This is a genomic window from Corynebacterium lemuris (assembly GCF_024919295.1).
Classification (GTDB): Bacteria; Actinomycetota; Actinomycetes; order Mycobacteriales; family Mycobacteriaceae; genus Corynebacterium; species Corynebacterium lemuris.
Window position 1 is genome coordinate 114,789 of the sequence record NZ_JANWTC010000002.1, and the last position, 55,587, is coordinate 170,375.

A 55,587-nucleotide genomic window follows, 5' to 3' on the forward strand; every position below is an offset into this window, starting at 1 on the left:
GCACGATGTCGTGGCCGGCGATCAGTGCGCGCTCGACCTGCGGGATCACGGTGTGCTGCAGACCGTGCAGACCCGGCCAGGGGTCCTCTCCGGCGGAGAGCTTCGTGAGGAGGTTCTCACGGATCTCGGTCCGCAGGGGACGGTGGGTGTAACCGGCGGCCTTCAGCTCACCGATCGTGGACACATTGGGCGGAAGACTCACGCCTCCAGGCTAGCGAGGAAAATCACATCGGTCGACCACCTGATCCCCACAGGTGTGATTTCCCGCACTGCGCGCCGTGGGTTGGGTAGGCTCCGGTCGATGGGTACTGACACAATTTCCGCGCGCCCGACCCTGATTGTCCTGGTGCGCCACGGCCTCACGCCGACCACCGGCCAGGTGCTGCCCGGACGCGCGCCGGGTCTGCACCTCAGCGAGGCCGGCCAGGGGCAGGCGCGCGAGGTGGCGCAGCGCCTGCAGGGCCTGCCGCTGGTCGCGCTCTACACCTCACCGATGGAACGCACCCGGGAGACGGCCGCGCCCACCGCTGAACTCTTCGGTCTGGAGGCCCAGCTGACGGACGAGCTGGTGGAATGTGATTTCGGGGAGTGGACCGGCGGAAAACTGGCGGAGCTTGCCAAGCTGCCGGAGTGGCAGACCGTGCAGAAGAAGCCCTCAGAGTTCCGCTTCCCCGGCGGGGAGAGCTTCGTGGAGATGCAGGACCGGATGGTCGCCGTGCTGGGCGGAATCGCCGCCCGGCACCGCGGCGGGATTGTGGTGTGTTTCAGCCACGCCGACCCGATCAAGGCGGCCGTCACGCATCTGGCGGGCCGTCCCCTGGATGATTTCCAGCGCGTCGCCGTGGACCCGGCCTCGGTTTCCGTGGTCAGGTACGGCGCGGACGGCACGACCACCATGCTGGAGACGAACTCGAGGTCCGGGCCGCTGCTGCACCTGCTGGAACACCTGGGGGAGGCCCGGCAGCCGTGAACCCGCTGTGCCCGCCCTTCCACCGCGAACTCAACCTGCTCCACCACGGTGAGCTGGGCATCGTCGCGCAGCTCGCCGAGTCGAGCAACCTCACCTTCGTGCTGGAGGCCGCGGACGGGACGGAGGACGGCGACTACGGCTGGGCGGTCTACAAACCCGAGCTGGGGGAGCGCCCGCTCCACGATTTCGCCCGCGGACTCCACGGGCGGGAGGAGGCGGCCTTCCTGTTGAGCGAGCACCTCGGCTGGCACATCGTGCCGCCGACGGTGACGCGTGCCGACGCACCCTTCGGCATCGGTTCCCTCCAGTGGTACATCGAGAACGAGGGGATGCACTATTTCCCCCTCCTGGAGACCCGTCCCGACCTGCACGGCCAGCTGCGCCGCATGGCGGTGTTCGACATGCTCACCAACAACACCGACCGCAAATCCGGGCACGTGCTTCTCGACGCCGCCGACCACGTCTGGGGCATCGACCACGGGCTGTGCTTCAGTGCGCAGCCGAAGCTGCGCACCGTCATCTGGGATTTCGCCGGTGAGGAGATCGACGCCGGGCTGCTCACGGCGGTGGAACCGCTCATCGACGAGGTCCCGGGAGACGTCGCTGCGCTGCTGACACCCGACGAGGTGAGGGCCCTGCAGTCGCGGGCCTCCCGCATCGTGCGCCTGCCCCAGCTGCCGCACCCCAGGTCGCACTACCACTATCCCTGGCCCCTGGTGTGATCCCGGCCACGGACGTAGTCTGGGGCGTACACCCCCGGCTGAAGGAGATCCGAGATGACCGATGTGACCGCACTTGCCAACCGCCTCGCCCAGCTCCATGAATCAGGACGGACCCTGGTCCTGCCCACCGTCTGGGACACCTGGAGCGCGGGTGTGGCCGCGGATGCCGGCTTCGAGGGCCTGACCACCGGCAGTCACCCGATCGCCGACGCCACCGGCAGCTCCGACGGTGAGAACATGGACTTCGATGACTACCTGGCCACCGTCCGGCGCATCACCAGGTCAGTCGACATCCCGGTCAGCGCCGACGTCGAGTCGGGTTACGGCCTGGACCCGGCGGAACTGGTGGAGAAGGTGCTGGAGGCCGGTGCCGTCGGCGTGAACATCGAGGATGTCGTCCACTCCGAGGGCAAGCGTGTCCGCTCCCGGCAGGAACACGCCGACTACATCGCCGCTGCCCGGGAGGCCGCGGATGCTGCCGGGGTGGATTTCGTCATCAACGGGCGCACCGACGCGGTGAAGCTGGGCACGGATGTCTTCGTGGATCCGCTTGCGGAGGCGGAGGAGCGCATCCGGCTCATGGAGGCCGCCGGCGCGCGGGCCGTCTACCCCGTGGGCCTGAGCACGGCCGCGGAAGTCACCCGCCTGGTCAAGGCGGTCTCTGTCCCGCTGAACGTGACCGCCCACCCCGTCGACGGCCACGGCGCGGGCGATCTCGCCGCGCTGACCGCGCTCGGTGTGCGCCGCGTCACCTTCGGCCCGCTGTGGCAGATGTGGCTGGCCGAGCAGTCGAAGGCCCCGCTGGCCACGTGGCGGGAGAGCTGAGCAGCCCACGGAATGGTCCTCAGCTGAACCAGCGCGTCGGCGGTGCCGGGTGCGGGGCCGGCGGCGTAGACTCGTGGCCGCGCAGGGAGGTGGCGGAGGCGATACCGGCGATGGTGCCCGTGCTGATGGCGACGGGGATCAGCCGCATGGACGCAGTGATGTCGCCGGCCGCGTAGACGCCTTCGACGGTGGTGTGCTGGTGGTTGTTCACCACGATGGAACCGTCGTGGTTGAGCTCGCAACCCAGATCAGCGGCGATCTGGTTGGTGGGCAGGTGCCGGAAGGAGAAGAAGACCCGGGTGCCCGCCACCAGCGTCCCGTCACTCATCCGCACACCGCTCAACCTGCCCGGCTCACCGACGAAGGCTTCGGCGGTGCCGCGGACCACGGGTATCCGGTGTTCGTTGAGCAGTCGCTTCTGGCTGTCGTTGAAGATGCGCTCGCGGGAATGGGTGATGATCTTCACGCTCCGGGCCCAGTCGAGCAGTCCCGCCGCGAAGCCGGGGATGAGCCGGCTGGAGCCGAGCACGATGATGTCCTCGTTGCGGGCCATGAACCCGTCACAGGAAGGACAGTGGTGCACATCAGTACCGTAATGCCCCTCGAAGCCGAGCATCTGCGGAGTCTGGTCACGGATGCCGGTGGCCAGCACGAGTCGGCTGGCGGTGACCCGGTGGGCGCCGTCGACCGTGGCGTGGAACAGGCCGTCCTCACCGCGGACCACCCCGGAGACGACACCGTGGTGCAGCTGGACCAGCGGGTACTGTGCCAGGCCCGCACGCGCATCGGCGAGCAGGTCCGGCGGCGCGATGGGGTCCCGGCCGAGGAAGCCGTGCACGTGGTCAGCGGAACGGTTGCGGTTCTCCCCGGCGTCGACGACCAGAGTGAAACGCTGGTACCGGCCCAGCCAGGTGGCGGCCGCCAGGCCGGAGGGGCCGCCACCCACCACGAGGGCGTCCACCGCTGCCGGGAGTTCGGTGTTCATCGCTTTATTCTATGCCCCTTCCGGGGCCGGATAACGTACTTTCCCGTCCTCGCCCACGACCCCACCCGCAGTGAGTTCCGCCGGCGTGATCTTCCCCGGCCCCATGATGTGGCGGACATCGCGCCCGGCGGCGAGCAGGTGGTCGGCGATGATGCGGCGGTGGCAGCGCCACCACACCGCCTCCGAGCACATGAGGACGGTGGGGGTGTGCACGGCAGCGTCGAGAAGCTCGCCCAGAGCGAGCACGAACTCCTCGCCGAGGGCGTGGTCGGCGTAGTTGTGGAAGCTGCGGTTGCGCCAGTTGCCGTTGACCTCGAAGGGCACGGTCCGGGACACGTTACGACGCCCCGTCAGCCCCTCCGAGCGGCGGTAGGAGATGCCGTGGGCCGGCAGTTCCGCGGCCAGTACGTCGTCGTTGAAGTGCGGGTACTTCCGGGAGCCGGGCAGCCGGCGCACATCGACCAGCGCCGCCACCCCGGCCCCGGTGAGCAGGTTGATGAACTCCTCCAGGTCGCGGTTGGAATGACCGACGGTGAAGACTGGTGTACCCGCCATGATGTAACTCCTATTCTGCCGGTGGATTCAGCTGGGCTGCGGCCGCCTCCCGGTGGGACTCGTCGCCGGAATCCAGGACATACAGACCGTAGGCGACGGCGTTCGCCGAGAACATCTCCGCGCAGTGCTCCGCCAGCCGGGGCCAGACCTGACCACCGCCGGCGACATAGTGCTCCACGGTGAGCCGGAAGGCCTCGGGACTGGCTGTGGCCTGGTGGAACATGAAGTCCCGGGCGGGATCACCCACGGTGGCCGTGGTCCAGTCGAGCACACCGCTGATGCGTCCGTCGCGGATGAGTGTGTGGCCGGGGTAGATCTCACCGTGGGTGAGCACCGCATGATCCGGCCAGTAACTCTCGTCTGACAGCCACGCCTCCCAGCGATCCAGCAGATGCCCGGCAACCGTGAACTCCCGCGACACCCGCTCGATGTCCTGGCGCCAGGCCTGCCGGAAATAGGCCGGGGTGCGCACCGGGGCGCCGGTGGTGGATGCCTCGATGGGGTCCGTGCCGTGCAGCTGTGCGAGCAGCTCACCGAGGGATTCGGCATAACCGGGCGCGGACACGTCGACCCTCCACACCGGCTCGCCGTCGACCATCTCCAGCCCGGGTTCGCCGGGCAACAGGGGATAGGCGATCAGGTCGCCGGTGTGGATCCGCCAGTCCGGGACGGCAGCATCCAGGCGCGGCGCCACCAACCGCAGCACCCGGGCCTCCACTGCGGCGCGCACCATCACCTCCGCCCGGCGCGGGATGCGCAGCACCCAGTCAGCACCGGCGGTGGTCCGGGCCAGCACCACCCGGAAGTCCAGGCCCATCTCATTGAACTCCAGAGAATCCGGGGCCAGGTCCAGGCCGTGGTCGGCGGCGAGCCGGATCACCCCGGCAGGTTCAGCGGTGGGGTCACTCACCGACCACTCCGCAGGCGAGGCGGCTGCCGGCGTCACCGGTGCTGCGGGTGTCCTCATCAGCACCGTCAGGGGCGTAGCGCTCAGGGATGTTGGCGTAGTTGTCGGTGCCGTCATGGATCATGAAGGCGGAGCCGTCATCATCCTGCAGATCGGCGAGGGTGAGACGGTCGGTCTGGAAGCTCAGGGCACCGTCCCCGGACTCCCGGACCAGCAGCTGGGGCAGGTCACCCGCGTGGTCGGGGTGGTCGGACTCCCCGGATCCGAGGTGGCCGCCGGCGGAGAGGAAGGCACCGGTGTTGTCGGGGTTGTTCGGGGCGGCGCTGTCGGTCTCACACAGGCCGGTCTGGTGGATGTGGAAGCCGTAGAAACCCGGTTCCAGGCCGGAGACGCTGAGGGTGATCTCGAGGGCGTCGTTGAGTTCGTTGACCTCCACTGTGCCCAGCTCCGAGTCCTCTGCGTCGTTGAGGGTGGTGGACAGGACCTCGCCCTGGGAGGCGTTGGTGGTCTCGGCTGTTCCGGTGGCGGTCACGGTGTCGGTGTCGGCGGTCGGGTCAGCGGTGTCGTCGGCGGCGGTGCAGGCGCCCAGGACAAGTAGGCTGGTGGCACCCAGTGCGGTGAAGATGGCGCGGGGCAGGTGTCGCATGGTGTTTCCTCTCGTGATGATCCGGACAGCCCCGGGAGAGGATCACCTTCGGGTGGCGCGACGTGCTTCGGCGGGATCCTGACCGGAACTGCGTGGCTTCCGTGTGTCTGCCACGGTACCGACCTTCCGCTGTACTGTCAGCGGATTCCCCTGCTCCCACCGTGCTGACGTGGGATCATCGCTGGTGACACAACCGGACACCACATCTGCCGGAGCCGCGCCCATGACTTTCTCCACCCCCAGCCGTCGGCTCCGGGTCCCGGTGAGGCTCACCGGACTCGGCCTGGGCCTTCTCGGGTTCCTGGTTTTCACCCCGATTCCTGGGGCGCTGCTCGTACGGGCCATGTTCAACCGGGATTCCCGTCGCACCGCAGCAGCACTGGAGGAGGCAGCCCCAGGCGTCGAGCAGCGGCTGGGGATCCCCTACCGCCCAGGAGACCGGTCCGCTTTCCTTGATGTCTACACCCCGCATGGCGCGACCGGGCGCTTGCCGACGATCGTGTGGACCCACGGTGGCACGTGGCTCTCCGGCCCCCGCAGCGACTACGCGGGTCATTCCCTGGCACCGGGTCACAGATATCCCCGGGCCCTGCATCAGCTCAACGACGCCCACACCTGTCTGCTCGCACACGCCGCAGACCTCAACGTGGACACTGACCGGATCGTTCTCGCCGGGGATTCCGCCGGCGCCCAGTTGTCGGCCCAGCTGGCGACCGCGGTCACGGATCCCGGGTACGCCGCCGAACTGGGAATCACACCTACCTCAACGAGAGGCAACTGCGCGGCCTGATGCTCAACTGCGGCATCTATGACGTCCCGGCGATGGACAACAGTAAGGGCCTGACCGGTTGGGGAGTACACCAGGCGCTGTGGGCCTACACCGGTTCAAGGAACTTCGCTTCCTCGCCCGCCGCGGCGCAGATGTCCGTCCTGCACCAGGTCGGGGTGGACTTTCCCCGCACCTGGCTCAGCGGCGGTAACGCCGACCCGTTGACTGCAATCCAGTCCCGACCCCTGGCAGAGAAATTGCGTGGCCTGGAAGTCGACGTGGAGGAGGTCTTCTACCCGGAGGGGTACACTCCGGCCCTCGCCCACGAATACCAGTTCAAGCTGGAGACCGCCGCAGCCCGAGAGGCCCTGCAGTCGATGCTGGACTTCGCGCACCGGGTGACACAATAAGGCAATGACTGCAACACTCGTGGCGCATGGCCTGGCCGGCGGGCACGGCCACCGCACCCTGTTCGATTCGCTCAACCTGACCGTCGCCCCCGGCGACGTGATCGGCGTCGTCGGATCGAACGGGGCCGGCAAGTCCACTCTGCTCCGGCTGCTCGCGGGTGTGGACGCGCCCCAGGCGGGCACTGTCAGCCTCGCACCGACCGACGCTTTCGTCGGTTGGCTGCCCCAGGAGCATGAACGGGTCGCCGGTGAGACCATCGCCGACTACATCGGCCGCCGCACCGGATGTGCCCAGGCCACCAGAGCCATGGATGACGCGGCAGCTGCACTCGGCGAAACCCCAGAGTCAGGTGCCGACGGAGTAGACCCGGCCGAGGTCTATGCGGTGGCCCTGGACCGCTGGCTGGCCAGCGGCGCCGCCGACCTCAGCGACCGGTTGCCGGCTGTTCTCGCGGACCTGGGCTTCGAACTCGATGGTGAACAGGCCGAGCAGGTGCTGATGACCTCCCTGTCCGGCGGCCAGGCCGCCCGAGTCGGGTTGGCGGCGCTGCTACTGTCCCGATTCGACATCGTTCTGCTGGACGAGCCCACCAACGACCTGGACCTCGACGGGCTCCAGAGGCTGGAGACCTTCGTCCAGGGACTGCGTGGTGGAGTGGTGCTGGTCAGCCATGACCGCGAGTTCCTCGCCCGCTGCGTGACCCACGTCCTGGAACTCGACCTGGTTCAGGGCACCAACCGGGTCTTCGGCGGCGGTTATGAGGCCTACCTGGAGGAACACGCGACTCTTCGCCGACAGCGTCGGGAGAAGTACGAGGAGTTCGCCGACAAGAAGGCAGACCTGGTCGCCCGGGCCAGGACGCAACGGGAGTGGTCGAGTCAGGGCGTGCGCAACGCGATCAAGAAGGCCCCGGACAACGACAAACTGAAGCGTCGTGCGGCAACGGAGTCCAGCGAGAAACAGGCCCAGAAGGTGCGTCAGATGGAGAGCCGGATCGCCCGTCTCGACGAGGTCGAGGAACCACGCAAGGAGTGGAAGCTGGAATTCACCATCGGTTCGGCTCCTCGCTCCAGTTCTGTGGTCTCGACGCTGAGCAACGCTGTCTTCCGACAAGGGTCCTTCACCCTCGGTCCGTTGTCGCTGCAGGTGAACGCGGGGGAACGCATCGGCATCACCGGACCGAACGGGGCCGGAAAATCCACGCTCCTGCGCGCACTCCTCGGCCACCAGGTCCCGGATGAGGGAAGCGCCAGCCTCGGCGTCAGCGTGCAGATCGGCGAGATCGACCAGGCGCGTTCCGTGCTGGCAGGTGAGCGGACACTTGTCGAGGCATTCGGGGAGGCAGTTCCCGACTTTTCCCGCGAAGAGGTGCGGACCCTGCTCGCCAAGTTCGGACTCTCCGCAGATCATGTGACTCGTCCGGTCGACGAGTTGTCACCCGGGGAACGTACCCGCGCCGGGATGGCGTTGCTGCAGGCCCGGGGTGTCAACCTGCTGGTACTCGACGAACCGACGAACCACCTGGACCTGGAGGCCATCGAACAGCTGGAGCAGTCATTGGAATCCTATTCCGGAACGCTGCTGCTGGTCACCCACGACCGGCGGATGCTTGAGACGGTGCAGCTCGACCGACACTGGCAGGTGGAGGCAGGCCGGGTCACGGAGGTCTGATCACTCCCGATCTCTCCCAGCCTCGCTTCCTGGTGTGCGGCTGTTCACTATTTATTCCTGTGAGCTGCGGAAACGGAAAACTGCCGGGGAGATCGATCAGCATGCATCCTCTCGGCTGGGGAGAAGTCCTGCTCAACGTCCCGGTCTACAGAATCTGCCAGTAGTGCCGGACAAGCCGGGGGAGCCTGTGCCTCGACTCCACCTACACCGGCTGGGATGTCGACGGTGGTTGGCCGAGTACACGACGGTTCCCGAGGCCTTTGTCCACCCTCTGTCACCGCTTGCTGACGCCGTCCACACTGCGTCCCTGCTGTGCGCGGGCATGATTAGCTACCGGGCGCTCAAACGGGCGAGACTGCGGCCTCCAGGGCTGAAATTTACGTGACGAGCAGGGGAGAGTGAAACCGGCAACTGGTGCGCGGCCCCGGCGCCGGAGCTGCGGGCTTCCGCGATCTTCTTCGCTCCCACCGGGGATATTATGCCCGCCGCCCTGCGCGCGACCACCCCTGGCGGGACTGTCTCGCTGGACTGCATCCACCTGAGCGACGCCCCCACCATGACGCCCGGGGAGCACCTGTTCCCCGCACGCGATCCGCAAACGGTCGCAGCGCACATCTCGCCGCCTACGAATTCTCGCAGGCCGCTACCGCAGTGGAAGACCTGTGCCGTGGTCGGGTCTCCGGACTGCTCCTGCGCACGGCTTAAAACAGGTAGAAGGCAATGAGCACAACCAGGAGCGGGATGCTTGACCCGACGGTTCCGCGGATGCTTCCGCCCCGGGGCTTCCAGAAGCCCAGGAGGTCGGCGACACCCATGGCCAGGCTTGCCAGCAGCAGATACCAGGTGGCACTGAGGACGATGACCGTGCCGGTCGTCTCGCTCCCGGTCCAGAACAGGATCAGACCGAAGAGCATTCCTGCGCCGGCGATGAGATTCCGGGCGCCGACCACAAACGCCCACATCCGCACATCTTCGATGGTGCCGGTTTCGACGCTCAGGAACTTCCGGGCGGCGGGACGGGTGTAGAAGATCATCTCCAGAGGCGACACAGCGATGAAGGTGAGAGAGCTCAGCAGTGCCGCAATCTGGGCCACGAGGTTGAGGGTGGTCAGGGCCGACTCCTTCAGTTGCCGGATGATGCATTGTAGTGCTCATTTTACGAGGGAAATCCGGTAGATACCTGAGAGTGACAGAAGAGATCGGCAGTGACAGCGGGGTATTCACCTGCAGGTCAACCGGGACAGTGTCGGGGGCCTTTCGTCTGCGTGCCCATCACCTGGCGGAACGTCTGGGGGGAGAGGAAGGACTGCCGGCATCGTCGTCGAGCTGGACGTCGACCTCGGAATAGATGAGGCTCTCCTCCTTGTTGTTGTGACAGCCCAGCTGTTTCAGCAGCTCGCGACACCGATCGGGGCGGACTTCGGTCTCGAGCACATCCATGGCACACCAGATCTCGCAGCGCTCCCGGAGCATCCCCGAGTCCCGCAGGGACGGGAAGAGGAACTTCTCCTCCAGGTAGATATGCCAGCGTAGTGCGGGAAACGCCCGGTTCACCTCCCCGGTGCGCGGCCGGCACCGCTCCAGGCTCCCCGCGGAGGCTTGCAATACCGGCGTCGATCTCCTGGTGCTCCTGTTCGAGGGCACTGGCCAAGGTGTGGTCCATGACATAGCCCTACCCGGGAAAGTGAACGCCACTCCACGCTTCGCTGAGCTGCCAGAGGCGTCGCTGCACCTGGGGGTCGTGGGCCTCGGAGAGTGCTTCGGTGCTCTCCTGCTTGGAGAAATACCTGCTGCTCACCCCGGCCAGAGCCGGGGAATCGATGAGGCTGCGTACGGCGGCAACCCCGGTGGCCAGCTCATCCACCGTGGAACCCCAGCCTTCGGCGACCATGGCGGTGGGCATGAGGGTGGCGGGGTGCAGACTGTTGACGCTCACCTCATCCGCCGGCAGCAGCCCGGCCAGGTGGAAACCGGTGGCGATCATCGCGAATTTACTCTGTGCATAGGCCCGGCTGCCGGAGTAACCGGTCTCCAGCTGCCGGTCAGCCAGATCGAGCGGGTACTGCGCGGCGGAGGCGATGTTGACCACCCGGCTCGGTGCACCTGCCCGCAGCAGGGGAAGCAGATGCAGGGTCAGGGCGAAAGGAGCGAGGTGGTTGACCGCCAGGCGCAGCTCGATCCCGTCGGCGGAGAACTCGCGCACGTCCCCGCGTCCCTGTCCGATGCCGGCGTTGTTGACCAGTACCGACAATGAATCAGTCACGGCGGCCACCTGGACCGCGAGCTGTCTGACCTGGGCCAGGTCGGCGAGGTCCGCCTGGACGGTGGAGATGCGGGCGACAGATCCGGGCAGTTCCTCGGCCACCTGCTGCAGTTTCGCGGGGTTGCGGCCGTGGAGGATGAGGTGGCCGGGCTCAGCGGCGTAGTGCCGGGCCAGTTCCCGGCCCAGCCCACTGGTCGAACCGGTGATCAGGACGGTGCGCGGTGGAGTGATCATGGCCCGAACCCTAGCGGGGAGATGGCACCGGTGGGAACAGTTCCGGCTCAATCTCCGCCGGTCCGTTGACGTTGTTGCCCGGGTGTACCTACATTGAAACTATGCCGCTACCCGGCTGCCGGAAGGGCCCGCCCATGACCCAGACCCTCACCACCGACGCTGTGGAACGTGTCATCCGCGCCTCACCCGAGGACATCTATGCCATCGTCTCTGACATCACCCGGACACCCGAGCTGTCCCCAGAGGTCATCCGGGTCCGGTGGATCCGGGGTGCCACCGGTCCTGAAGTCGGGGCCCGTTTCCTCGCGATCAACTCCCTCGGGAGGATCTGGACGTGGCCGAATTTCCCGGTCGTGATCACGGCGGAACCTGGCCGCGAGTTCGCGATCAGTCGGACGGAGCCGTTCTTCGGAACCCTGGAGTGGCGGTATCACCTTCTCCCTCAGGGGGAGGGGAACACGCTGGTCACAGAGTCCTACACCGTCACCCGACCGCTGACGCGCGTGGCGTGGTTCATCCTGGAGAAACTGATCGGCAGCACGGACCGGGCCGGGGAACTCCGTTCCGGAATGGCGATCACGCTGGAACGGCTTGCTGAACTCGTGGAACATCCGGTGCCCCCGTCGCAGAGTTGAGGTCCTGACCCAGCGCGGAGTAGCTGTTGACCGCCTATGGTGGGCAGCATGACGCAGGATGACGTCGTTCAGGCCTACGATGCACACACATTCGATCCGGAGACCATGCTCGGCACCGTCGTTACCGATGGGGACCCGGACCGGCGGGTGATCGAGCCCTGGGCAGACACGGTCGACGGCGTGATCCTTGATGCCGGCTCCGGGACGGGGCGCTGGACCGGCAGACTCGCGGAGCTCGGCCACCGGGTCGAGGGGCTGGAGCCTGCCTGGCGGCTCATCGACCTGGCACGCGAGGCCCATCCCTCGGTGATGTTCCACCACGGTTCCGTGGATGATCTGGCGGATATGGGACAGCGGTGGGCGGGTGTTCTCGCCTGGTACTCCCTCATACACCTGGGACCTGAACAAATGCCGGATGCCCTCGATACCCTCCGCGTGGTCACGGAGAACAACGGTTCGCTCCTCATCTCCTTCTTCGCCGGAAAAGAGCTTGAGCAGATGCAACACCCCGTGGCCCCCGCCTGGCGTTGGCCACTATCGGAGATGACCCTCGCCCTGGAGCGCGCGGGCTTCGAGGTCACCCAGAGCCGGCGGGAACCCGGTTCCATGTTCGCCTGGGTGGCGGCGCGGGCGACAGTGGAGCCGATCTCCCGCTAACTTATTCCGGCGCATTCCCGGAATCTCGCCCCATGAGGAAGGGCGTGCTCACCCCCTCGTAGGACAGGTGGGTCATCAGCCCTTCCACTGCGTGGGGGAGGTTGTGGCAGTGGTCCATCCACACTCCGGGGTTGTCGGCGAGGAAGACGATGTCGTAGGACTCGCCGGCATCGACATCCAGAGAATCAGTCCACCAGGGGCTGCCGGTGGCCGGGATTCCGTCGCGTGCGGTGACCAGCACGTGGTGGCCGTGCAGGTGCATCGGATGGGCCTCCACCGAGCGGTTGCGGATGTGCATCGCCACCACATCCCCCTCCCGGACCACGTACATGGGTGCATGGCGGCCCATTTTTCCGTTGATGGTCCACCAGTAACCAGGGCGGCCGTCGAGGAAACCGATGCGCTGGCCGATGATGTAGTCGAAGTGGTGGTGGGGGACGGCGGCGTCGAGAAGCGTCGGGGCCGGTGAGCCGTAGGTGAGTAGATCCAGTTCCGCAGCAGGAATCCCCGCCTCGGGGGCGGTGGCGCCCGCGGGGCCGATGAGCAGCGAGACGCCCGTGGACTGGACCCGTACGGCCCCTTCCTCCGGGACGGTGACCTCCAGATCCGCGCGGGCGCCGGCGGCCAGGCGGACCTTGAGATCCCGGAAAGGTCCCGGCTCATGGCGGTCGACGCCGTCGATCGCCAGCAGGCGGGCCTGTGCCCCCGGTACCCAGAGGAAAGCCGTGAGATTGTCGGTGTTGATGGTGCGGACCCGCATCGTCTCACCAGGGAGGGCCGGCACGTGGGTCTGCCCTCCCACGGTGTTGATGGTGCGGGAACCACCCGGGTAGGTGTGCAGCAGCATGACGGTGTCGGGCACCGGCTCAGTCTCAGCGGGTTCAATGATGATGGCGCCGAACAAACCAGCGAGGACCTGCCGGTGGGAGACCTGGTGGGAGTGGTACCAGTAGGTTCCCGCGTCCTCGGCGAGGAAGCGGTAGGTGAAGGATTCTCCCGGGGTGACGGCATCCTGGGTCACCCCGGCGACCCCGTCCATGGCGGCGGGGACGTTAATGCCGTGCCAGTGCAGGGTCGTGCCTTCGGCGATGTCGATGTTGTGCAGGACGACCTCCACCAGGTCACCCCGCCGGGCCCGGATCTCCGGCCCGGGCGAGGTGCCGTTGAGGGTGTAACCCCGGAAGCTTCTCCCGGAGGGATGGTGGAGCTCGGAGGTGCTGGCCTTCAGTTCCACGCGGACGTCGGCCGGGTGGGCCGGGTCAACCTGAAAGGTGGTGATGTCGCGGGCGGTGTGACCGCCTGCGGTACCGGGGTGGTGGCCGTGGGCGGAGGTGGGGGAGCTCTCACCAGGGGCGGCAGACCACAGGGCTGGGTAACGGCTGTCCCACCACATCCAGGCCGATGCACTGAGGATCAGGGCGAAGAGGACGGCGACCACCCGGCGGACGAGCACCGACCAGCTGGGGCCCGCGGGAGGGGTGTCAATGGTGGGGGACTCCCGGTCAGACACCACTGCCTACGGTGCGGCGGGGCATCTCCTCCGCAGGACTGGTGCCCGTGACGGTGCGGCGGGAACGGAAGGCCAGGAAGGCCAGCACAGTGACCCCGAGGATCAGCAGCGCGTTGACACCGTGGAGGAAGGCCAGTCCCGTCAGTGCCTTGGCACCGAGCCCCAGTGCGACCTGGATGGCCACGAGGACCACCACGGTCAGCGCCAGGGTCAGCGCCTTCCGGTCATGGGTGAGGTAGCCGATGATGAGCAGGATGACCGCCAGCGCCGGGATGACGTAGAGACCGGAGATCATGTGGATGATCACGCCCCATACCGCTGTGAACGGCAGGTTGTTGATGTCGATCTCGGCGGAGTCGATGGTGCCGCCCGCAATCAGATGTCTGGCCAGCCCAGAGGTGAACCAGGCGGTGCCGGCGGCCTGGATGACGACGAGAAGGATGATGACGGCGGCGATGACGCGGTAGGCAGTTCTCATGATGGCTCCTGGAGGGATACAGCCCGCCGTGGCGGGCATGATTGTTGAGTTCAAGGAGCGCATCAAATCAACGAACGCATCAAGTTCTTTAACCCAGTAAACGCCGGTGCAATTTGCAGAGTCAAGGCTTCCACGGTCACATGTGCGTAACTAATGAGGCTGGAAAAATGCCTGTTGAGCAGCTGTGATGCAACGAAGAGGGGCTGTTGACCAGCTGAGTGGGCTGTTAGGATCAGGGCATGCGCCGACTCCTCGTGATTGCCGCCGCCACCGTCCTCTCCCTGACCTCCAGTGCCTGCGCCGGGGCTGGCACACGGGTCCAGACAGAGGCGTCGGAGACCTTCACGGTCACCGAGCACGGCACCTTCGACGAGGGGTGGGCGATGAGCTTCCTGCCCGGCACGGAGCACCTGCTCATCTCCGAACGCGGGGGGTCGCTGCAGCTGCGGGACCAGGGGACAGGGGAGGTCACCGAGGTCAGCGGCACACCTGAGGTGCACCACGCGGGCCAGGCGGGCATGCACGACATCATCCCCGGTCCCGGTTTCAGGCAGGACGGCACCGTTTACCTCAGCTGGGTGCGTGACCACGAGGCGGGCGCCCAGGGAGTGGTGGGTCGGGCCACCCTCGACGTGGCTGCCGCTGCCCTGGAGGACCTCGAGGTGATCTGGGAACAGACACCCACCTCAGGCAACGGACACTTCGCCCTGCGCATGCTCATCCGGGAGGACCATCTCTACCTCACCTCCGGTGACCGACAGAAATTCAGCCCCGCCCAGGAACGGGAGACGAACCTGGGGGCCGTGCTGCGCCTGACGCTGAATGGTGACCCTGCGCCGGACAACCCCTGGGCGGCGGAGGGGAATACCGCCGCGCAGTTGTGGACCATCGGCCACCGCAACCCGCTGGGCATCGCGGAGGACAGCACGGGCTTGATCTGGGTCTCCGAGATGGGCCCGCGCGGCGGCGATGAACTCAATCTGCTCGCCGAAGGTGAGAATTACGGCTGGCCGGAGGCATCCATGGGCAGGCATTACGACGGCCGCCCCATCCGGGACCACACCGAGGACGACGGTTTCCGTGCACCGGCCGAGTACTGGGTGCCGTCGATCTCTCCGGGCAGCCTGCTGATCTACCAGGGTGATCTCTTTGATGGCTGGGAGGACAGCGCACTGCTCGGCGGTCTGTCCGGGGAAACACTGGTGCGGGTGCAGCTCGACGGCGAGGACACGGAGATTGTCGAGCAGTGGGACATGGGGGAGCGGATCCGTGCCCTCGCCGAAGCCCCCGACGGGGCGCTGTGGGTGCTGGAGGACGACCGGGGCGGGCGGCTGCTGGAGTTACGCCCGGCCTGATTCCCGCTTCTGCCCCTGCTCCGGATCATCACCAGTCCCGGGGCGCCATGGTTCCGCAGTCTCCCCGGCGGTGCCGCCGAGGCTTTCCTCGGCAGCGGAATCATCAGCCCACAGGCCACTGGCGTGGTCGTAGGCGATCTCGTTGCCCTCATCGTCGGTACGGTGGTACCACTCGGTCACCCGTTGGGAGGTCGAGTCGAAGTGGGCGCCGGCGCCCCGGCCCTCCGGGGCGGGGGACACCGTCAGCTCGAAGTCATCGCCGTGTTCCTCGAGTCCGCGGACCACCGCGTTCTGGACGGCGGTGCTGGCGTAGGTGCGGCGGATGGCCGCAGGGTCCGTGGTCAGGTCCCGCAGGAAGGCCACCGTCATGAGGATGAGCACCACCGAGAAAGGTAGTGCGATGAGGATGGTGAGGTTCTGCAGCGCGGTCAGCGTGGTCTGGCCGCCGGCCAGCAGCATGACCGCGGCGATGCCCATCATGCACAGTCCCCAGAACACCACGATCAGTTTGTTCGGCGCGGGGTTGCCCTTCGAGGACATCGTCCCCATGACCACGGATGCGGAGTCTGCGGAGGTGACGAAGAAGATCGCCAGCACCACGATGAGGATGAACGGCGTGATGGCGTTGAGCGGCAGCTGCTCGAAGAGGGCGAAGAGCACCTGTTCATTGCCGGCGGTGCCGTCGAAGGACTCCACTCCCTCACGGTTGAAGTTGATGGCCGCTCCACCGAAGATCGTGAAGGCCAGAATGAGGATGAAGGAGGGGATGGCGATGGTCACCAGCGCGAATTCGCGGATGGTGCGGCCACGGGAGATACGCGCGATGAACATGCCCACGAACGGTGTCCACGCGATCCACCATGCCCAGTAGAAGGACGTCCACCAGCCCTGGAACTCCACCGTCTCCGCACCCCAGGACAGGGACTTGCCCATCATGGGCAGCATCTCGTCGAGGTAGGTGGCCACGCCGGAGGGGATGAGGTTGAGCAGGAAGAGCGTGGGCCCGAAGATGAAGACGAAGGCGACCAGCGCCAGGGTCAGGGTGATGTTGATGTTGGACAGGTAGCGGATGCCGCGGGCCACGCCCGAGACCGCGCTGATGATGAAGGCCACGCCGAGCAGGCCGATGATGACCAGGATGGCGTTGTTGGCCAGGGCCCCGGCCCCGGAGATGATCTCCACGCCCTTGCCGATCTGCAGGGCGGAGAGCCCGAGGGTGGCGGCAGTTCCGAAGAGGGTGGCGATGATCGCCAGGATGTCGATGACCCGGCCGGCCAGGCCCTCGGTGTTCTTCGCGCCCAGCAGGGAGAGGAAGACGGAGCTGATCAGCGAGGGGCGGCCACGTCGGTAGGTGGAGTAGGCCAGGGCGGCGCCGACGAGGGCGTAGAGGCCCCAGACGGCCAGACCCCAGTGGAAATGGGACTGGGCCATTGCCTGGTGGAGTGCCTCCCGGGTGCCCGCCTCCACGGTGTGCGGGGGCGGGGAGATGAAGTAGGACAGCGGCTCGGAGGGGCCGAAGAAGAAGATGCCCACGCCGATACCCGCGCCGAACATCATCGCGATCCAGGAGAAACGGGAGAACTCCGGCTCGTCGTTGTCCTTGCCCAGCGGGATGTGGCCGAAGCGGGAGAAGGCCAGGAAGAGCATGACGGCCAGGCCGAGGATCATGACGAAGTTGAGCAGCCACGATGCGTTACTCATGGCCCAGGAGAAAGCGGTGGAGGAGACCTCGGAGACCGAGGCGGGATTGCTCACGCCCCAGATGATGAAGGCGATGATGAGGGTGGCGGTGGTGAAGAAGACCACCTTGTCCAGGCCGAATTTCTTGCGCTGGTCCTCCACGCTGATACCGGGGACCAGACCGGGGTGCAGATCATGGGGGTAGATACCCACCGATCCGCTCTTGGCCGGGTTCAGGAACCGCTGGGTGACCTGGCTGGATATGCTTTCGCGTTGTTCAGAGCGACTGTCGGAAGTGTGCGGCATGGGTTTTCCTCACTGTGCTGAGTGAATGTGTCTGTACTCGTCGGATATGCCGCTGCTGCCTGGGACACCAGCTGGATCAGCGGGCTCAGGAGCAGGGCAGAGGCTGGTGGTGACAGGGAGCCGATGACAGTCATCAGGCTCTACCGGTCAGGGGCCTCCTCGGATGCGGTGTGGTCGGCCGTCCCCGGGCGACCATCTTCGTGACAGGGGCGCGGACACACCGGTTCCCTGCTGAACCCCTGGAACGTTAGTCCGCTCCCGGCGGGGTTGGCCAACCCAGGGACCGCTGCCGGCGGTTTCTGTCCTGGTCAGCGTGGCGTCCTCCGCCGCCCTGACCAGCACCGTCCCGGAGCGCCAACGTTTGAGTTGCGCGTCCGAAATCGGGACATGACTGGGATCACATGAGGGATTATTCTTGGTTTTCATGGCCACCGTGCGCATCCACGAACAACTCGATCCCGGCACCGCCGCGGCGGTCGCGGAGCTGTGGGGGCGGCTGGACACGGCGTCGCTCGGGACGGCCGATTTCATCACCACCGCCCAGGAACTGCTCGGTTACACCGGCACCACCAGCACCCGCCGGCAGCTGCTGCTCACCTGTGCTGACCCGGAGCTCACCGCCTTCGTCTGGGCGACCCTGCCGCTGAGTGACAACACCGCTCTTCTTGAGGCGGAGATGCGGATGATGGCGGGCGCCGATCCCGGTCCGTTGCTCCACGCCCTGCTGTCCCTGCGCCCCACTGTTGCCGTGTGGCTGCCGCCCGGTCATGACCTCTCCGGTCACGGCTTCCGCCGGGTGCAGGTGGAGATCGCCGCCGCGCTGCGGCTACCGGCGGCTGTTCCGGAGGCACCGCTGGCGGAGGGCTATGTCATCAACTCGTGGCGCGGTCCCGTGCCGGAGCACCACCTGTCGTGTGTGGCGGGCATGAAGGAGACGATGAGCACCGACATGCCCTGGGGCGGGCAGACACACGACCGGGAGGTGTGGGACGGGGCGCGGATCCGGGAGGCCGAGGAGGTGGACCGGCGGGCGGGCGTCGAGACGCTGTGGAGCCTCGCCCGCCACACCGGCAGTGGCACCTGCGTCGGTTTCACACAGCTGAGCTGCCCCGCAGGCCGCCCCTCCATCGCCTTCCAGGAGGACACGCTGGTGACTGGCGGGCACCGCGGGCACGGTCTGGGCATGGCCCTCAAGGTGGCCAATCTTGCCCGGCTGGCCCGCGAACTGCCGCGGGTGTGCACGATCTACACATGGAACGCGGAGGAGAACAACCCCATCCTGGAGATCAACCGACGCCTGGGTTTTGTCCCGGCGGCGCGTTTCGAATGCTGGCAGGCGGGCTGAACCTGCCGTCCCCCGCTTATCGACGCCCCGCCTCTACACGGAGACCATCTCCCCGGCCTTCTCCGGGGTCTCCTCCCGGGACAGCTTTGAGGGCCACCAGATCTTTCGCCCGATGTCGTAGGTCAGGGCCGGCACCAGCAGCGTTCGCACCAGGAAGGTGTCCAGCAGGACGCCGAAAGCGACGATGAAGGCGAGCTGCACGAGGAAGAGGATGGGGATGACCGACAGTGCGGCGAAGGTGGCCGCCAGGACGATGCCCGCGGAGGTGATCACCCCGCCGGTGACCGTCAACCCGCGGAGGATACCCGGATGGGTGCCGTGGGCGAGGGACTCCTCGCGCACCCGGGTCATCAGGAAGATGTTGTAGTCGATGCCCAGGGCCACCAGGAACACGAAACTGTAGAGCGGCACGGCCGGATCGGCGCCCGGGAAGCCCAGGATCCCGTTGAACACGAGCGCGGCCACGCCCATGGCGGTGCCGAAGGACAGGACGGTGGTGAGCACCAGCAGCACCGGGGCGAGGACCGAGCGCAGCAGCAGCATGAGGATAAACAGGATGACAGCCAGCACGATGGGGATGATGAGGTTGCGGTCATCGATTGCAGTGTCGTTGGTGTCAATGGAGGTGGCCGTCACGCCACCGACCAGGGCCTCACCCTCGACGTCCGCGAGCGCGACCCGCAGCTCGCGGACGGTCTGTCCGGCGGCGACAGAATCGGCCGCGGAGGACAGGGTGCCCTGGAGAAGCACGCGGCTCTCGACCACGGTCGGCTCCGGGACCGGACCCGGACCGAAGGGAGCCTGGATGTCGCCGTTCTCGTCGACCGGTGCGGTGCCGGTGGGGGAGTCCGCGGCAGTGACGGTCACGGAGCCGATCTCACCGTTGGCCCACATCACGCGAGCGACCTCGGCGGTCTGTCCCTGCTCAGTGAGGACGTAGACGGGGGAACCGGAGCCGCCGGGGAAGTGTTCGCCGAGCTTCTCCTGGCCGGTGCGGGCCTCGGATTCGCCGAGGATGAGCTCGGACTGGGGCACACCGCTGGCCTGCAGCTGGGTGGCGCCCACCGCACCGAAGGCGAGGATGACGGTCGTGGTGATCCAGATGGCGCGCGGGCTGTGCTTGACCTGGCGGGCCACCCAGGCCCACGGACCGGTGGTGGTGGCGGCACCCCCGGGGGTCTCCGGATCATAGACGGGTCGGCGCGGCCAGAAGGCGGCGCGGCCAAGGGCGAAGAGGACCGCCGGCAGGAAGGTCAGGGCGGAGGCCATGGCGAAGATGATGCCGATAGCGGCCACCGGGCCCAGGGTGCTGTTCGACTTCAGGTCGCTGAGCAGCAGGCAGAGCAGGCCGGCGATGACTGTGCCGCCCGAGGCCAGGATCGGTTCGATGGAACCACGGATGGCGCGGAAGGTGGCCTCCCACTTGTCCTGTATGTGTTTGAGTTCCTCGCGGTAGCGGGCGACGTAGAGGAGGGAGTAGTCGGTGGCCGCGCCAATGACGAGGATGAACAGGATGCCCTGGGTCTGGCCGCTGAGCAGGAGGACATCGGCCTTCGCCAGCCACCACACGCTCAACAGAGCCACGCACAGCGCGAAGAGACTGGTGGCCAGCACCGCGATCGGGAGCAGGAAGGAGCGGTAGACGATGATCAGGATGATGAGCACGGCGGCGAGTGCCACCGCCAGGAGGAGGCCGTCGATGCCGGCGAAGGCGGCGCCGAGGTCGGCGGTGAAACCGGCAGGACCTGTGACATAGACCTCGAGCCCCTCGGCCTGACCCTCGCGCAGTGTGTCACCGAGCAGGGTCACGGCCTCACCGGTGTCGACGCTGGTGTCCAGCGGGACGAAGGCCTGAGCAGCCAAGCCATCCTCGGAGGGGATCGGCGGCGAGACGTCACCTGCGACCACCGGCAGTTCGCCGGCCTGATCCATGCTCGCCGCGATCGCCCCGAGCTGCTGTTCGCTCAGTTCTTCCTCACCGACAAAGACGACGACGGCCGGGATGGCCTCGCTGTCGGTGAATTCGCTGAGTTTCTGCTGCACTACCGAGGCGTCGGCGGATTCGGGGAGGTAGAGGGTCTGGTCGTTGGTGGAGACCTCCTCGACCCGGCCGAAGTAGGGGCCGCCCACGGCGGCGCCCGCAAGCCAGATGAGGATGAGGGCTGCTGGTAGTAGGACGCGGAGCCAGCGGGGCACGCGAGAGGACATGAGGAACCTTTCCGGGGCTGTCCGGGGAATGCGGATAAGGGAAGTGTATTTCCTAGCCAGGAAAGATGCTAGACGAGCTTAGCTTCTGGGGTGTTAGGATCGTTCCATGCATCCTGAACACCCCGCGCGCGAACAGCAGGCTGAGGCTGGGGCGTACCCCGCCACCCCCGCAGTGGACCCTGTTGTTCCCGGGGTGCCGCCGGGTGTCTACGGCATCGAGGCCAATGACCCGCACAGCCGGCTCATCGACCGCAGTGACGTCTCCGGCGGCGACGTTGCCCAGATCACCGAACTCATGCAGGCCATGGGGGCACTGCGCGAGGTCGAGGACCGGGTCTCGGAGGCCTCCCTGGAGTACATGAAACTGGGGAAGACCGACATGCGCGCCCTGCACTTCCTCATCGTGGCAGAGAACACCGCGCAGACAGTGACCGCCTCCTCGCTGGCCGCGCACCTGGGCATCACCAGCGCATCCACCACCAAACTCCTCGATCGGCTGGAGCGCGGCGGGCACCTGATGCGCCGGCCGCACCCCAGTGACCGCCGTTCCCAGAGCATCCATATCACCGATGAAACCCGCACCGCCGCCATGGAGACCGTCGGGGTGCAGCATTCCCGACGTTTCCACGCCGCGGCCCGGCTCAGCCCCGCGGAGCGGGAGGTGGTCACCCGTTTCCTGCGGGACACCGCCGTCGAGCTGGAGGTCGGCCTGGACTGGGGTCGGGGAGAGACCTCCGAGGGGGAAGTGGAGTCCTGAACCGCAGGCGCCGCACCAGCTGCCCCGGTAGGATGATGTCATGACAACGTTCACTGAAGTCTCCGTCCTCCCCGACTACGACTGGTCGGAATTCAAACGAGTACTCATCGTCGTGGCACATCCCGATGACGCCGAATACGGCCTGTCCTGCGCGGTGGACACGTGGACCCGCGCCGGGGTGGAGGTGGGCTACCTGCTGCTCACGCACGGTGAGGCCGGCATCCGCACCATGGATCCGGCAGAGGTCGGTCCGCTGCGTGCGGAGGAGCAGCGCGAGGCCTGCGCCGCCGTCGGCGTGAGTGACCTGACCTTGCTTGAGCACCCGGACGGGCAGCTGGTGGAATCGATGGAACTGCGCCGGGACATCGCCCGCCACATCCGCCGGTTCCGCCCCGACACCGTCATCACCGCGAATTTCGAGCTCGAGGCCTACGGCACCTTCAACCAGGCTGACCATCGCGTCGCAGGTCTCATGACCGTCGACGCCGTGCGCGACGCCGACAACCCGTGGGTGCACCGCGACCTGGACCTGCCCGCACACAAGACCAGCCGTCTGCTGGTGGCCAACCCCGGCCAGCCGACCCACCGCATCGTGGTCGACGAGCCGGCCGAGCAGGCGGGAATTCGTTCGCTGACGGCCCACAAGGCATATTTCGAGGCACTGCCGGACCACCCGAAGCCGGAGGAGTTCATCCCGGCCATGCTCACCCAGCCGGATGGCGGGAAGGCGGTCGCTTTCCGGGTCTTCGAGCAGATCTAATCCCCGCGCGAACGCAGCAGTGGCACGAAGCGAAACAGTCCGTGCCGCGTCATGGCGGACTCGCCCTCGGAGATGCGCTCGATGTGCAGCATGGTCCCCTCGACCGGGATGACCATGCTGCCGCCGATCTTCAGCTGGTCGATGAGGTCCTGTGGGATGTGGTCGGCCTCTGCGGAGACGAGTATCCGGTCGAAGGGGGCCAGCTCCGGCAGGCCGAAGACACCGTCGGTGGCCTGGTGGATCTCCACCCCTTTGTAGCCGGCCGTCGCGAGATTCGCGCGGCCGAACTCCACAAGTTCCGGCACGAGCTCGACGCCGGTGACCTCGCAGCCGAGTTCGGCGAGCAGAGCGGTGGTCCAGCCGGAGCCGGAACCGACATCGAGGACGCGGTGACCCGCCTGCACGTCGAGGAGGTTGAGCATGAAGGCCACGGTGTAGGGCTGGGAGTTCGTCTGGCCGTGACCGATGGCGACGGGGGCGTCGAATTCCGCGTGCTGGCGCGCCCCGGGCGGCAGAAAATCAGCCCGGTTGACGGTGGACATGGCCTGGGCGACGCGGTTCATGCGGGCACCTCCGTGCACTCGCGGGAGAAGCTGATTTCCCCTTATTTTAGCAGCTCAGGCTAGACCTCGACAGATTCTCCGGGGCGCAGCGGCAGGTACTCCAGGGAGTGTTCCTCGGCCAGGGCCCCCAGCAGGCGCCGGCGCAGGTTGAGGCCGAAGTCGTTGTCGATGCCGTCATGGACACCGATGAATCGGGTCGGCCGGTTGGTGCGGAGGTAGTCCTCCACGTCGAGCATCTTCAGCCACGGGGCGCTGACGGGCACGAGCGCCACCTCGACGCCGTCCAGTTCAGGGAAGGAGTCACCGGTGTGCAGGACGCGGCCGTTGATGAGGAAGCCGAGGTTCTCCGGCAGGGGAGTGGAGTGGGTGACGGTGCCGTGGGCGGACTCGTGGACGGCGATGTGGAGAGCACCGACCTCGAAGGTGTCACCGTCGCGCACTGTGGTGTACGGGAAATCCACGCGCCCGGCCAGCTCAGCCGGGCCGTAGACCGCCAGCTGCGGGTTCTTCCCACGGGCGGCGGTCAGGGCCGCGGCGTCGACGTGGTCGGGATGGATGTGGGTGACGAGCACGGCATCGACCTCGGCCAGGTTCTCCGGCACCTCGAAGGAACCGGGGTCGATGATGACGCTGGTCTGCCCTTCGGACAGCTCCACGCAGGAATGGTAGCGGCGGGTGATCTTCATGGCCTCAATTGTGCCTGCGTGGACTGTCACCAGCCACTGGTCAGTCCGCTGGCGGCGGTGATGATCCTGCGGGCAGCCATGGTGTTCTCTCCTGTGGGGGATGGAACTGGGCGGTACACTCCCACGTATCCGTCTGAAAATGAAATGAGGATGAGAGTTTCAGATATTGGGGGAGAGGAGCAGCAATGGATTCCTCGTACGGGCAGCCTTCGCCCCAACGTATGTCAGGGGATGAGCCGATTCTGGATGCGACTGGAAGTCCCGCCGGCCGGTTGATCGACATCTGGCGGTGGGCTTATTCGGGGACGCTGGACAACACTCAACGTGGGGTCATCGCGGAATACGTGGTGGGGCTGGCTGTCGATGGTATTCGCGGCGGGGTCAGAGTGGACTGGGATGCGTTTGACTTGCTGACGCCGGATGGACTCAAGGTGGAGGTCAAGTCGGCCGCCTATCTGCAATCCTGGCGCCAGGACCGCCCCTCCAAGATCCAGTTCGGCATCGCCGAGACGGTCGGATGGACCGCCGCCACCAATACTTACGCCGAGGTGCTTTCCCGCCAGGCGGACGTCTACGTATTCTGCCTTTTCACCAGCACAGAACGGGAGGAAGCGGACCCGTTGGACACACGGCAGTGGCGATTCTGGGTCACATCGACGGCGCACCTCACCGAGGTGGTCGGCCGGCAGAAGACCATCTCTCTGAACGCTCTCCTGTCCCGGGTGGGGCCGGACGAGACGGATTTCGCGGGGCTGCGGGAGGCCGTGCGCCGCGCGACCCGCTGATCAGGAGTTCGCATCGATCCACTTCTCGACGAGCGAGGCACGGACGGGATAGAAGTCGTGTGCATCCACCCCGACGTGGAACTGCCGGCCGCGGATCATCTCGGGTTCGTGGGTGTGTCCGTGGACGAGGAGGCTGCGTCCATCATCGACCGGCATGAGCTCGAGCATCTCCTGCGAGGCGTGCGGGTCGACGAAGGAGAAGGGGTAGTGGGAGAGCAGGGCCTCGTTGCCCGCGCTGGTGCGCAGGCGGTCGCCGGTCTCGGGCAGGATCAGCTCGAAGGCCTCCTCATATAGCGGGCGCTGGCGCTCGGCGTAGTCCGGGTCCTGGAGCAGTGAGATGGAGTCGTGGTTGCCGGGCATGAGCAGGACGCGGCCGTTGAGCCGACCGGCGATGGGCAGGGTCTCCGCCCGGACGCCCATCGCAAAATCACCCAGGTGGAGAACCGTGTCACCCGGTTTGACCAGGGAGTTCCATCGCTCGATCATCATGGCGTTCATTTCCTCGATCCGGCCCTCGTATTCCCGGCCGAAGACCCCGGCCATGCGCTCGTGACCGAAGTGCTGGTCGGAGGTGAGGAAGTCGACCGCGCGGTTGATGCTGGCGATGGTGAGCATGAGGGCCTCTCCTTCAGGGGCAGTGTCTCCTTGAGCTCCAGGATAGGTGCGGAAACGCCGAACCCGCCCCGGCCCTCGGGGAGGGCGGGGCGGGCGTCGATAAGCGGCCGACTACTTCACGTAGGGCAGCAGCAGGCGCGACTCGTGCAGGGCGTCGCGGTAGACGGTCGTGGTGGTGGCACGGCCGATCGGCAGGTGGAAGGCATCCGGCGGGAGCAGGGAGTTGTGCTCATCGGACATCGGTTCGTTGTTGGACAGCTCGGCGACGAGCCTGTGGCCCGGCATGAACGTGGCTGCGAAGGGGTAGATGCGGATGATGTACTCGTTGATCTCGCCCGGGGTGACCGGGGTCTTGGAGGTGTGCGGGTGCACCGGGTTGCCCTCGGTCGAGCGTTCCGTGTCCAGCTCGTTCTGGCTGGCCTTGAGGTAGCCGGTGGTCACCAACTGGCGCTTACCGTTCGGGGCCACGTCCCACAGGCGCAGGATGAAGTTGGTGTCGTCCTGGTCGATGGCGGCATGGATGTGGGCGGCACCGGTGCCCATCATCTCGGTCGGCTCGGTGAACGCCGCGGTGGACCAGGAGATCATGGCGGTGTCATTGGTCAACGTCATCGGCAGCTGGGTGAAGGACTCCGGTGCGGCGTACTCCGGACCCAGCGGTTCCGGTTTGCCCGCGAGGACGTGGCGGGGACGCAGGTAGAGCGGGCGGTGCTCGATCTCCTTCGGAGGGAATGCGGCGCCGGTCTCGGTGGTGTCGGAACCCTCGACGTGGACGCTGACGGCCGGACCGTCGGTGATGCCGTTGTTGATGCCCTTGATCCAGTAGTCGTACCAGGCGAACATCTCGTCGTGGGCGTCGACGAAGGGGCGGGAGTTCATCGGGGGGTAGGCCAGGATGTCCAGCTTCTTCGGCCCCTGCACGGTGTTGAACAGCTCGATGGTGCCGTCCATCGTCCAGCCGCGGCCCTGCGCGATCTGCAGGTAGGTGGGGATGGTGATGTTCTCGGCCAGGGTGATCGGGTTGCGCTCCTCGTACCACTGCCCGTCCAGGTCGTTGAGGACGATGTCGAACCAGGCCTCGTGGTTCTTCGGGTAGTTCAGCACGTGGAACATGTTGGGCCAGCCGGCGACATCCGGGTCCTGCAGCCGCTCGGTGACGCGCGCCTTGACCTCCTCGGGGCTGAATTCCTCGAGCATGCGGGACTTGACGCCGTCGGTGAAGGCCCAGCCGGAGTCGCCACCGCGGCCCTCACGGGCGGCGCGCGGCATGAGCCACATCACGCCGCCGTGGTAGGTGGTCTCGTAGAAGTCGTAGTGGCCGCCGTTGACGAAGATGGCCTTCAGTGCCGGGGGGTTCTCGGCGGCGGCGAGCACGGACATGGAGCCGAAGTAGGAGGTGCCGATCATTCCGACGTTGCCGTCGCACCAGGGCTGCTCGGCGACCCACTGGATGAAGTCATAGGCGTCTTCACCGAGTGAGACGCCACCGGCGTTGTAGTTGCCGATGTGCTCGCCCTCGGAGTGACCGCTGCCGCGGACATCCCCGATGACGTGGACATAGTCTTCCGCGACGACACGGGCGATGTCGCCGGCCTCGATGCAGCCGTCCCACAGGACGGAGGGGCGGTACTGGGCAGGCATGGTCAAAGACAGTGCCTGGAGTTCCTTGCCGTAGGGGGACAGTGCGATCAGTGCAGGTCGCGGGGTGTCGTCGGGCTTGTGATAGGCGTCGGCGGCCATGAGGGCGCCGTCGCGCATCGGGATGCGCAGATCCTTGCGCACGGCGATCTGCTCGGTGCCGGCGGTGATCCTGGTGTAATCGGCCATGTGTGGGCTGCTCCTTCGCGTCCTGCATGGGCGCCTGCCGGGTTCTCCCTCAGGCGTGACATAGAACATATTATTATACTAAAGTGGTGTTAGCAAGGTTTTCCCACCGAACCCCAGGAGACACCATGACCACTCCCGTCCACCCGCTGATCTCCCCCTGGGGACGTTTCGGCCTCTACACCTTCCTCATCGACGCCCCGCGGCTGGCCATCGTGGACACCGGCATCGCCTCCTCCCCCGCAGAGGGCATGGCCCCTGAACTGGAGAAACTTGGCCGCAGCATCGAGGACGTCGAATGGATCCTGCTCACCCACGGCCACATCGACCACATGGGCGGGGCACACGCCCTCTGGGAGCTGACCGGACGCAAAGCGAAGGTCGTCCTCCACGAGGCGGACGTGCCCTACCTGGCCTCCCGCCGGGCGCATGTGGACAACTACCTGGGGCTGCGCGCCCAGTACCTGGACAACCCGGACGCGGAGGCCCAGCAGACTGCCATGGCCCAGAAGGTCATCTCCGGGGAAATGCAGCCGAGCATGATCGTCCGCGGCGGGGAGATCCTCGACCTCGGCGGGGGAGTCACCGTCTCCGTCCACCACACCCCGGGGCACACCGCAGGCTCGGTCTCCTATGTCATCGACGGCCAGAACGACGTCTTCGTCGGTGACGCCGTGCAGATCCACGGCGCCGCCAACGGCTTCCCCGGTTACGAGGACCCCGACGCCTACCGTTCCTCCCTGGAGTACCTGCGGGACGTGGTCCGGCCGAACCGCATGTACCAGGGCCACCCCTACGGCACTGCCGCCGGCGAGCCCTACGGTGTCGAACTCGACCGCGAGACCGCCCACCGGGCGCTGCAGGACAGCCTGGACATCGAGGCGCGTATCCGCGAGGCGGTCGCGCGTACCGACGCCGCCGACACCGACTCTCCGTACTCGCCCTACGAAGCTGTCGCCGCTGAGTTGGGCTACGGGAAGGACCCCATTCTCGAGCCCTCCCCGTTCTTCACCACGGTCCACGGATACCGCTCTCTCGTTCAGGGGTAGGGGTGGCCCACGGGGCTGACAAGGTATAAGTCCCTTCCTATACTGGCCGCATGACCACCCAGCGCCGCCCTGTCCCTCGTCGACGCCGAACCGGTTACCTCCTCGGTGGTGTCGCCGCTGTTGTTGCCGCTGGCGTGGCCGCCACCTCCCTGCTCTCCGCTGAGGAGTCGGCGGCACCCGCGGACCCCACCGAACCTGCCGAGGACGCCCACATCGTGGAGGCGAAGGGGGAGATCCCCGCTGAGGTGGTGGAGCCCGAACCGGAGCCGGAACCGCCCTTCGACTTCGGGGAATGCCCGCCGACCGCGCGTGCCTGCGTCGACCTGGAGGGCGAACGCGCCTGGCTGCAGCGGGACGGGGAGGTCACCTACGACGCCGTCCCCATCGGCCAGGGTGGACCGGGTTATGAGACGCCGCCGGGGACATTCCATGTCACCCGCAAGGTGGAGTACGACGTCTCCTACGCCTTCGACATGGCCCCGATGCCCTTCTCGGTGTACTTCACCAACGTCGGCCACGCCTTCCACGAGGGCGATCCGGAGGGCGACTCCCACGGCTGCGTCCGCCTCGGCCCCGGCCACGCCGAGCACTACTTCGGCGAGCTGCAGATCGGCGACGCGATCCACATCTACTGATTCTGCGGTCCCGGTGGGGCCTCAGAAACGCAGCACCAGAGTCCCGGGATCGTAGCCCTCCCCGGCCGGCAGGAAACCGTGGCGCTCATAGAGGTGGCGGGCGGGATTACCCTTCTCCACACTCAGGCTGATGCCCGGCATGCCCTTCTCCCGGGCCAGCGCGACTATCCCCTCCAGCAGCTGGCCACCCAGGCCACGCCCACGGTGGCCCTCCGCCACCCAGATGCTCAGCTCGGGGATGGACTCCTCGACGAAGCCGTAGCCCGGATCATCAGCGGGGAAGAAACGCAGCCACACCACACCCACCGGACCGCCATCCTCAGCCACCAGCCCCTCGTCAGCGGCGACATAATGGGCGAGCGTGGGTGTATTCATCACGTCGTCGAAGGCGTAGCGCGGACCCGCCCAGTTGATGTTGCCCAGGGTGGCCTGGGAGAGCAGGGCCTGTTCGTCAGCTCGTAGGGGGCGGATGGTGGTCATGGTGTGGCCTGCCTCGGGTTGAACCTCGCCGGAATCTTTCGGGGGAAACCGTCCTCGCCCGTTATGGTACGGATTCGCGGGCGGCCCCGGACACCGGCAGGCATCCGGGCCACACAACCTGCTAGAGTCTCCGGCGTTGCACGCATCATGGATGTGAACCTGTCTTGAGGCTTCCCATGGATTCCGATTCTGAGGAGGCTTTTGTGTCACCGATTCTGCGGCGCGTCATCTACGTCGCGTCCTACGAGATCATCGCCATCGCATTCGTCACCGTCGCCCTGGTGGTCCTGGGCTTCGGGGGAGGCAGCTCCGGGCTCATCGCCGTGGTGTCCTCCGCCGTGGCCATCGTATGGAACTTCATCTGGAACACCCTTTTCGAGGCCTGGGAACGCCGCCAGGCCTCAACAAAGCGCACCATCGCGCGCCGGGTCGTCCACTCCCTGGGCTTCGAGGGCGGACTGATCATCTTCCTCGTGCCCATTCTCGCCTGGATTCTCCAGGTCTCACTGGTGGAGGCCTTCATCCTCGAGCTGGGTCTGCTGGTCTTCTTCCTTATCTACACCTTCGTCTTCGCCTGGGTCTTCGACCTGGTGCTTCCGCCGCGGGCGCGGGTCGTCGACAGCTCGAAACCCCACTGACATGGGAAACCGGCCCCGGGCATCCACGAATGTCCGGGGCCGGTGGCGGGTTGACCTAGTTGTCCACCACCACCGTGTGGCTGCCACCCACCTTGCTGGGGGCGGATTCGCGCAGGAAGAGCGCGAAGAAGGTGGCCACGAGTGCGCCGCCGGAGGAGATGAACAGGGCAGAGGCCAGGCCGTACTGGTCGGCCACGGCACCGGTGATCACCGGGTTGAGGAAGCCGCCGACGAATTCGCCGATGCCCACCGGCAGGCCCACGGCCAGACCGGCGACAGCCGGGCGGACGGACTCGGCGGGGATGACGGACATGGCCAGACCACCCACGCCCATGCCGGCGGCGAAGACGAACACCGCGGCGCCCAGCAGACCGGGATTACCCACGTAGACGAAGGCCAGGGGAGCCAGCGTCGAGAGCAGGCCGAAGACGATGGCGGTGGGCCTGCGGCCGATGCGGTCGGAGACCAACGGGACGACGAAACCCCAGATGGCGGTCCCCACGCCGAAGGCGGCGAGGATCAGGCTCATGGAGCTGGCGCTCCAGCCGCGGATGTTGGTGAGGTACAGCGGGCCGAAGACCTGCAGGGCGATCAGGTAGACCATGAATCCGGAGAACATGACGATCGACAGCCACACGTTGCGGTTGCGCAGGACCTCAGACAGACCACCCTTATGGTCGGGGTGTGCGTAGTCGACGGCCTCCGGGGTGACGGCCTGCGGTTCGCGCATCACCTTCCAGATGACGAAGGCCATGATCAGGCCCGGGATGATGGTGAAGAAGAAGGCGGTACGCCAGTCGAAGATGTTGGCCAGGGCGACGATGATGATGGGGGCGAGCACGCCGCCGAAGAGCCCGTTGGCGGTGTTCATGGTGAATCCGAGGTTGAAGCCGCGGCGGTGCGGGGAGGATTCCATCGCCAGCACCGACTGGGTGACGGGGATGGTGGGTCCCTCGAACATGCCCATGAGCAGGCGCAGGATGATCAGGTGCATGAAGGTGCCCACGAAGCCCTGCATGAAGGAGGCCAGGGAGAAGGCGACCATGAGGACGACGAGGTAGACGCGCTTGCTCTTCACCCGGTCGGAGAGGCGGCCACCCACGATGGAGGCGATCGACCAGGTCAGTGCCGCCGCACCCGCGAGCTGGCCCACCTGCGCGTTGCTCAGGCCCAGGTCCGCCTGGATGAAGGGCATGAGGAAGTTGATGATCAGTCGGTCGAAGAACACCAGGCCGACGGCGAAGAAGAACACCGTGACGAGTTTGTTCTCGTAGGTCCAGAATGACTTCTTTGCGGTCCCGGGGGACGTGGTGGTGGTCATGATGGCCACTTTCGGTTGGGGGATATCAGCGGTGGAGGAGTCAGACGGTGGTGGGGGCGGGGGTGTTCACATCCGGGGTGGCGGGGGCGGACGGCGCCTGCCTCCTGCCGAGGGGGACGAGGAGGAAGGCTGCCGCGGCGATGAAGCCGGGGATGGCGAAGAAGAGGAAGTTCATCTGCGAGGACACACCCATGGACAGCAGCAGGCCACCGAAGGTGGGCCCGCCGATGGCGCCGAGTCGGCCGATGCCGGAGGCCATGCCGATGGCGGTGGAGCGGATGTGGGAGGGGTAGTACTGGGAGACGAAGGCGTAGGAGATGTTCTGGGCGCCCATGGTGCAGGCACCCGCGATGAACACCAGGGCGATGAGCATGGCGAAGCTGTTGCCGTAGCCCAGGGCGATGATCGAGATGCCGGCGACGAGGAACATCGGGACAAGCACCTTCTTCACGCCCAGTTTGTCAGCCAGACGCCCCAGCGTCAGGGTGCCGATGATCGCGCCGATGTTCATCGTGGCCATGAAGGTCAGGCCGGCGGTCAGCGCGTAGCCGGCGTTGACCATCAGTCCCGGCAGCCAGGTGTTCAGACCGTTGACCATGAGCAGGCACATGAAGAAGGCGACCCAGACCATGAGGGTGGCCAGGGCACGGCCGTCGGTGAACAGGGCGGCCAGCGGGCTGCGCTTCACGGCAGCTGCGTCAACCGGCGCCTCGGAGACGGCGACCAGTTCGGTGACCGGGGAGACCTTGCCCGGGGCGATGCGTTCAAGGATGGCGTGCAGCCTGTTCCCCCGGCCGGTGGCGAGCAGCACGGCGGGGGAGTCCGCGAAGTAGGGGAGCATGAGCGGCAGCAGGAGCAGCGGGATGGCGGCGACGTAGTAGGTGGCCTGCCAACCGAAGCGGGGGATGACCACCATGGCGACCAGGGCGGCGAGGATGCCGCCGACGGAGAAGAAGCTCATGACGATGGCCACGAAGGTGTTGGCCAGGCGCTTCGGGGCGTAGTCGGTGAGCATCGCGATGATGGTGGGCAGGATGCCGCCGATGCCCAGGCCGGCGATGAAGCGGAGGCCGCCGAAGACCGCCGGGCCGGGGGCTACCGCGCACAGGACGGTGGCGACGGAGAACATGACGATGCTGGCGATGAGGATGTTGCGGCGGCCGAAACGGTCGGCGAGCAGGCCGAAGACCATGGCACCGACCATCATGCCGAACAGCCCGGAGCTTCCCACCAGTCCCGCCTGTGCGGGGGTGATGCCCCAATCGGTCATGAGGACGGGCAGAACCGAGCCGAAGATGACCAGGTCGTACATGTCGAAGGTGATGATCACGCACGCCCAGAACAGCATCCAGAAGTGGAACGGCGTGAATTTGCCTTCCGCGAGGAAGGAGGTGACGTTCAGTCGGCTCATGTCAGGCCTCATTCAGGTAGGAAAAACGGCGCGCACCGGCTTCAGATGATGCGCGCCGTCACGGGGGATTTTTCAGGGTCAGTTGAGGAATCTGGCGGTGTCGTGGAACACCTCGTAGAACTCGGGGATCCACGAGAAGTTGGCCACGAAGCCGTGGTTGGCGGCGTCATAACGCTTCAGCTGCGTATCCACGCCCGCCGCCTTCAGCTTCTCCGCGTATGCCTCGCCCTCATCGCGCAGCGGGTCGTAGCCTGCGGTGATGACCAGGGCCTTGGGCAGACCGGAGAAGTCGTCGCGCTTGATGGGGGAGACCAGCGGGTCCGCCGGATCCGCCCCGCCCTCAAGGTAGAAGGAGTTGAAGGGGGCCAGACCGTTGTATTCCAGGCCGTAGCCCTCGGCGTTCTCACTGAGCGAGGGCCAGCGGGAGGTGTCGAAGTCGAGGTCGACGGAGGGGTAGTAGAGGATCTGGTGGGTGATCCGGTCGAAGTTGTCGTCGTGGGCCATGGCGGTGACCGCGGCGACGAAGTTGCCGCCGGAGGAGTCGCCGGCGAGGGCGAGGGGGGTGGTGGCATCAAGCGATGCCGCCACCTCGCGGACCACGGCGTAGCACTCGTTGAGGGCCACCGGGTAGGCGACCTCGGGGGACAGCGAGTAGCCGACGGAGACAACCCGCCAGCCGGTCTCCTTCGCCAGGGCGCGCGCGACGTGGTCGTGGGTGTCCAGGCTGCCGGAGAAGAAGGCGCCGCCGTGGAGGTAGACGATTGAACCCCGGGGTGCGTCGGTGTCGGCGTAGATCCGCACCGGGACCTCCGCCAGCGTCGCATCCTCGACGGAGGCCACCGGGGTGCGCTTCTCGACGGGTGCGACGTGGCCGGCCTCGAAGGCGCGGTGTTCAGCCGGGTTGGGCGGGGTGGTGGAGGCGGGCGGGATCTGGGCGACGATCTTCGCGATCTCGGGGTGCAGTGTCATCTGTCTCTCGTCCTGTTCTTAGGTGGTGTGGCGATGGCGCCGCCGCACTGACCAGGCTCCGGGGGTCAGCGGCGACGACGCCATCACGTGTGTGGGGTGGGGGACCGACTAGTAGTCGATCTTGTCCTTCTCGGGGAAAGCGGTCTCGCCTGCGGATTCCGCGTTCCAGGACTCGCGCGAGATGCGCTGCAGCTCCTGGACCGGGCCCTTGCGCTGGGCAGTGTAGGCGGCCAGTGCCTCGGGCACGCTGTCGGCCTCGGCGATGCAGTCGGCCAGCACACCGGCGTCGATGACGGCGGAGTTGGCACCCTGGCCCTGGTGGTGGAGCATGGCGTGGGCGGCGTCGCCGATCAGCACCACGGCGTCGGAGTTCCACTTGTCCTGCGGGTCCAGGTCAGCGGCGGAACGCTGGTTGACCTTCTCCCAGTCGAGCTTCTCGACGATGCGGATCAGCCGCTCATCGAAGTTCTTCAGCATCTCCAGCACCTCCTCCTTGGAAACCTCCGGGTTCCAGGTGGTGTCCTCATGGGGCACGGTGATGTCGAAGGAGATCTGGCCGTTCTCACCGCGGTGGCGCAGCGGCAGGAAGTAGATCATGCGGCCGGTCTCGGCCTCGAGGTAGAGACGCAGGTTGTCGTCGACGAGCAGGCCCTCACCGAGGGAACCGTCGATGACCGCACGGTAGGCGTGGGCGTGCTGCATGACCGGCTGGGAGTCGGACCACAGCGCGCGGACACGTGACTTGATGCCGTCGGCGCCGACGAGGATGTCGAAGGTCTCCTCCTCGCCGTTGCTGAACTTCACGGTGGCGGAGTCGCCGTTGTCGGTGATCTCCTCGGCGCGGTAGCCGTACTGGAGGACACCCTCCGGCAGGGAACCGGTGAGCACGTCGATGAAGTCGCGGCGGTGGACCATGCGGGTGTGGTGCTTCTCCTCGCCCTCCTCCAGGTGCGGCCAGACCTCGCGGTTGATGACGTTGCCCTTTTCATCGAGGATCTCGAAGTAGTCGGAGGGGGAGGTGGCCTTCTCCACGGCCTCGAAGATGCCCAGCTTCTTGAACAGCTTGACCGACGCCGGGCGCAGGCCGATGCCGGCGCCGACCTCACCGGAGGCGGGGGCCTGCTCGTAGACCTTGACGTCGGCCCCGATCTGGGACAGCGCCAGGCCCGCGGTGGCACCGGCGTAGCCGCCGCCGATGACGCCGATCTTCAGGTTCTTGATGTCTTCAGCCTTCATTGTTCTTGAGTCCTTTTCTGGCGGGTGCTACTTGGCCGGCTTCGCGGTGAGGAAGTCGTGGGCGTGGTCGTGGAAGAGGCGGTGGATGACGTCATCGGCGACGCCGTTGCGCTTCAGGTCCGGGATGAGGACCTCGAAGATGTAGTTGATGGTGTGGCCCTTGACACCGGGCCAGCCCAGCGGGGAGCAGTTGGCGTCCGCGGAGGCCAGCAGCTTGGCCTCGTGGCCTGCCTCGAGCTCGCGCAGGAAATGGTCCATGCGCTCCTTGCGGGGACGGGCCCAGAACGGCGGGTCGGGCAGTTCGGTCTCGTAGCCGAAGGTGTCGAAGCCCAGTCGGCCGCCCACCTCGAGGATGCGCCCGGTGGGGGTCTGCGCGTGGTTGACGCCGTCGTCGACGTGGCCGAAGAGCACCCGGTCGAGGTCGAGGCCCTCCTCCTGGAAGATGGCGATCGCCGGCTCGGCGTCGATGGCCAGGTGGGTCATGACCGGCACACCGGTCTGGACGGCGGCGCGGGCCGCGGCGCGGTAGATGCGCTTGTCCAGCTCAGTCATGCGGCCGCCACGGGAGACGCCGACCTTGATGATGCCGGCCTTCGCGTTGGTGCCGGTGATGCCGACGGTGATCTCATGGAGGAAGACCTCGGTGAGGTACTCGACGGAGGCGCGGGCGAAGTGGGCCAGGGCGGTGTCACCGCCGACGAAGCCGGTGCAGGCCACGATGTGGACGCCGGTCTTCTCGGAGAGGGACTGGTAGTAGGGGATGTCGCGGCCGTTGCAGATGCCGGTGGCGTCGACGAAGGTGGCGGCGCCACCCGCGTACTCACGGAATTTGCGCAGCTTGGGGACGGTCTCCTCGTAGCGGACCTCGGGGGACTTCCACCATTTGGTGTCGAGCTCGGAGCCGGGCATGCCGTAGCCGATGTGCTCGTGGATGGCGACGAATCCGAGTTCCTCCACCGGGATTGCGCCGAGGACGGTGTTGACGAAAGACAACGTGGGCTCCTTAGTTGTTCTCGCGGACGGTGATGAACTCGCGCGGGTTGTCCCGGAGGATGCGCTGCGCATCCTCCTCGGACAGGCCGAGTCCCGGGATGAAGTCGGCGGCGACGGTGCTGTAGGCGACCTCGCGGGGCGCAAGCCCCTTCGCTACGCCGATGGCGTTGGACGAGCAGATGATGTGCCCGCCGAGACCCTCAGCGATGAGGGTGCGGATGAGCTCGCCGCGGGCGGCGTCGTCAAGCAGCCCCTCGGACTCGGTGCCGACGTTGTCGATGCCGACGTAGGCGCCCTTGCGGGCGATCTCGAGCGCCGGGGCGCCGACGCGGTCGCAGCCGCCGACGAGCACGCGGGCGGGGTCGAGGCCCTCGGACAACACGATCTCGAGGTCGCCGAGGGCGTTGTCACCGTACTGGAAGGACATCGGCGCACCGGTCTCCTTGGCGGCACGGGCGGCACCGCGCAGAAGGGACTCGTCGGTGGCGGTGCGGCCCGCGCGGGTGACGGCGGTGACGATGAGGCCGGCGCCAGCGCGGCGCTCCACGCGCGGCATGACCATGCCCTCGGTCACCTCTTTACCGAAGAGGTCAGCGAATTTCTCGGCCGGCCACGGGGTCGGCGGGTTGGTCTGCGGGGTGAGGAAGTAGCCGCCGAGCAGCTCTTCCGGGCCCTGGCCGGTGGAGGCGATGATGTGGACGCCGGTGGCCTCGGACAGGACCTCCAGCAGGGGGAGGTCCCGGCCGTGGAACATGCCGGTGGCATCCACGATGGCGTCGCCGCCGTGGGACTTGAAGTCCTCGAGCTTGGCCTTGAGGGTGGCGAAGATCTCGGGGCGGTCGAAGGTGATGTCGGGGGCGTACTGGGCGCCGGGGAGCACGGAGAGCAGGGCCTCGTGGACCGCGACGGTACCCAGGTCTGCGGAGGGGACGGGGCCGAGGACGGTGTTGACTGTCGTCATGGGCGCGACCTTTCAGCGTTCAGGGGAGCATGGGGACACGAAAAGGGGGCCGAAGGGTCGGGCGGGGGCCCGTGGAGCCTTGGTTTTTCGTGGGGTGATGCGGAGGGTGTGGGGGAGTGGGCCGGAGAGTTCGCCGTCCGCCTGGCGAGCCGTAGCACAGTGCCCCGGTAATGTGACCTTCCTAACGTCGTGGCCTAAGATTGGCATAATGTCATGCCAAAGTCAAGTGCTTCACATCCTCCGGGCCACATGCTCTGAATCGCTCTTCTGCCAGCCTCAACATCCCCGAAAAGGTGCTACGTGACGAAATGGTATTTGAATTCCTCCGCCTGATGGATGGCCAGACGCCATCCCGCAGGTACCCCGCCGGTGGAGAAGAAAATCGTCTCGATGGCCAGCAGCGGGCTACCTTCCGCCACCCCGAGTGCCTTAGCCTGCCTGGTGGTGGCCGCCGTCGCCCACGCCTCATGCTCCGCCCGGTCGAGGGTGATGCCGTATTCGCGTTCCAGCAGTTCCATCGCCGAACCCCGCTCCTCCAGGAACTCCACGCTCGGCAGGAAACCCTCGGGGGAGCGGATGTAGACATCGGCGTCGACGAGCGGCTCACCGTCAATCGACATCAGCCGGGTGAAGTGCAGCAGCCGCTCATCCTCCGGCAGTCCCAGGCGCGCCCGGATACGCGCGGGGGGAACCACCCGTTCCGGCTCCGAGACCGTCGAGGTCGGCTTGAGCCCCTTGTCGGCGAGGAACTGGAACAACCCGCCCGGACGGATATCCGCCGGCCGGTCCACCCGCGCCCCCACCACGGGGAAGGTGCCCTTGCCCTGCTTGCGGTAGACGAAGCCCTCCGTGGTCAGATCGCTGAGCGCCTGCCGGATCGGGGCGCGGCTGACGCCGAAACGTTCCAGCAGCTGCGCCTCCGTCATGGGCACGCCCGGGTCGGCGGTACCGCTGGTGATCTCCCTGCGGAGGATCTCCTTGATCTGCTTGTACATGGGGACCCCGGAGACGGGGTCGAGCTCACCGGTCGACATGGTTCGAGTCAACCACAGGCGAGGGGACGATCCTGGAACCGGTGGGCAGCGGGTCGACCAGCTCCACCCCGTCCACCGTCACCGACCACGGCCCGCTCAGATCCGGCGCCGGTTCCGGGGGTGGCGGCGGAACCGGCTCTGCCAGCGGGTGAATCGACTCCGGCTCGCCGTGATCGACGTCGAGGAACGCCGCCCCGCCGACCACGAACACCCGCACCCCGAGAGACCCGGGGCCGGCCAGATGCTCCTGCATCCGGTGGGCGATGAGCGGATCCAGGGTCGCGATGACCGCACCGTCCACCGTCACCTCAACTCCGTCCAGCAGCCCCAGCAGCTGGCGGTCGGGGCCGTCCACGTCGGGCAGCTCCACCGGGAAGCGGCGCCCCTGCGGCAGCACCGACGTCCCCTCGGGCAGCGAGTTCCACGGGACGGCGAGCTCAGGGGCGGGAAGTTCCACCGAGACGTCGAGAAGCCCGCGGTCGCGGTTGATGCACACCCGGGCGCGGACCGCCGGCTCCTGCCGGATGGCGTGCACGCGGTCGATGTCCCGGAAAACCTGGCGGATGCCCGCCGGCAGCGAACCGATTGTGCCGTAGCCCCAGCGCACCCGCCAGCCACCCCGCACCAGGTCCGGGACCAGCCGCACTGGGATGAGCGTGCCCGACGGCTCGATGAGCTCTGCCGTGCGCAGATGGGAGAAGAGGATCGCCTGGCTGACCTTCTCCACCGGCAGGGAATGCACATCAGTGCCCGCCGGCGGACGGGCGAGGGGGTAGCTGGGGACGACCATGGAACACAGCTTAGTCGGGCGTCGTCCGCCGCCCCTTGTGTGACAGCGGTAACATGGCTGGCACCGCATACCAGCGTAAGGAAGGACCAGACAGACCCATGCAGTTGAAGAAGAGAATCACCGCCGTCGCAGCCGCCGCCACCCTGGCCACCACCGCCCTGGCCGCCCCCGCTCACGCGCAGGACCCGGCCCAGCAGCTGCGCCAGTCCGCGGAGCCCGTCGCGCAGGGCTCCTTCGACCTCTACCAGTCCCTGTTCGACAACCCCGTCACCGCTCCGAGCGCTATCGGCGTTTTCCTGTCCTCCATGAGCTGGCACTACCTGATCTGGTGCCCGGTGGCGATGCAGCTGGGCTCCGAGGGCACCGACATGGGCCGCTGCAGCTTCTGATCCCCTTGAGGATTTCCCCACCTGTCCTGTTCGCCGGGGCGGCCGCCGTGCAGCGCCTGCTCGCAGGCCGCTTGCCGACGCCCCCGCTGGTCCTGCCCGCCCTGCCCCTGGTCGCTGGCGCGGGCGCACTCGCGATCAGCGCGGTAGCTCAGTTCCACCATTCCCGGACCACCACCAACCCCGTCCACCCGGAACGGGTCTCCAGCCTGGTCACCGACGGGGTGTTCAACTACACCCGCCACCCGATGTACCTGGCCCTTGCCGGGACTCTGGTGGCTCATGCGGTCTTCCGCCGGTCTCTGCCCGCTCTGCTGCCGGTGGCAGGCTTCGTGTGGGCCATCGACAGGTGGCAGATCCCCGCGGAGGAGACGGCGTTGTCGGCGCGTTTCGGTGGTGAATACCGGGATTACATCCGGCGGGTGCCCCGCTGGCTTCCGCGTGTCTAGGGTGGGGTCATGGAACCGATGAAGTTGAGTATTCAGCCCGGGGACATCACCACCCTGACCGTCGACGCCGTGGTCAACGCCGCCAACTCGCAGCTGCGTGTCGGCGGGGGAGTGGACCTGGCCATCAACCGGGCCGGGGGGCCGGGTATCCAGGCCGAGGCCCGCCGCATCCGCGTCGACCAGTACCCCGACGGACTGCCCGCGGGGCAGGCGGTGGCCACCACCGCAGGCGACCTCCCGGCCCGCTGGGTGATCCATACCGTCGGCCCCGTCCATTCGGCGACGGAGGACCGCAGCGACACTCTCGCATCCTGTTACCGGGAATCCCTCCGCCTGGCAGCCTCCCTCGGTGTGGCCTCGATCGCCTTCCCGGCGATCTCCGCGGGTGTGTACGGCTGGCCCATCGGCGATGCCGCCCGCATCGCCGTGCAGACCTCCCGGGAGATGTCGGATGAGGTCGCAGCCACCGTGCGGGAGGTCATCTTCGTGCCCTTCGGTGAGGAGGCTGTCCGGGCCTACGATGCGGCCCTGGCCGGGTAGGGCCTGTCGGTACCCAGCCACCGCGCTGCCCGGCACTAGCCGGTTGCGCTGATCCGCACGCCGGTCGCCGGGCGGGTGAGCATCCGGGTCCAGGGGAAGGTCGTGTCCTTCACGTCAGAGGAGATCGTGACGCCCGGGCGGCACATGACTACGACTGCCGCGGCCAGGGCGGAGACGGTGATCTTCTCGCCGGGGCAGCGGTGCCCGGTGCGCACGTCACCGCCGCCCTGGGGGATGAAGGCGGTGATGGACTCCGCCGCCTCCACACCGTCATAGGGCAGGAAGCGTTCCGGGTCGAAGGAGCCGGCGTCCCGCCATTCGGCGGGGGAGGTGAGGGTGCCCACGAAGTCCAGCAGCACGCGCTGGCCCTTCTGCACCGGACAACCGCTGATCTCGGTGTCCTTCTTCGCCAGGGCAGGCAGCATCGGCACGAAGGGGTGGGTGCGGCGCACCTCCTGGGCGAAGGCGACCGCCTCCGGAATATCAGTGACGGAGCCGCCTGCCTGCTGCGAGGCCGCCCGGATCCGTTCCACCCATTCCGGGTGCTTCACCAGCGCCGCCGCGGCGAAAGCCGCGAACCGGCCCACCGCCACGGTGGGTCGGGTGAGGTTCTGCAGCTCGACTGCCGCGACCTTGTCCTCCACCAGCTCGCCGTGTTCGTCACGCAGGTCCGCCATATGGGCGAGGACGGAATCCGGGGCCGCCGCGACTTTCCCTGAGCGGACGTCCTGGATCAGTTGCGTGGCCCAGCGGTCCAGCCGCACCCGTTCCACCATGGCGACCGGGTTCTGGCTGAGCTGGCCGAAGGTGTCCAACAGGCGGTTCATCTGCCTGACCCGCCGGTTCATTTCTTCGTCGGGCAGCTCCACCCCCGCCCAGCGGAGTGCGGCGCGGCCGAAGGCGAGGGCGGCGTCATCATGGACGTTGCCCGTCCCCGCCTTCCATCGCCCGTGGGCGGCCTCGAGTTCGCCGGCCACCAGGTGCTGGAAGTCGGCGACCCGGCCGTCGTCGTAGGCCAGGTCGGTCATGGCGTTCTTGCGCACGCGGTGGGCCTCGCCGTCGAGGGTGTGCACCGCCTTGTCCCCGAAGAGCGGGAGCTGAACGAGCTTGGGCATGGCGCCGTGGCGCTCCATGAGGTCCTTGTCGTAGAAGAAACGGATCCCCTCCTCACCCCGGACGAGCACGGAGGTCTTCCCCAGCAGAGGCAGGGACAAGGGGGTGTGGGAGGTGGCCGGCAGACCGGCCTTCTCCCGGAGTCGGGAGGCGAAGAGATAGCCCCAGCGGAGGAAGCCGGGGGCCTGTTCGGTGCGGATACGGGCGGGCCTGGTCTGGGTCATGCGCCCCAACCTACGTGAGGTGCCGGTCACATGCAGGGGAGTTTATGCCGCCTTCCCGGCACCCCCGGGGACAACCGGGGGTGCGGTCGCGTGTCCGGAAAAGTGCGCAGGTGGAAAAACTCCCTGATGAATAACAGGTTTGCTCCCCCCTGACCACCGATGCTATCCGCCGTAGAATCCGGGCGAGGAAGTTTTCCGGACCCAGGAGCAGACAGACATGGACAACAGGGATTTCACGGGGCAGACCATCATCGTCACGGGTGCGGGTTCCGGCATCGGGCGGGCGACCGCTCTCCTGCTGGCCCGCCGCGGCGCGCACGTGTTCATCGCCGACATCTCGGAGAACGCCGATCAGGTGGTTGAGGAGATAACCACCGCTGGTGGACAGGCCACCGCCGTCATCGGCGACATCTCCGACCCGGCGGTGGTGGACGGGCTGGTGGAGCAGGCCGCAGGCACCGGAGGTCGTCTCGGACTGGTCAACAACGCGGGCATCATGGACCGTTTCGCGGGGGCCGCCGACACCGATGATGCGACCTGGGAGCGGTGCCTGCGCATCAACCTCACCGCCCCCTTCCTGCTCACCCGGGCCGTCCTGCCGCACATGCGGCAGGGCGGGGGAGGGGCGATCGTCAACGTCGGTTCCGCCGCATCCTTACGCGGTGCCGCCGCCGGTGCCGCCTACACCGCCTCCAAGCACGGGGTGGCCGGGCTGACGAAGAACACCGCCTACACCTACGGGCGCGAGAACATCCGCTGCAATCTCATCGCCCCGGGCGGGGTGGAGACCAACATCATGGCCACCTCGGCGACGGAGACCCAGATCGACCCTGCGCATGGTCTGGCCGCCCTCACCCCGATCCACCAGTCGGCGCTGCGCCAGGCCAGCGCTGAGGAACTCGCGGGCCCGATCGTCTTCCTGCTCTCTGATGCCGCCGCCGACGTCAACGGCGTCATACTCCCGGTCGACGGTGGCTGGGCGGCCGGGTAACTTCATTCCGCCGAGACCACGTACTCCGCCAGGTACTGCCCGGTCAGGGTGGTGGCGTCGGCGATGAGTTCGGCCGGGGTACCGGTGAAGGTGACCCGGCCGCCCTCGGAACCGGCGCCGGGGCCGATGTCGATGACGTGGTCGGCGTGCGCCACCACGGCCAGGTGGTGCTCGATGCACACCACGGTCTTCCCGGCGTCGACCAACCGGTCAAGCAGCCCCAGCAGCATCTCGATGTCCGCCAGATGCAGGCCCGTGGTCGGCTCATCGAGGATGAACACGTCAGTCTTCTCCGCCAGGTGCGCGGCCAGTTTGAGCCGCTGGCGTTCACCACCCGACAAGGTGGTCAGGGGCTGGCCGAGAGTGATGTAGCCCAGGCCGACGTCAACAAGCCGGGTGCAGATCTTCGCGGCTGCGGGGACCGTGGACGCGGGTGTCGAGAAGAATTCGGCGGCCTCGGCCGCCGGCATGGCCAGCACCTGGGCGATATCGCGGCCACCGAAGTGGTAGTCGAGGACGGCCTCGTCGAAACGCTTCCCCTCGCAGACCTCGCAGGGCACGTCCACGCCCGACATGATCCCGAGGTCGACGTAGACCACACCCGCCCCCTTACAGTTGGGGCAGGCACCCTCGGAGTTGGGGGAGAACAACGCCGGCTTGACGTCATGGGCCTTGGCGAAGGCCTTGCGGATCGGCTCCAGCGCGCCGGTGTAGGTGGCCGGGTTGGACCGCCTTGAGCCGCGGATGGGGGCCTGGTCCACGATGACGGTGTTCTCCCGGCGTGGCAGGGAGGCGATGAGCGAGGACTTGCCGGAACCTGCCACACCCGTGATGGCGCTGAGCACCCCGGTGGGGATGTCCACGTCGACGTCGCGGAGGTTGTTGCGGTCCGCACCGCGGATCTCGATGGCCCCGGTTGCGGTGCGGGTGGTGTCCTTCAGCCGGGTCCGGTCGTGGAAATGGTGGCCGGTGACGGTGTCGGAGACCGCGAGCTCCGCCACGCTGCCCTCGAACTGGATGAGCCCGCCCTCGTGGCCGGCGCCGGGGCCCAGGTCGATGACGTGGTCGGCGATGGCGATGGTCTCGGGTTTGTGCTCGACGACCAGCACGGTGTTGCCCTTGTCGCGTAGTTCCAGCAGCAGGGTGTTCATGCGGCGGATGTCGTGCGGGTGCAGTCCGGCGGTCGGCTCATCGAAGACGTAGGTGATGTCGGTCAGCGCGGAGCCGAGGTGGCGGATCATCTTCGTGCGCTGGGCCTCACCTCCGGAGAGCGTGCCCGCGGGACGGTCGAGGGTGAGATAGCCCAGGCCGATGGCGACGAAATTGTCCAGGGTCTCCCGGACAGCCTGGACCAGGGGAGCCACGGACGGGGCCTCGACGCCACGCATCCACTCCGCCAGCTCCCGGATCTCCATGGCGCACAGCTCGGCGATGTTCCTCCCGTTGATCCGCGACTCCAGGGCGTGGCGGGCCAGGCGGGTCCCGCCGCAGTCGGGGCAGGGGATGAAGGTGACGGCCCGGTCGACGAATTCGCCGATGTGCTTCTGCATGGCGTCGCGGTCCTTGCTCAGCATGGACTTGGTGATCTTCGGTACCAGGCCCTCATAGGTGATGTTGATGCCGCTGAACTTGATCTTCGTCGGCTCCTGGTGATACAGGGCGTGGCGCTGTTCCGCGGTGAAGTCCACCACCGGGACGTCCGCGGGGTAGAGACCGGATTCGGCGTAGCCGCGCATGCTCCAGGAACCGACCTTGTAACCGGGGATGAGCAGGGCGCCGTCGTTGAGGGAGCGGGATTCGTCAACCAGCTGGGTGAGATCGATGTCGGAGACCCGGCCCAGTCCCTCACACCGCGGGCACATGCCGCCGGTGCGGCTGAACTCCACCTTCTGCCGTTTTCCGCCCGCGACGCTGAGACCGCCCGAGGCGGAGACCGAGGGCACGTTGAAGGAGTACGCGCCGGGTCCGCCCGCGCGGGGTTCGCCGATGCGCGAGTAGAGGATGCGCAACATGGCGGTGGCATCGGTGGCGGTGCCCACCGTGGAGCGGGCGTTGGCGCCCATCGGCTCCTGGTCGACGAGGATGGCGGTGGTGATGCCCTCCAGCCGGTCGACGTCGGGGCGGGCCAGGGAAGGCATGAAGCCCTGGACGAAGGTGGAGTAGGTCTCGTTGATCAACCGCTGGGATTCGGCGGCGACGGTGCCGAAGACCAGGGAGGACTTGCCGGAGCCGGAGACCCCGGTGAAGACGGTGAGCCGGCGTTTGGGTATCTCCACGCTGACCCCGCGCAGGTTGTTCACATGGGCGCCGGTGACGCGGATGAGATCGTGGGAATCAGCTGGCGGCAGGCTCTCTGGGCTCACGGGATCCTCCGGGAAGACGTCGGGGAAAGGGGAGAACCGAGTGTAGTCCCGCACCACCCCGGTGGTAGCAGGCTACGGCACGTGGTGGGTCCATTCCGCGGTGTCGAATTTCTCCTCAACCAGCTTCTCCGCGGCGCTCAGATCCTCGGGCTGCAGCTCGGCCAGCTGTGCGCCGTAGCGGTTGCTGAACTCCGTGATCATCGTGTCGATGATCTCCTCGCGCGGGGCACCGGTCTGCCGGCGCAGCGGATCGACGCGTTTCTTCGCCGAGCGCAGTCCCTTGCTGGCGAGTTTCACCTTGCCCACCCGCAGCACGTCGGTCATCTTGTCGGCGTCGATGTCGTAACTCATCGTCGCATGGTGCAGCACCACACCCTTGCGGCGTTTCTGCGCGGCTCCGCCGATCTTGCCGCCGTCGGAGGTGATGTCGTTGATCGGCTCGTACCAGGCGTTCACACCGTGGCGGCCCAGGGCGGCGAGCACCCACTGGTCGAGGTACTCGTAGGAGGCCTCGTAGCTCAGGCCGGCGACCATGGAACCGGGGACATAGAGGGAGTAGGTGATGCAGTTGCCACCCTCCATGAACATCGCCCCACCGCCGGAGATGCGCCGCACCACCTGGATGCCGTGCCTCTCCACGCCATCAGGTTCGATCTCATTGACGTAGGACTGGTAGGAGCCGATGACGGCGGCGCGGTCCTCCCACTCCCAGAAGCGCAGCGTCGGGCCGCGCGTGCCGTCCGCGACCTGGTCGAGCAGGACCTCGTCCAGCGCCACGTTCACCCTGGTGGGCAGAGGGCCGGGGTGGAGAATCTCCCAGGTATGGTCTGTGAAGTCGGTGCCGCCGGCCACCGCGCGGCGCACGGCCAGCGCCACATCCGCGGTGCTGAAGCCGTGCAGGGCGACCCCTTCGATGCGGGCGAGTGCGGTGTCGATACGCTCCTGCAGCTGCCCCGCGCCCTCGCTTATCGACGCCCCCGTCAGCGCCGGCCCCAATGCCTCAAACGCTTCCTCGGGTTCGAGGAAGAAGTCGCCGGAGATCTGCGCTGCGGTGATGTGGCCGTCCTCGACGGTGACATCCGCGACGACGAGCTTGCCGTGGGGGACCTTGATCTCAAAGTGCTGCTGCATACCCGCCCAGCGTACGTGGGGCGGTCTGTGATCTCATGGAGGAGATCGTGTTGCCGCCGAGAGAAGGGGACGCTGTTGGGAGACGAGACAGCAGGACTGGTGTCCCTCCTGTTCGGGGTGGTGCTCGTCTCTGTGGTGTGCACCTGGGTGGCCCGTGCCGGAGCCAGGGGAGACCTGGGGCGTAATGATGCTGTCGGACTCCGCACCCGAGACACCCGGGCCTCCGATACAGCCTGGCAGGCCGGCCACGCCGCCGCGCTGCCCCTGTTGAACAGAACTATCTGGATCGCCGTCGCTACCGTCGTGCTCGCCGTCGTGATCCAGGCTGCGTGGGGTGGACAGTGGGGGATTCTCGTGGGGCTGGGCGGCATGACTGCCGAGGTCGGCGTGCTGGTGCTGGCCACCAGGGCAGCCAACCGCGCAGCGAAAGAGGTTGCCTGAGGGCTGCCGGGCTGCTGCATTCCGATTCAGGGTATGTGAAGGAGAAAGTGATGGTAGGACTGAGGATATGGACTTCAGCTTCGACAAACTGGTCACCCTGACGCCGCAGGAAGGCGCAGATCAGACCCTGGTCTGCGGCCCAGACGGCTGCGCCCCGGCCCAGGCTCCCGCGTCGGAGCCGGAACCTGAACCTGGGGACCATGCTTAACATCCTTCTGGTCCTCCTCTTCATCCTCATCGGCGGCGTCTTCGCCGCCACCGAGATGGCGCTGGTGAGCCTGCGGGAATCGCAGATCCGCCAGATGGAACGGGGATCTGCCTCTGCCCGAAGCGTGGCCGCGCTGGCCCGCAACTCGGGGCTCTTCCTCTCGGCGGTCCAGATCGGCGTGACCTTCGCCGGTTTCTTCTCTTCCGCCTTCGGTGCCTCCACCATCGCCCCGCAGATCGCCCCGTACCTGGCGAACTGGGGGATGAACGACAGGGCGGTGTCGATAAGCGCGCTGGTGCTGATGACGATCTTCATCTCCTACCTCTCGCTCGTGCTCGGCGAGCTGGTGCCCAAAAGAATCGCCATGCAGAAGGCGAAGCGGGTCAGCCTCCTCGCCGCGCCGCCGCTGAAGATCTTCGCCAGGTTGATGACCCCGGTCATCTGGATCGTGGACAATTCTTCCGGGCTGCTGCTGCGCCTGATGGGCTTTGATCCGGCGGCACGAACCTCGCAGATGACCATGGAGGAGGTCCGCGACATCCTCAGCTCCCACCACGAGATTGACCCGCGCCAGCGGGAACTCTTCGATGACGTCTTCGAAGCAGGCGAACGCATCGTCAGCGAGGTCATGCGTCACCGCTCCGACACGGTCGCCTACCAGGCGGACCTGACCGTTTCCGCGGCCTCCCGGGACATCATGGACCGACCATATTCCCGTTATCCGGTCTACGAGGAGTCGATCGACGACATCATCGGCTTCGTCCACGTGCGAGACCTGTTGGAACAGGGCGCATCCGGCAACGTCGAAGTGCAGGTCCGGGACATCATCCGGCCCATCGCGCAGTTCCCCGGTTCCATTTCCCTGCCGGAGGCGATGTCCCAGATGCGGTCCTCCGGCCAGCACATCGCCATGGTCGTCGATGAATACGGCGGCACCGACGGCATGGTCACCCTCGAGGACCTGCTCGAGGAGCTCGTCGGCGAGATCTGGGATGAGTACGACACCGACCAGCGCCGGGCCTTCATGCGCCTGCACGAGTCCCGCTTCCTGGCCGGGACGATGAACCTCGAGGATTTCGCGGAGGCCACCGGCATCACCCTGCCCGACGGACCCTACGAGACTGTCGCCGGCTGGCTGCTCACCCGTCTGGGCCGGCTGGGGCGGGAAGGGGACGTGGTGGCCATCCCACCGGAGTTCACCGCCGATCCCGCGGACGACGGGATGGACGGGGAAGCCGAGGCCCGCTACGAACTGGAGGTCGCCGCGGTCTCGGGCAACCGCATCGTCACCGTCGAACTGAGGAAATCCCGCCCCACCGGCCCAGCGGACCCCGCGGAGGACACCGGGGAGAATCCTGCCCCGTAATGTAAACGGACATGTACGATCTCCCCACCATTCTCACGGCCTTCGGTCTGACGCTGTTCGCGGGTCTGGCCACGGGCATCGGCGGGCTCATCGCCGTGGCCAAGAGCAACCCCGGCCAGCGTTTCATGGCCGGGGCACTGGGGTTGTCCACCGGCGTCATGCTCTACGTCTCCTTCATGGAGATCCTCCCGAAGGCCTTCGCTGAGCTCACCAGTGTGTGGGGTGAGCGGGGGGGAAGTTGGGCGACGGTCGCGGCCTTCTTCGCCGGCATCGCGGTCATCGCGGTCATCGACCGGCTGGTGCCCGAGCCGATCAACCCGCATGAACGCGGCATCGGTGACGACCCGAAGAAGTCCGCCCAACGTCGCCGCATGATGAAGATGGGTATGTTCACCGCCGGGGCCATCGCCATCCACAACTTCCCCGAGGGTTTCGCCACCTTCATCGCCGGGCTGGAGGACCTGACCGTCGCGATCCCGGTGGCGGTGGCCATCGCCATCCACAACATCCCCGAGGGGGTGGCCGTCGCCGTGCCCATCCGGCAGGCGACCGGTTCCCGGGGTCGGGCCCTGGCCTGGTCGACCGTCTCCGGGCTGGCCGAGCCGGCAGGTGCCCTCATCGGCTTCCTGCTGCTCATGCCCTTCCTCGGGCCGGTCACCCTCGGCCTGTCCTTCGCGGTGGTGGCGGGCATCATGGTCTTCATCTGCCTCGATGAACTCCTGCCCACCGCGGTGTCCACCGGCCGCCACCACACCGCGATCTACGGGCTCATCCTCGGCATGGCGATCATGGCGGCCTCGCTGCTGCTCATGCTCTGAGAGCCTGCCGCTTCTCGACGCCCCGGCCCAGCAGGTGCGCAGCCCCCGCGCCGGCCAGCAGCAGCGGCAGCACCCACCACGGTGCCCACGTCAGCTCCCAGGCGATGACAGCGGCGAACAGCGGTGCCCGCTGCATCACCGCCAGCACCATCGCCGCCCCCAGCAGGGAGGCCACGGCGACCGTGTCCGGCCCCAACCCGGCCAGCAGCGCGGTGGCCGCACCAGAGGCGGCCCCCACCGCCAGTGCCGGGGTGAGTGTGCCTCCCACCGCCCCGGAAGCCAGGGACGCCGATGTCAGCACCGGTTTGGCCACCGCCAACACCATCAGCAGGAGCAGCGGGGAAGCAGGGGAGAGCACGGTGTGGAGGATCTGTTCACCGTTGCCCGTAACCCCCGGCACCAGCTGTGAGACCGCGACGACCCCGGCGGTGGCCGCCCCCACGCTCAGCGGCAGCCAGCGGGGATCGGGTCTCCGCCACCGGGCGGTCGAGCGCATCAGGGCCAGGAAGAGCCGGCCCACGCCCACCGCGACCAGCAGGATCAGGGGGAAGAGGTACAGCATCGCGGCGTGGAAACCGACGGCGGGGAAATCGTAGACCGGGCGCCTGCCGACCATCGGCCAGGCCGTCACCGTGGCAGTCACGGACATGGCGGTGGCGATGAGCAGTGCCCGCCGGTCGCGGCGCACCGGCATGGCCTCGAGGGTGAACAGCACACCCGCCACCGGCACGTTGTACACCGCCGCCAGCCCCGCCCCGGCGGCCGCGGCCACAACGATCCGCCGTTGTTCCTCCCCGAGTCGGCCAACGCGGCTGAACCGGTCCAGCACCGCCGCCGCAGCCTGCCTGGGGGCCTGCTCCCGGCCGAGCGAGATCCCCGAACCCACCGCCAGCAACTGCAGCAGGGAATCGGCGAAGGTGCGCCCCAGGGGCAGCGGGGCCCGGCTGCGGACTGATTCCTCAATGCTGCGTACCGGTCCTGCCCGCCGCAGCCACCACCAGCCCAGCCCTGCCAGCACACCCCCGATTCCTGCGGCCGGCACCGGGTGGAGCACACCCGCACCAGCGGCCAGGACCTGGATACCCCGGATGAACCATGCCATCGCCCCGCCGATCAGACCTGCGGCGACACCACCGGCGAACACCACCGTGAGGAGGACGAAGAGGCTGCGGGACACGCACTCAGCGTAGCCCGCGTGCCGGGGCTCAGTGCGCCGCCACCTGCTTGTGCGCCCCGCGCCGGGTCAGGCGGGCGACACCTTCCACGAGGAAGGCGACCACCCCGCCCCAGAGCAGTCCGAAGACCAGCGAGAAGAACGTGTTGACCAGCCAGCCGACAAAGCCGCCGCCGGCGGCGGTCTCCAGGTGGTGGATGGTGTCGTAGATCCAGGTCAGACCGAACTCGTCGAGCCCGACGATGATGATGTGCCCGCCCACCCAGAGCATGGCGAAGGTGCCGACCACCGCGATGGTGGTGAGCACCTTCGGCATCGCCGCGACCAGGCCCCGGCCGAAACCGGCCCCGGCCCCGCCGCGGGAGACCATGTGCAGGCCGATGTCGTCCATCTTCACCAGCAGGGCCACCGCGCCATAGACCAGCGCGGTGATGCCGATACCGACCACCACCAGGACCGCGGCACGGAAGGCCATGGGCTGGTCGGCCACCTCGTTGAGCGAGATGACCATGATCTCCGCGGACAGGATGAGGTCGGTCATGATCGCACCCTTGACCAGCTGGTCCTCCGCCCCGGCGGACTTCTCTTTCGCCGGGGTGTCGTGGCCGCCGTGGCCGAGCACCTTCGCCAGGACCTTCTCCGCCCCCTCATAACAGAGGTAGGTGCCGCCGATCATGAGGAGCGGGGTCAGTGCCCACGGGGCGATCCACGACAGGAGCAGGGCCACCGGCAGGATGATGACGAGCTTGTTGAACAGCGAGCCCTTGGTGATCCGCCAGATCATCGGCAGTTCCCGGGCGGGGGAGACTCCCGCGACGAAACGCGGGGTGACCGCGGCGTCATCGACGACGACGCCGGCGGCCTTCATGGAGGTCTTGCCTGCGGCGGCGGCGACATCGTCGACGCTGGCGGCGGCTGCGCGGGCGATGAGGGCGACGTCGTCAAGCAGGGCGAGCAGGCCACCAGCCATGGTCTCCACCTTTCATTCGGGGTGCGTGCGGGACACGTACGGTTCTGACCAACGAGTCTAGGCGCCCGGGCCTAGACTTGGGCGCATGAAAATTGCGGTCATCGGAGCAGGGGCGGTCGGCGGCTGGTTCGGGGGAGAACTGGTACGCGCAGGCCACGATGTGGTCTTCATCACCCGCGGCAGGAGCCTGGAGATCCTGCAGAAGGAGGGCCTGCGGCTCAATGACGACCCGCCGATCCCGGTCCGCGCAGTGCCGGAACTTGCCGGGGCCGGCACCCCCGACGTGGTCCTCCTGGCGGTGAAGGCGACCACCGCCACGGACTTCGCGGCACTGCTTGAGGGCCTGGGGCCGCAATCCCTCGTCGCCGTCACCCAGAACTCCGTCGAGGTGCCCACCCGCGTCGCCGAGATTGCCGGCACCGCACGCACCCTCCCCGGGGTCGTGCGCGGTTACTTCCACCACACCGGCCCCGGCCGGATCGAGTTCCACGGTGGGCCCATCTCATACGATTTCGGCACCTGGGACGGGCACACCAGCGAGGTCGTCGACGGGTTCGCCGCGGCGCTGCGCGAGGCGGGTGTCGACGCCCGCGTGCACCCGGACATCTTCATCGACGTCTGGGAGAAGGCCATGTACGTCACCAGCACCGGGGCCCTCGGCGCCCTGGCCGGCCGCCCACTCGGCGAACTACGCACCCGCCTGCGCCCCAGCCTGACGGCGCTCATGTCGGAGATCCACGCCACCGCCCTGGCGAACGGGGTGCCGCTGAGCGACGACGCTGTGGAACGCACCCTCGCCTTCGCCGACCGCATGCCCGCCGACGCCACCAGCTCCATGCACCGTGACCTGGCAGCCGGCCTACCGGGCAGCAGCCATGAACTCGATGCCCAGGTCGGTGCCATCTGTCGCCTCGCGGCCCGGCGCGGGGTAGATGTCCGGCTGCATGACCTTCTGCTGAATGTGCTGGACCAGCGTTTCTAGCTAATGCGTTTCAGAGACCGCCGAAGACCCGGGACACCCGACGTGCGGTCGACCGTAGTGCTGCGAGAATCTCCCGCTCCCGGGACTCCGGGAGCCGGGAATGGATGGCGGAGACACTGAGGGAGACGAGCGGGGAACCGGGCGCACCGGGCACCAGGATCGCTGCGCCGGACAGACCCGGAATGACGTAATCGCTGCCATAGAGGTAACCGTCGCGACGGAACTGGGTGAGCGCCCGCCGCAGCACCTGTTCGTGCTCCTCGGTGCCGATCTCCGTCCACTGGTGGTGTTCGTTCTGGTGCAGACGGGACAGCAGCTCCTCCTGCTGGTCCTCCGGGAGCTGAGAGAGAATAGCGATGCCGCTGTAGGTCATGGTCAGTGGCAGCACGTCACCCACCGAGACGGTTTCCGCCCGGATCGGGAAACGGCCGACAGCGCGGGCGAGATAGTAGACACCGTCGAAATAGCGCGTGGCCATGTACACCGTGTCGCCGAGCTGGTCCGCCAGGTCCTGGGCGAGTTCCTGGAGCTCAGAGATGTGGTCGATGGGGGAGGGGGCCGCCAAGGCGAGCACGCCGAGCCGGCGGTCGAGGAGGTAGCGGCGGTTCTCCAGCTGGCGGACATAACCGATCTCCTTGAGCGTGCCCAGGATGCGGTGCACGGTGGGGCGTGCGAGCTGGGTTGATTCCGCCAGGTCCAGGAGCCGGGCGCCGGCAGCACCAGCAGAGGCGATGGCCTCGAGGATTATCGCGGCGCGTGCGAGTACATGAGGTTGTTGGGTGTCCCGTTCCACTCTGGTTCTCCTGTTCCTCGGCGATCGCCGGGCTCGTCGTGTCTGAGGCAGTGTCCATTCAATCACCCGCACAAGGTCCGCTGTGCGGACTTGTGAGGTTAACTAGGGCTGAGTCCATCCAGTGGACTCTGCACTAGCCCCGATGGCTACCCCCGACCGCTTGGCCGGTTATGCCGGTTAATGCAGCTAGCTCAACAAAAATTGATCGATTTCATGGATTTAGAGGACGTTTTGTCGCCCTGAGGGAGTGTTGATCTTGCGTGGGGCTGGGCTGTTACTTATTGTCACCTATCACGAAGAAGTGGTCTGGATCACTTGCTTCGGAGGAAATAAAAGTCCGTTCAGCGAACTCGCGTTGACGTCGAAGAAAAGAAGAACCCATCCCCGGGTGCAGCCTCCCCGGATCCTGTCCCTCCCCTACAAAGGAGTTTCCCTTTGAGCACGACAGCACTCACCACGGCCCCTCCAGTCCTGAAGCAGGAACCGGATCAGGCACGTCGTCGTCAATCGATGATCGCCACGGGCGTTGGCAACGTCCTCGAATGGTTTGACTGGGCCGTCTACGGCGTTTTCTCCACCTACATTGCCCAGGCACTGTTCAGTCAGGAGAATCCTGTCTCGGCACTCCTCGGCACCCTGGCGGTCTTCGCCGTTGGCTTCGTCATGCGCCCCCTGGGTGGGCTGGTGTTCGGACGTATCGCCGACAAGCGCGGCCGCAAGTGGGTCCTACTGGTCACCATGCTGCTGATGGCCGGAGGATCCCTGCTGATCGCGATCATCCCCAGCTACGAGACCATCGGTGGCGCGGCCTCCTTCCTGCTGCTGGCAGCCCGCCTGCTCCAGGGTTTCGCCCACGGAGGTGAGTCCACCGCCTCCAACGTCTATCTCCCCGAGATCGCCCCTAAGCACCAGCGCGCCCTCTACGGATCAACCATCGGTTTCTCCATGGGCCTGGGCACCATGCTGGCAGTCCTCTTTGGATCCCTCCTCGCCAACGCCTTCGACTCGGAGTTCATGAGCACCTGGGGTTGGCGCATCCCCTTCCTCTTCGGAGCCCTGCTCGCGGTGGTGGTGCTCTGGCTGCGCCGCAACATGATGGAATCGGACGTCCATGAGGACCATGTTCAGGCAGTGGAGAACGCCGAAACCGGGGCACCGGTCGAGGTCGTCGAATGGCAGCGGCGTCGGATCTTCACCAAGGCCGTCGAGGTCTTCTTCTACATGGCAGGCACCACACTGCCCTACTACATCTGGTCATCTTTCGCAGCGACGTACGCAATCAGCCAGAAGGGGATGGACCCGGCCGGGGCCTTCACCGCCTCACTGGGGGCGATGGCAGTAAACCTGGCGCTCGTCCCGGTGATGGGGCTGCTGGCCGATAGAATCGGACGACGCATCCCGGTGATTGTGTACGCACTCGCCACCGCCGCACTGACCGTCCCGGTCTTCGCCATGATCGACGACAACCCCTGGACGCTGTTCATCGCCCAGGCTCTGATGATGGGCCTCAGCGCCGCCATCGGTGGTACCCAGCCCGCCATGCTCGCCGAGCAGGTGCCCACCCGCTACCGCACCCTGATCATGGGCACCGCCATGCCGCTGGCCGTCGCACTGTTCGGCGGAACCGCCCCCTACCTGAATACCTGGCTGGCCTCCATCGACATGTTCTGGCTCTTCGACGCCTACATCATCGCCATGGCGCTGGGTACCGCAGTCGTGGCCGCATTCCGGTGGAAGGAGACCCGAGGCATCGAGCTCGCTGACGTCCGCTGATCCCTGAACCTCCGCTCCATCCGCGACACACACCTAGCTGAAAGAAGATAATGCTCACCCAGGATGTAATGATCCCCCGCACGATCGGCGTCAACGGCACCGAGATCACCTACTACGACTCCATGGACACCCGGAACCACCCGGATGACGTGATGGTGCTCGTCCACGGCACCGCCGGCTCCACCGCCTCCCACTTCAGTTTCCTGTACCCGGTTCTCGCAGCCCGTCAGCGCGTCATCGCCATTGACTGGGCCCCGGTTCCGGAGTCTGACCAGCCCCTGGAACTCGATGACCTGGTCAATCAGGTCAGCACGACCCTGGAAGCACTCATTCCGGGCCGCCGGGTGGTACTGGTCGGCTATTCCCTGGGGGCAGTGGTGAGCGCAGCCCTCGCAGCCCGGCGCCCTGATCTGGTGGACCGGCTCATCCTGGTCGCCGGCTGGATCACCACCGACCTGCAGCAGCTCCTACGCAATGACGTCTGGCACGCCTTACGCGCTGCCGGCGACGAGGACGCCCTGCGCCGGTACTCCACCTTCTGCGCCTTCGGCGGACCTTTCCTCAGCCAGCGGACCCTGACGGATATGCGTCCGGGGATGGACGCAATGGTCTTCGATACCTTCGGCGACCAGCAGATGGACCTCAACCGCCGTATCGACATCTCCGCAGAGGTGGAGCAGATCAGTGCCTCGACCCTGATCGTCTCCTGCACCCACGACCAGATGGTCCCCACTCGTCACCAGCTCGCCCTGTTCGGCGCGATCGAGGACTCCCGGTTCGTGGAGATCCACACCGGCCATGCCGTTGTCTTTGAACGACCCAGCGAACTCAGCCACCACATCCAGCAGTTCATGGATCAGCCGGAGCGCTACGACGCTGGCACGGTCATCCCCACCCCTGAACCCTGATCCAGACACTCTTCCCACCCCTGTTTTCCTGAACGGAGCACGACATGATCACCCCTCTCACCCAGATTGAGACCCGTACCCTGATTATCGGCAGCGGTTTCGCCGGGCTCGGCATGGGAGTCCAGCTCAAACGTCGCGGTGACGATGACTTCCTCATCCTCGAACGCGCCGGTGACGTCGGCGGCACCTGGCGCGACAACACTTATCCAGGCGCGGCCTGTGACGTTCCCTCACACCTCTACTCCTTCTCCTTCCGGCCGAATCCGGACTGGTCACGGGTATTCTCCCCGGGCCCCGAGATCCAGTCTTATCTGCAGG

At 67.0% G+C, this 55,587-nt stretch carries 58 protein-coding genes (2 of these 58 running past the window's edge); 27 read left to right on the forward strand and 31 right to left on the reverse strand.

The window, feature by feature from the left end:
* Positions 1–202, reverse strand: partial view of a sigma 54-interacting transcriptional regulator gene (locus tag NYP18_RS03910; RefSeq protein WP_259426870.1) — the 5' portion only. 1,187 nt of this gene lie to the left of the window's left edge; the window shows 202 of its 1,389 coding nt (coding positions 1–202); its start codon is at positions 200–202; its stop codon lies beyond the left edge, outside the window.
* A gap of 99 nt (positions 203–301) precedes the next feature.
* On the opposite strand from NYP18_RS03910, the gene NYP18_RS03915 reads away from it, so the two are divergent.
* From NYP18_RS03915 to NYP18_RS03925, 3 genes are read left to right on the forward strand one after another with little or no spacing between them, the layout of a single operon-like run.
* On the forward strand, positions 302–970 hold the full coding sequence (locus tag NYP18_RS03915) for a histidine phosphatase family protein (protein ID WP_259426871.1): 669 nt from the start codon (positions 302–304) through the stop codon (positions 968–970).
* Between the two features lie 5 nt (positions 971–975).
* Positions 976–1,692, forward strand: a complete 717-nt coding sequence (locus NYP18_RS03920; RefSeq protein WP_259427122.1) for an SCO1664 family protein — start codon at positions 976–978, stop codon at positions 1,690–1,692.
* A gap of 54 nt (positions 1,693–1,746) precedes the next feature.
* Positions 1,747–2,517: an isocitrate lyase/PEP mutase family protein gene (locus NYP18_RS03925; protein WP_259426872.1), complete on the forward strand. Its 771-nt coding sequence runs from the start codon at positions 1,747–1,749 to the stop codon at positions 2,515–2,517.
* A gap of 19 nt (positions 2,518–2,536) precedes the next feature.
* Here the strand turns inward: NYP18_RS03925 and NYP18_RS03930 are convergent, their stop codons facing one another.
* From NYP18_RS03930 to NYP18_RS03945, 4 genes are read right to left on the reverse strand one after another with little or no spacing between them, the layout of a single operon-like run.
* Positions 2,537–3,502, reverse strand: a complete 966-nt coding sequence (locus NYP18_RS03930) for an NAD(P)/FAD-dependent oxidoreductase (protein WP_259426873.1) — start codon at positions 3,500–3,502, stop codon at positions 2,537–2,539.
* 9 nt (positions 3,503–3,511) lie between these two features.
* Positions 3,512–4,057, reverse strand: coding sequence for a DUF488 domain-containing protein (locus NYP18_RS03935; RefSeq protein ID WP_259426874.1), 546 nt, complete (start codon positions 4,055–4,057; stop codon positions 3,512–3,514).
* 10 nt (positions 4,058–4,067) lie between these two features.
* Complete coding sequence (locus tag NYP18_RS03940) at positions 4,068–4,967, reverse strand: macrolide 2'-phosphotransferase (protein ID WP_369415240.1); 900 nt, start codon at positions 4,965–4,967, stop codon at positions 4,068–4,070.
* Positions 4,960–5,610 (reverse strand): superoxide dismutase family protein, encoded by a 651-nt coding sequence (locus NYP18_RS03945; protein ID WP_259426876.1) that lies wholly within the window; start codon positions 5,608–5,610, stop codon positions 4,960–4,962. Before NYP18_RS03945 ends, NYP18_RS03940 begins: the two co-directional genes overlap by 8 nt.
* A 223-nt stretch (positions 5,611–5,833) precedes the next feature.
* Here NYP18_RS03945 and NYP18_RS03950 point away from each other — a divergent pair, with 223 nt between their 5' ends.
* The 3 genes from NYP18_RS03950 to NYP18_RS03960 are packed head-to-tail and all read left to right on the forward strand — an operon-like array spanning position 5,834 to position 8,461.
* Positions 5,834–6,400 (forward strand): alpha/beta hydrolase, encoded by a 567-nt coding sequence (locus NYP18_RS03950; RefSeq protein WP_259426877.1) that lies wholly within the window; start codon positions 5,834–5,836, stop codon positions 6,398–6,400.
* 32 nt (positions 6,401–6,432) lie between these two features.
* Positions 6,433–6,789: an alpha/beta hydrolase family protein gene (locus NYP18_RS03955; RefSeq protein ID WP_259426878.1), complete on the forward strand. Its 357-nt coding sequence runs from the start codon at positions 6,433–6,435 to the stop codon at positions 6,787–6,789.
* Positions 6,790–6,793: 4 nt separating this feature from the next.
* The gene (locus NYP18_RS03960; protein WP_259426879.1) at positions 6,794–8,461 is read left to right on the forward strand and encodes an ABC-F family ATP-binding cassette domain-containing protein; all 1,668 of its coding nucleotides are present in this window, start codon (positions 6,794–6,796) and stop codon (positions 8,459–8,461) included.
* Between the two features lie 701 nt (positions 8,462–9,162).
* On the opposite strand, the gene NYP18_RS03965 is transcribed toward NYP18_RS03960, so the two are convergent.
* The 3 genes from NYP18_RS03965 to NYP18_RS03975 form a co-directional block, all read right to left on the reverse strand.
* Entirely contained in the window at positions 9,163–9,555 is a 393-nt protein-coding gene (locus NYP18_RS03965) for a DUF1304 family protein (RefSeq protein WP_259426880.1), read from the reverse strand.
* Between the two features lie 178 nt (positions 9,556–9,733).
* On the reverse strand, positions 9,734–10,015 hold the full coding sequence (locus NYP18_RS03970) for a hemerythrin domain-containing protein (protein ID WP_259426881.1): 282 nt from the start codon (positions 10,013–10,015) through the stop codon (positions 9,734–9,736).
* Positions 10,016–10,133: 118 nt separating this feature from the next.
* Positions 10,134–10,958 (reverse strand): SDR family NAD(P)-dependent oxidoreductase, encoded by an 825-nt coding sequence (locus NYP18_RS03975; protein ID WP_259426882.1) that lies wholly within the window; start codon positions 10,956–10,958, stop codon positions 10,134–10,136.
* A 134-nt stretch (positions 10,959–11,092) separates the two neighbouring features.
* Between NYP18_RS03975 and NYP18_RS03980 the strand changes: the two genes are divergently transcribed.
* Positions 11,093–11,593 carry an SRPBCC family protein gene (locus tag NYP18_RS03980; RefSeq protein ID WP_259426883.1) on the forward strand — a complete coding sequence of 167 codons (501 nt, stop codon included), beginning with the start codon at positions 11,093–11,095 and terminating at the stop codon, positions 11,591–11,593.
* Between the two features lie 48 nt (positions 11,594–11,641).
* On the forward strand, positions 11,642–12,250 hold the full coding sequence (locus NYP18_RS03985) for a class I SAM-dependent DNA methyltransferase (protein WP_259426884.1): 609 nt from the start codon (positions 11,642–11,644) through the stop codon (positions 12,248–12,250).
* A 1-nt stretch (position 12,251) separates the two neighbouring features.
* On the opposite strand, the gene NYP18_RS03990 is transcribed toward NYP18_RS03985, so the two are convergent.
* Together NYP18_RS03990 and NYP18_RS03995 are read right to left on the reverse strand one after the other, a co-directional pair.
* Positions 12,252–13,760, reverse strand: coding sequence for a multicopper oxidase family protein (locus NYP18_RS03990; RefSeq protein ID WP_259426885.1), 1,509 nt, complete (start codon positions 13,758–13,760; stop codon positions 12,252–12,254).
* Positions 13,753–14,238 (reverse strand): hypothetical protein, encoded by a 486-nt coding sequence (locus NYP18_RS03995; RefSeq protein WP_259426886.1) that lies wholly within the window; start codon positions 14,236–14,238, stop codon positions 13,753–13,755. The genes NYP18_RS03990 and NYP18_RS03995 overlap by 8 nt, the downstream gene beginning before the upstream one ends.
* Positions 14,239–14,477: 239 nt before the next feature.
* On the opposite strand from NYP18_RS03995, the gene NYP18_RS04000 reads away from it, so the two are divergent.
* A complete protein-coding gene (locus NYP18_RS04000) occupies positions 14,478–15,593 on the forward strand; it encodes a PQQ-dependent sugar dehydrogenase (protein WP_259426887.1) in 1,116 nt (371 codons plus the stop codon).
* Here NYP18_RS04000 and NYP18_RS04005 read toward each other — a convergent pair.
* Positions 15,579–17,579 (reverse strand): BCCT family transporter, encoded by a 2,001-nt coding sequence (locus NYP18_RS04005; RefSeq protein ID WP_259426888.1) that lies wholly within the window; start codon positions 17,577–17,579, stop codon positions 15,579–15,581. The genes NYP18_RS04000 and NYP18_RS04005 overlap by 15 nt on opposite strands.
* A gap of 424 nt (positions 17,580–18,003) precedes the next feature.
* Here NYP18_RS04005 and NYP18_RS04010 point away from each other — a divergent pair, with 424 nt between their 5' ends.
* A complete protein-coding gene (locus NYP18_RS04010) occupies positions 18,004–18,924 on the forward strand; it encodes a GNAT family N-acetyltransferase (protein WP_259426889.1) in 921 nt (306 codons plus the stop codon).
* Positions 18,925–18,957: 33 nt separating this feature from the next.
* Here the strand turns inward: NYP18_RS04010 and NYP18_RS04015 are convergent, their stop codons facing one another.
* Entirely contained in the window at positions 18,958–21,132 is a 2,175-nt protein-coding gene (locus NYP18_RS04015) for an MMPL family transporter (protein WP_259426890.1), read from the reverse strand.
* Between the two features lie 106 nt (positions 21,133–21,238).
* Between NYP18_RS04015 and NYP18_RS04020 the strand changes: the two genes are divergently transcribed.
* Both NYP18_RS04020 and NYP18_RS04025 read left to right on the forward strand, forming a co-directional pair.
* Entirely contained in the window at positions 21,239–21,889 is a 651-nt protein-coding gene (locus NYP18_RS04020; protein WP_259426891.1) for a MarR family winged helix-turn-helix transcriptional regulator, read from the forward strand.
* 40 nt (positions 21,890–21,929) lie between these two features.
* On the forward strand, positions 21,930–22,649 hold the full coding sequence (locus tag NYP18_RS04025; RefSeq protein WP_259426892.1) for a PIG-L deacetylase family protein: 720 nt from the start codon (positions 21,930–21,932) through the stop codon (positions 22,647–22,649).
* Here the strand turns inward: NYP18_RS04025 and NYP18_RS04030 are convergent.
* Complete coding sequence (locus NYP18_RS04030; protein ID WP_259426893.1) at positions 22,646–23,230, reverse strand: protein-L-isoaspartate O-methyltransferase family protein; 585 nt, start codon at positions 23,228–23,230, stop codon at positions 22,646–22,648. The two genes, NYP18_RS04025 and NYP18_RS04030, sit on opposite strands and share 4 nt — an antisense overlap.
* Positions 23,231–23,271: 41 nt before the next feature.
* The gene (locus NYP18_RS04035) at positions 23,272–23,898 is read right to left on the reverse strand and encodes an MBL fold metallo-hydrolase (protein ID WP_259426894.1); all 627 of its coding nucleotides are present in this window, start codon (positions 23,896–23,898) and stop codon (positions 23,272–23,274) included.
* Positions 23,899–24,083: 185 nt separating this feature from the next.
* On the opposite strand from NYP18_RS04035, the gene NYP18_RS04040 reads away from it, so the two are divergent.
* Complete coding sequence (locus tag NYP18_RS04040; protein ID WP_259426895.1) at positions 24,084–24,683, forward strand: hypothetical protein; 600 nt, start codon at positions 24,084–24,086, stop codon at positions 24,681–24,683.
* On the opposite strand, the gene NYP18_RS04045 is transcribed toward NYP18_RS04040, so the two are convergent.
* Together NYP18_RS04045 and NYP18_RS04050 are read right to left on the reverse strand one after the other, a co-directional pair.
* On the reverse strand, positions 24,684–25,298 hold the full coding sequence (locus NYP18_RS04045; RefSeq protein WP_259426896.1) for a metallophosphoesterase family protein: 615 nt from the start codon (positions 25,296–25,298) through the stop codon (positions 24,684–24,686).
* Positions 25,299–25,409: 111 nt separating this feature from the next.
* Positions 25,410–27,125 (reverse strand): CocE/NonD family hydrolase, encoded by a 1,716-nt coding sequence (locus NYP18_RS04050; protein WP_259426897.1) that lies wholly within the window; start codon positions 27,123–27,125, stop codon positions 25,410–25,412.
* Positions 27,126–27,250: 125 nt separating this feature from the next.
* On the opposite strand from NYP18_RS04050, the gene NYP18_RS04055 reads away from it, so the two are divergent.
* The gene (locus tag NYP18_RS04055) at positions 27,251–28,171 is read left to right on the forward strand and encodes an MBL fold metallo-hydrolase (RefSeq protein WP_259426898.1); all 921 of its coding nucleotides are present in this window, start codon (positions 27,251–27,253) and stop codon (positions 28,169–28,171) included.
* A 50-nt stretch (positions 28,172–28,221) separates the two neighbouring features.
* A complete protein-coding gene (locus NYP18_RS04060; RefSeq protein WP_259426899.1) occupies positions 28,222–28,806 on the forward strand; it encodes a L,D-transpeptidase in 585 nt (194 codons plus the stop codon).
* 21 nt (positions 28,807–28,827) lie between these two features.
* Here NYP18_RS04060 and NYP18_RS04065 read toward each other — a convergent pair whose 3' ends face one another.
* Positions 28,828–29,286, reverse strand: coding sequence for a GNAT family N-acetyltransferase (locus tag NYP18_RS04065; protein ID WP_259426900.1), 459 nt, complete (start codon positions 29,284–29,286; stop codon positions 28,828–28,830).
* Positions 29,287–29,489: 203 nt separating this feature from the next.
* Between NYP18_RS04065 and NYP18_RS04070 the strand changes: the two genes are divergently transcribed.
* A complete protein-coding gene (locus tag NYP18_RS04070) occupies positions 29,490–29,924 on the forward strand; it encodes a PACE efflux transporter (protein WP_259426901.1) in 435 nt (144 codons plus the stop codon).
* A gap of 55 nt (positions 29,925–29,979) precedes the next feature.
* Here NYP18_RS04070 and NYP18_RS04075 read toward each other — a convergent pair whose 3' ends face one another.
* From NYP18_RS04075 to NYP18_RS04110, 8 genes are all read right to left on the reverse strand, one after another.
* The gene (locus NYP18_RS04075; protein ID WP_259426902.1) at positions 29,980–31,245 is read right to left on the reverse strand and encodes an MFS transporter; all 1,266 of its coding nucleotides are present in this window, start codon (positions 31,243–31,245) and stop codon (positions 29,980–29,982) included.
* 40 nt (positions 31,246–31,285) lie between these two features.
* Entirely contained in the window at positions 31,286–32,656 is a 1,371-nt protein-coding gene (locus NYP18_RS04080; RefSeq protein WP_259426903.1) for an MFS transporter, read from the reverse strand.
* Between the two features lie 78 nt (positions 32,657–32,734).
* Complete coding sequence (locus NYP18_RS04085) at positions 32,735–33,625, reverse strand: alpha/beta hydrolase (RefSeq protein ID WP_259426904.1); 891 nt, start codon at positions 33,623–33,625, stop codon at positions 32,735–32,737.
* A gap of 108 nt (positions 33,626–33,733) precedes the next feature.
* On the reverse strand, positions 33,734–34,861 hold the full coding sequence (locus tag NYP18_RS04090; RefSeq protein WP_259426905.1) for an FAD-dependent monooxygenase: 1,128 nt from the start codon (positions 34,859–34,861) through the stop codon (positions 33,734–33,736).
* Positions 34,862–34,888: 27 nt separating this feature from the next.
* Positions 34,889–35,854, reverse strand: coding sequence for a phosphotriesterase family protein (locus tag NYP18_RS04095; protein ID WP_259426906.1), 966 nt, complete (start codon positions 35,852–35,854; stop codon positions 34,889–34,891).
* A 10-nt stretch (positions 35,855–35,864) separates the two neighbouring features.
* The gene (locus tag NYP18_RS04100; protein ID WP_259426907.1) at positions 35,865–36,815 is read right to left on the reverse strand and encodes a phosphotriesterase family protein; all 951 of its coding nucleotides are present in this window, start codon (positions 36,813–36,815) and stop codon (positions 35,865–35,867) included.
* A 296-nt stretch (positions 36,816–37,111) separates the two neighbouring features.
* Positions 37,112–37,849: a GntR family transcriptional regulator gene (locus NYP18_RS04105; RefSeq protein ID WP_259426908.1), complete on the reverse strand. Its 738-nt coding sequence runs from the start codon at positions 37,847–37,849 to the stop codon at positions 37,112–37,114.
* A complete protein-coding gene (locus NYP18_RS04110; protein ID WP_259426909.1) occupies positions 37,836–38,639 on the reverse strand; it encodes a hypothetical protein in 804 nt (267 codons plus the stop codon). Before NYP18_RS04110 ends, NYP18_RS04105 begins: the two co-directional genes overlap by 14 nt.
* A gap of 98 nt (positions 38,640–38,737) precedes the next feature.
* On the opposite strand from NYP18_RS04110, the gene NYP18_RS04115 reads away from it, so the two are divergent.
* Genes NYP18_RS04115 through NYP18_RS04125 form a run of 3 tightly spaced genes read left to right on the forward strand, consistent with a single transcriptional unit; the run spans position 38,738 to position 40,014 of the window.
* Positions 38,738–39,028: a hypothetical protein gene (locus tag NYP18_RS04115; RefSeq protein WP_259426910.1), complete on the forward strand. Its 291-nt coding sequence runs from the start codon at positions 38,738–38,740 to the stop codon at positions 39,026–39,028.
* A 5-nt stretch (positions 39,029–39,033) separates the two neighbouring features.
* Complete coding sequence (locus NYP18_RS04120; RefSeq protein ID WP_259426911.1) at positions 39,034–39,474, forward strand: methyltransferase family protein; 441 nt, start codon at positions 39,034–39,036, stop codon at positions 39,472–39,474.
* 18 nt (positions 39,475–39,492) lie between these two features.
* Positions 39,493–40,014, forward strand: coding sequence for an O-acetyl-ADP-ribose deacetylase (locus NYP18_RS04125; RefSeq protein WP_259427123.1), 522 nt, complete (start codon positions 39,493–39,495; stop codon positions 40,012–40,014).
* 35 nt (positions 40,015–40,049) lie between these two features.
* Here NYP18_RS04125 and NYP18_RS04130 read toward each other — a convergent pair whose 3' ends face one another.
* Positions 40,050–41,351 (reverse strand): cytochrome P450, encoded by a 1,302-nt coding sequence (locus NYP18_RS04130; RefSeq protein ID WP_259426912.1) that lies wholly within the window; start codon positions 41,349–41,351, stop codon positions 40,050–40,052.
* Between the two features lie 217 nt (positions 41,352–41,568).
* Here NYP18_RS04130 and NYP18_RS04135 point away from each other — a divergent pair, with 217 nt between their 5' ends.
* Positions 41,569–42,342: an SDR family NAD(P)-dependent oxidoreductase gene (locus NYP18_RS04135; RefSeq protein ID WP_259426913.1), complete on the forward strand. Its 774-nt coding sequence runs from the start codon at positions 41,569–41,571 to the stop codon at positions 42,340–42,342.
* Positions 42,343–42,344: 2 nt separating this feature from the next.
* Here the strand turns inward: NYP18_RS04135 and NYP18_RS04140 are convergent, their stop codons facing one another.
* Together NYP18_RS04140 and lplB are read right to left on the reverse strand one after the other, a co-directional pair.
* Positions 42,345–44,690, reverse strand: coding sequence for an ATP-binding cassette domain-containing protein (locus NYP18_RS04140; RefSeq protein ID WP_259427124.1), 2,346 nt, complete (start codon positions 44,688–44,690; stop codon positions 42,345–42,347).
* A gap of 87 nt (positions 44,691–44,777) precedes the next feature.
* A complete protein-coding gene (gene lplB / locus NYP18_RS04145) occupies positions 44,778–45,836 on the reverse strand; it encodes a lipoate-protein ligase small subunit (RefSeq protein WP_259426914.1) in 1,059 nt (352 codons plus the stop codon).
* A 99-nt stretch (positions 45,837–45,935) separates the two neighbouring features.
* Here lplB and NYP18_RS04150 point away from each other — a divergent pair, with 99 nt between their 5' ends.
* From NYP18_RS04150 to zupT, 3 genes are all read left to right on the forward strand, one after another.
* Complete coding sequence (locus NYP18_RS04150) at positions 45,936–46,277, forward strand: SdpI family protein (RefSeq protein ID WP_259426915.1); 342 nt, start codon at positions 45,936–45,938, stop codon at positions 46,275–46,277.
* Between the two features lie 200 nt (positions 46,278–46,477).
* Positions 46,478–47,851, forward strand: coding sequence for a hemolysin family protein (locus tag NYP18_RS04155; protein ID WP_259426916.1), 1,374 nt, complete (start codon positions 46,478–46,480; stop codon positions 47,849–47,851).
* Between the two features lie 11 nt (positions 47,852–47,862).
* Positions 47,863–48,669 carry a zinc transporter ZupT gene (gene zupT, locus NYP18_RS04160; protein ID WP_259426917.1) on the forward strand — a complete coding sequence of 269 codons (807 nt, stop codon included), beginning with the start codon at positions 47,863–47,865 and terminating at the stop codon, positions 48,667–48,669.
* Here zupT and NYP18_RS04165 read toward each other — a convergent pair.
* Positions 48,659–49,846: a chloride channel protein gene (locus NYP18_RS04165; protein ID WP_259426918.1), complete on the reverse strand. Its 1,188-nt coding sequence runs from the start codon at positions 49,844–49,846 to the stop codon at positions 48,659–48,661. The two genes, zupT and NYP18_RS04165, sit on opposite strands and share 11 nt — an antisense overlap.
* Positions 49,847–49,874: 28 nt before the next feature.
* A complete protein-coding gene (locus NYP18_RS04170; RefSeq protein WP_259426919.1) occupies positions 49,875–50,813 on the reverse strand; it encodes a DUF808 domain-containing protein in 939 nt (312 codons plus the stop codon).
* An 85-nt stretch (positions 50,814–50,898) separates the two neighbouring features.
* Here NYP18_RS04170 and NYP18_RS04175 point away from each other — a divergent pair, with 85 nt between their 5' ends.
* Positions 50,899–51,795 carry a 2-dehydropantoate 2-reductase gene (locus NYP18_RS04175; protein ID WP_259426920.1) on the forward strand — a complete coding sequence of 299 codons (897 nt, stop codon included), beginning with the start codon at positions 50,899–50,901 and terminating at the stop codon, positions 51,793–51,795.
* A gap of 10 nt (positions 51,796–51,805) precedes the next feature.
* Here the strand turns inward: NYP18_RS04175 and NYP18_RS04180 are convergent, their stop codons facing one another.
* Positions 51,806–52,588 (reverse strand): IclR family transcriptional regulator, encoded by a 783-nt coding sequence (locus NYP18_RS04180; RefSeq protein ID WP_259426921.1) that lies wholly within the window; start codon positions 52,586–52,588, stop codon positions 51,806–51,808.
* Positions 52,589–53,023: 435 nt separating this feature from the next.
* On the opposite strand from NYP18_RS04180, the gene NYP18_RS04185 reads away from it, so the two are divergent.
* The 3 genes from NYP18_RS04185 to NYP18_RS04195 all read left to right on the forward strand — a co-directional run.
* Positions 53,024–54,361: an MFS transporter gene (locus NYP18_RS04185; RefSeq protein WP_259426922.1), complete on the forward strand. Its 1,338-nt coding sequence runs from the start codon at positions 53,024–53,026 to the stop codon at positions 54,359–54,361.
* Positions 54,362–54,429: 68 nt separating this feature from the next.
* The gene (locus NYP18_RS04190) at positions 54,430–55,269 is read left to right on the forward strand and encodes an alpha/beta fold hydrolase (RefSeq protein ID WP_259426923.1); all 840 of its coding nucleotides are present in this window, start codon (positions 54,430–54,432) and stop codon (positions 55,267–55,269) included.
* Between the two features lie 44 nt (positions 55,270–55,313).
* Positions 55,314–55,587: the 5' end (the start) of a flavin-containing monooxygenase gene (locus NYP18_RS04195; protein WP_259426924.1), read on the forward strand. 1,229 nt of this gene lie beyond the right edge of the window; only the first 274 of its 1,503 coding nucleotides appear in the window; the start codon lies at positions 55,314–55,316; its stop codon lies off the right edge, out of view.

Excerpts from the sequence above, each read along its gene's own strand:
- NYP18_RS04155 (WP_259426916.1), top strand. The coding sequence starts at position 46,478 with ATGCTTAACATCCTTCTGGTCCTCCTCTTCATCCTCATCGGCGGCGTC.
- NYP18_RS04040 (WP_259426895.1), top strand. The coding sequence starts at position 24,084 with ATGGATTCCTCGTACGGGCAGCCTTCGCCCCAACGTATGTCAGGGGAT.
- NYP18_RS03915 (WP_259426871.1), top strand. The coding sequence starts at position 302 with ATGGGTACTGACACAATTTCCGCGCGCCCGACCCTGATTGTCCTGGTG.
- NYP18_RS04115 (WP_259426910.1), top strand. The coding sequence starts at position 38,738 with ATGCAGTTGAAGAAGAGAATCACCGCCGTCGCAGCCGCCGCCACCCTG.
- NYP18_RS03980 (WP_259426883.1), top strand. The coding sequence starts at position 11,093 with ATGACCCAGACCCTCACCACCGACGCTGTGGAACGTGTCATCCGCGCC.
- NYP18_RS04125 (WP_259427123.1), top strand. The coding sequence starts at position 39,493 with ATGAAGTTGAGTATTCAGCCCGGGGACATCACCACCCTGACCGTCGAC.
- NYP18_RS04080 (WP_259426903.1), bottom strand. The coding sequence starts at position 32,656 with ATGAGCCGACTGAACGTCACCTCCTTCCTCGCGGAAGGCAAATTCACG.
- NYP18_RS04100 (WP_259426907.1), bottom strand. The coding sequence starts at position 36,815 with ATGACGACAGTCAACACCGTCCTCGGCCCCGTCCCCTCCGCAGACCTG.
- NYP18_RS04060 (WP_259426899.1), top strand. The coding sequence starts at position 28,222 with ATGACCACCCAGCGCCGCCCTGTCCCTCGTCGACGCCGAACCGGTTAC.
- NYP18_RS03925 (WP_259426872.1), top strand. The coding sequence starts at position 1,747 with ATGACCGATGTGACCGCACTTGCCAACCGCCTCGCCCAGCTCCATGAA.
- zupT (WP_259426917.1), top strand. The coding sequence starts at position 47,863 with ATGTACGATCTCCCCACCATTCTCACGGCCTTCGGTCTGACGCTGTTC.
- NYP18_RS04045 (WP_259426896.1), bottom strand. The coding sequence starts at position 25,298 with ATGCTCACCATCGCCAGCATCAACCGCGCGGTCGACTTCCTCACCTCC.
- NYP18_RS04110 (WP_259426909.1), bottom strand. The coding sequence starts at position 38,639 with ATGGTCGTCCCCAGCTACCCCCTCGCCCGTCCGCCGGCGGGCACTGAT.
- NYP18_RS04170 (WP_259426919.1), bottom strand. The coding sequence starts at position 50,813 with ATGGCTGGTGGCCTGCTCGCCCTGCTTGACGACGTCGCCCTCATCGCC.
- NYP18_RS04050 (WP_259426897.1), bottom strand. The coding sequence starts at position 27,125 with ATGGCCGATTACACCAGGATCACCGCCGGCACCGAGCAGATCGCCGTG.
- NYP18_RS04000 (WP_259426887.1), top strand. The coding sequence starts at position 14,478 with ATGCGCCGACTCCTCGTGATTGCCGCCGCCACCGTCCTCTCCCTGACC.
- lplB (WP_259426914.1), bottom strand. The coding sequence starts at position 45,836 with ATGCAGCAGCACTTTGAGATCAAGGTCCCCCACGGCAAGCTCGTCGTC.
- NYP18_RS04010 (WP_259426889.1), top strand. The coding sequence starts at position 18,004 with ATGGCCACCGTGCGCATCCACGAACAACTCGATCCCGGCACCGCCGCG.
- NYP18_RS04025 (WP_259426892.1), top strand. The coding sequence starts at position 21,930 with ATGACAACGTTCACTGAAGTCTCCGTCCTCCCCGACTACGACTGGTCG.
- NYP18_RS03985 (WP_259426884.1), top strand. The coding sequence starts at position 11,642 with ATGACGCAGGATGACGTCGTTCAGGCCTACGATGCACACACATTCGAT.
- NYP18_RS04090 (WP_259426905.1), bottom strand. The coding sequence starts at position 34,861 with ATGAAGGCTGAAGACATCAAGAACCTGAAGATCGGCGTCATCGGCGGC.
- NYP18_RS03955 (WP_259426878.1), top strand. The coding sequence starts at position 6,433 with ATGGACAACAGTAAGGGCCTGACCGGTTGGGGAGTACACCAGGCGCTG.
- NYP18_RS04035 (WP_259426894.1), bottom strand. The coding sequence starts at position 23,898 with ATGAAGATCACCCGCCGCTACCATTCCTGCGTGGAGCTGTCCGAAGGG.
- NYP18_RS04085 (WP_259426904.1), bottom strand. The coding sequence starts at position 33,625 with ATGACACTGCACCCCGAGATCGCGAAGATCGTCGCCCAGATCCCGCCC.
- NYP18_RS04015 (WP_259426890.1), bottom strand. The coding sequence starts at position 21,132 with ATGTCCTCTCGCGTGCCCCGCTGGCTCCGCGTCCTACTACCAGCAGCC.
- NYP18_RS03950 (WP_259426877.1), top strand. The coding sequence starts at position 5,834 with ATGACTTTCTCCACCCCCAGCCGTCGGCTCCGGGTCCCGGTGAGGCTC.
- NYP18_RS03935 (WP_259426874.1), bottom strand. The coding sequence starts at position 4,057 with ATGGCGGGTACACCAGTCTTCACCGTCGGTCATTCCAACCGCGACCTG.
- NYP18_RS04175 (WP_259426920.1), top strand. The coding sequence starts at position 50,899 with ATGAAAATTGCGGTCATCGGAGCAGGGGCGGTCGGCGGCTGGTTCGGG.
- NYP18_RS03975 (WP_259426882.1), bottom strand. The coding sequence starts at position 10,958 with ATGATCACTCCACCGCGCACCGTCCTGATCACCGGTTCGACCAGTGGG.
- NYP18_RS04190 (WP_259426923.1), top strand. The coding sequence starts at position 54,430 with ATGATCCCCCGCACGATCGGCGTCAACGGCACCGAGATCACCTACTAC.
- NYP18_RS04135 (WP_259426913.1), top strand. The coding sequence starts at position 41,569 with ATGGACAACAGGGATTTCACGGGGCAGACCATCATCGTCACGGGTGCG.
- NYP18_RS04105 (WP_259426908.1), bottom strand. The coding sequence starts at position 37,849 with ATGTCGACCGGTGAGCTCGACCCCGTCTCCGGGGTCCCCATGTACAAG.
- NYP18_RS04020 (WP_259426891.1), top strand. The coding sequence starts at position 21,239 with ATGCATCCTGAACACCCCGCGCGCGAACAGCAGGCTGAGGCTGGGGCG.
- NYP18_RS03945 (WP_259426876.1), bottom strand. The coding sequence starts at position 5,610 with ATGCGACACCTGCCCCGCGCCATCTTCACCGCACTGGGTGCCACCAGC.
- NYP18_RS04065 (WP_259426900.1), bottom strand. The coding sequence starts at position 29,286 with ATGACCACCATCCGCCCCCTACGAGCTGACGAACAGGCCCTGCTCTCC.
- NYP18_RS03995 (WP_259426886.1), bottom strand. The coding sequence starts at position 14,238 with ATGAGAACTGCCTACCGCGTCATCGCCGCCGTCATCATCCTTCTCGTC.
- NYP18_RS04055 (WP_259426898.1), top strand. The coding sequence starts at position 27,251 with ATGACCACTCCCGTCCACCCGCTGATCTCCCCCTGGGGACGTTTCGGC.
- NYP18_RS04130 (WP_259426912.1), bottom strand. The coding sequence starts at position 41,351 with ATGACCCAGACCAGGCCCGCCCGTATCCGCACCGAACAGGCCCCCGGC.
- NYP18_RS04005 (WP_259426888.1), bottom strand. The coding sequence starts at position 17,579 with ATGCCGCACACTTCCGACAGTCGCTCTGAACAACGCGAAAGCATATCC.
- NYP18_RS03960 (WP_259426879.1), top strand. The coding sequence starts at position 6,794 with ATGACTGCAACACTCGTGGCGCATGGCCTGGCCGGCGGGCACGGCCAC.
- NYP18_RS03930 (WP_259426873.1), bottom strand. The coding sequence starts at position 3,502 with ATGAACACCGAACTCCCGGCAGCGGTGGACGCCCTCGTGGTGGGTGGC.
- NYP18_RS04075 (WP_259426902.1), bottom strand. The coding sequence starts at position 31,245 with ATGACCACCACCACGTCCCCCGGGACCGCAAAGAAGTCATTCTGGACC.